Consider the following 43,699-nt stretch of genomic DNA (forward strand, 5'->3'; position numbering starts at 1 on the left):
GCCAATCGACATTCAGAAGATGACGAGCCGAGCCGAAGGCCACCGAAGGTAAAATGGTGGTTTTCCGTGACCCGGAGCGCAGCCTACTCAAAGTAGGTGAGCACCGGAAGCACGGAAAAGCGCCATTTGCAGGCCGTCAGGGCTGAATGTCGATTGGCTCTAAAGCCCCCGGTTGCCGGGCGACACAGGGCGCTCAGGTCTTTCTGCCGGATGGAGGCTGGACATGTTCCCGCCCCGGACCATGGTTCGGCCTGGACGGGACCAACGCTGGACAAGACAGAAGCCGAGGCAGGCATGATGCCGCTCAACCTCGTCCCTCAAGCCGTTTTAGAATTTGAAGATCGTGCCCAGATAGACGGCCTGCGCATCCTGCCGGTCGTCGGTCATCGGCGTCAGCCGTCCGGCAAAGCTGTTATTATAGCGAATGCCCGCGGTGACGTTCAGATTGCGCGTCAGCGAATAGGAACTGGCCAGATCCAGCGAATAATCCTTGTCCGCGCTGGGATTGCGGATCGTCGCGGCCGGCTCGCGGCGGCTCTCGATCAGCACCTTGGTGCTGAAACGGTCCTTGCGGCCCTGATCCAGCGAGAAATTCCTGGCGCCCGCCATCGGCTCGACGGCGACCGGGTCCAGTTCCTTGCGGCCCACCGCTTCGGGCAGGGCGAACTTGCGCCAGTTATGCGCGCTGTTCAGGCTGAAGGCGACGGGCGCGATGCTCACCGGGTCCAGCGTCCGGCTGATCGCGACGCGATCGTTCAGGTCGGCGGCGCGCACCATGACGGTGACCGAGCGCTGACCGCTGAGCGACCCGCTGGTCGGGGTGAAGCGGAAATTCTGGCGACTCGCGGACGCGGCGATCTTCGCATAGGCCGCCGCCAGGCGCGGGTCCTTCGTCGTCGGCGTGAAGGAGGAGATGCTGCCCAGCGCGCCCAGCGAAACGGGCGTTTCGGCGCGCATGCGGACAAGGTCCGTGGCCGCCCCGATGGCAGGGGACAGCATAAAGCCGGCCACGGCGACCGCCGAGCCTGCCAACGCTATATGTCCCCTTTTCAGGCGCATGTTCCGAATCTCTTCCCCGCCGACTACTTTTCTATGGTCCTTCATATACGCAAGGCTCTGGAATTGGTAGAGCGCCACCGGTTTTTTGTCGGAGCTGTTGCACGGAACACACAGGACTCGCCCCGGTTGCACGGCGGGTCGTCGTCGCGCCGTCCCGGAGTCCCCCTTGCCCATTGCCGCCGGTCCTCTATAGAAGCGGGGCGTTTACTCGTTTGATGGGACAATAATGATGGTCCGCCGCCTTTCTTCGCGCCTTTCCGCCGGTCTGCTGCTGGCTGCACTTCTGCCGCTCGCCGCCTGCGGGGGCGGCGCCAAGGACCGCCCGAAGGCGGATCTCGCCGCATCGAAGGTGACGACCATCGGCGTCAACGCCTATCTGTGGCGCGCCAGCCTCGACACTCTGTCCTTCATGCCCATGGTCCAGACGGATTCGAACGGCGGCGTGATCGTCACCGACTGGTACGCCAATCCGAACAGCCCCAATGAGCGGATGAAGCTGACCGTATCGATCCTGGACCAGGATCTGCGCGCCGATGCGCTGCGCGTCGCCGCCAGCCGCCAGGTCAGCCAGGGCGGCCAGTGGGTCGACGTGCCGGTGCAGGCCGCGACCGTGCAGAAACTGGAAGAGATCATCCTGACCAAGGCCCGCGACCTGCGCCGCATGGCGATTGCGGGCTGATCGCGGCGTCGATTTCCGTTCGCCCTGAGCCTGTCGAAGGGCCATATGTTCTTGAAGAGTAGTGCAGGGCTTCGACAGGCTCGGCCCGAACGGCACTTGAGTTAAGGATTATCCATGCAAAGGCGCTTCAACCCGCTTGAGGCCGATGCCCGCTGGCAGGCCGTCTGGGACGAGAAGCAGACGTTCAAGGCGTCCGACAGCAGCGACAAGCCGCGCAGCTATGTGCTGGAGATGTTTCCCTATCCCTCCGGGCGCATCCATATCGGCCATGTCCGCAACTATTCGATGGGCGACGTGCTGGCCCGCTTCCGCCGGATGACCGGGCATGAGGTGCTGCACCCGATGGGCTGGGACGCATTCGGCATGCCCGCCGAAAACGCCGCGATGGAGAAGAAGGTGCATCCCGGCGCCTGGACCCGCTCCAACATCGCGACGATGCGCGCGCAACTCAAGAAGCTGGGCTTCGCGCTGGACTGGAGCCGGGAACTGGCGACCTGCGAGCCGGACTATTACGGCCATGAACAGGCGCTGTTCCTGGACATGCTGGAAGCGGGCCTGGTCTATCGCAAGGAATCGGCGGTCAACTGGGACCCGGTCGACATGACCGTGCTGGCGAACGAGCAGGTAATCGACGGCAGGGGCTGGCGATCCGGCGCGCCGGTCGAAAAGCGCAAGCTGTCCCAGTGGTTCCTCAAGATCACCCAGTTCGCGGACGATCTGCTGGCGGGCCTGAAGACGCTCGACCAGTGGCCGGACAAGGTGAAGCTGATGCAGGAAAACTGGATCGGCAAGTCGGTCGGCCTGCAATTCCGCTTCAGGCTGGACGCGCCGGTCGGCGGAATCGGTGAGCTGGAGGTCTTCTCCACCCGCCCCGACACGATTTTCGGCGCCAGCTTCGCGGCCGTCGCGGCCGATCATCCGATTGCGCTCGCCCTGGCGGAAAAGGATGCGGCGCTCGCCGCCTTCGCGGAGGAATGCCGCCAGACCGGCACCGCCGCCGCCGAGATCGAGACCCAGGAAAAGAAGGGCTATGACACCGGCCGGTCGGTGATCCACCCCTTCACCGGTCGCAAGCTGCCCTTGTTCGTCGCGAACTTCGTGCTGATGGACTATGGCACCGGCGCCGTCATGGCGGTTCCGGGCCATGACCAGCGCGACCTCGACTTCGCGCGCAAATATATGCTGCCGGTCGAGCGCGTCGTCGCCGCCGAAGGCGACGAAGCCAAGGGCATTGGCGACGAGGCCTATGTCGGCCCCGGCAGGCTGGTGAATTCCGACTTCCTCAATGGCCTGGGCGTCGAGGAGGCGAAGGCGCAAGTCATCCGCCGCGCCGAAGAGGGCGGCTGGGGCACCGGCACCACCGTCTTCCGCCTGCGCGACTGGGGCGTCTCGCGCCAGCGCTATTGGGGCACGCCGATCCCCGTCATCCATTGCGAGGATTGCGGTCCCGTGGGCGTGCCCAAGGACCAGCTTCCCGTGGTCCTGCCCGAAGACGTCAGCTTCGACATTCCCGGCAATCCGCTGGACCGGCATCCGACCTGGAAGCATGTCGACTGCCCGAAATGCGGCAAGGCGGCGCGGCGCGAGACCGACACGCTGGACACCTTCGCGGATTCAAGCTGGTATTTCATCCGCTTCGCCAGCCAGCCCAAGGACAGGCCGTTCGACCGGGAAACCGTCGAGAAATGGCTGCCCGTCGGCCAATATATCGGCGGCGTGGAACATGCGATCCTGCACCTGCTCTACGCCCGTTTCTGGACCCGCGCGCTCCAGCATATGGGACAGATCGGCTTTGCCGAACCGTTCACCGGCCTCTTCACCCAGGGCATGGTGACGCATGAGACCTACAAGGCGGCTGTCCCTCTCCCGGTTCCTGCCGATTATGATGGCTCGCAGCCGGAAATGCATGCTGCAGAGGTTTGGGTTTCGCCCGCTGAGGTCGAACGCCGGGATGGCAAATGCTTCCTTGTCGGGACCGACAGTGAAGTCACCGTCGGCCGCGTCGAGAAAATGTCCAAGTCCAAGAAGAATGTCGTCGATCCGGACGACATCATCGCCCAATATGGCGCGGACGCGGTGCGCTGGTTCATGCTGTCCGACAGCCCGCCGGAGCGCGACCTGCCCTGGACCGAGGCGGGCATCGAAGGCTCCTGGCGCTTCGTCAACCGCCTGTGGCGGCTGTTCGGGGAAGCCGACAAGGCGGCAGAGGGGCAGGACAAGACGCTCGACCGCAAGCTGCACCAGACCATCGACGGCGTGGCGAAGGACATTGAGGCGCTGTCCTTCAACAAGGCAGTGGCGAAGATCTACGAACTCACCAATGCAGTCGAAAAGGCCAAGCCCTCGGCCAGCCGCAGCGCGGCGATCCGGGCGCTGGCTTTGCTGGTCGCGCCCATGACCCCCCATCTGGCCGAAGAGGCATGGGCCGACATGGGTGAGGAAGGCCTGATCGCGGACGCGGCCTGGCCGGCGGTAGATCCGGCATTGCTGGTCGAGGATGAAGTCACCATCGCCTGCCAGGTGATGGGCAAGCTGCGCGACACCATCACCGTTCCCAAGGGCACTTCCAGGGACGAGCTGGAACGTCTGGCGCTCGCCGCGCCCAATGTGGTGCGGACGCTGGACGGCGCGACGCCCAGGAAGGTGATCGTGGTGCCGGATCGTCTGGTGAATTTGGTTATCTGACAACATCCGTTCGGGCTGAGCCTGTCGAAGCTCTTTACTTCTCTTTGGGGAAGAACGGCCCTTCGACAAGCTCAGGGCGAACGGTTAAGGGTAGGTCTTATGAAGCTCTGGCCATTGCTCTTCGTCGCCCTGTCCCTCTCCGCCTGCGGCCTGCGCCCGGTCTATGGCGGGGGCGGCCACGGCCCGGTCGCGCAGGCGCTGGGCAATGTCGAGGTGCAGCCGATAGAGGGCAAGGGCGGCTGGCTGGTGCGTAATGCGCTGAACGACCGGCTGGCGGCGATGAGCGGCACCGGACCCGGATACAAGCTGGTGGTGAAGCTGGACGACAATATCAGCGGCTTCGGTCTGCGCTCCGACGCCGCCGTCACGCGCGAGCGGCGGACCCTGCGGGCGCGCTATCAGCTTATCGACGGCGCAACCGGCGCGCAGATTCTGGACGATACCGCCGGATCGGACGTCGGCATCGACGTGGTCTCCAGCGAATATGCGACCATCGCGGCGGAAGACACCGCCCTGGAACGCCTGTCGCAGACCATTGCCGACCAGATCGTCGCGCGGCTCGCCCGTTTCGCGGCGCGGGACAGATCCCGTTGAAGGCCAATCGCGGCCAGATCGAAAAGGCGCTCGACGCGCCGCCTGCCGACTGCCGCTTCTTCCTGCTCTACGGACCCGACGAAGCGGGCAGCACGGCGCTCGCCAAGCGGCTGGAGCGCGCCATGGGGCCGGAAGCGGAGCGGGTCGACCTGGACGGACCGACGCTGCGCGACGATCCGGCGCGGCTGGCGGATGAAGCGGCGTCCTTCTCCATGTTCGGGGACAAGCGCTGGATTCGCGTCACCGGCATGGGGGAGGAATCGCTGCCCGCCCTCAACGCCCTGCTGGAGGCGGAGGCGGCGGGCAATCCCGTCATCGCCATAGCGGGCGCGCTCAAGGGCACGTCGAAGCTGCTCAAGCTCGCGCTCGACCACAAGCAGACCATGGCCTTCATATCCTACCAGCCCGACGCGCGGGAGGCGGAGCAGATCGCCATCGCCATCGCGCGGGAAGGGGGGCTGCGCCTTTCGCCCGAACTGGGCCGCCGCATCGCCGATCTTGCCAATGGCGACCGCACGCTGATGGCCGGGGAGGTGGAGAAGCTGATCCTCTATCTCGACGTTGCGCCGGACCGCCCGCGCGAAGCGACGGAGGAGGCGCTGGACGCCCTTTCCGCCGACAATCCCGACAGCGACGCCGCGCCGCTGGTGAATGCCGTGCTGGGCGGCGACCTGCGCGGCATGCACCGCGAACTGGGGCGGCTGGCGGAGGCGGGAACGGCGATGGCGGCGGTGCTGCGCCCGCTGCTGGCCCGCGCCATGCTGCTCGCCAATATCCGCACCGATTTCGATGACAGCGGCCGGCTGGAAGGCGCGGTCGAGGCGGCGGGCAAGCAGGTCTTCTGGAAGGAAAAGGGCATCGTCACCCGGCAGGTCCGCATCTGGGACGCGCCCGGCATCGCCCGCGTCATCCACAGGCTCGCCCAGGCGGAGCGCGCCAGCCGGTCGGGCAGGGGGCTGGGCGACCTGATGGTCCGGCACGAACTGCTCGCCATCGCCCGCCAGGCGGCGCGGGAGCGATAGAGGTTTCTCCCGGGCGCCGCTGCCTGCGCGGGAGCGCCGTTACCCGGATCATGCTAACCGCTTGATCGCGCGCCCGCCCACCGCCATATTGCCGGGCATGGACAAGCTCAACCTGACCGACGCCGAATGGCGCGAGCGCCTTTCCCCCGAACAATATCATATTCTGCGGGAGGGCGGCACGGAACGGGCCTTCACCGGCAAATATAACAGCAACAAGGCCGATGGCCGCTATTTCTGCGCGGGTTGCGGCGCCGAACTGTTCGATGCGGACGAAAAATATGACAGCGGATCGGGCTGGCCCAGCTTCACCGCGCCGGTCGACATCGATGCGGTCGATGAAATCCGCGACACCAGCCATGGCATGATCCGCACCGAAGTCCGCTGTTCGAATTGCGGCGGGCATCTGGGCCATGTCTTCCCCGACGGTCCGGGCGTCAACGGCCTGCGCTATTGCATGAACAGCGCGTCGCTCGATTTCAAGCCGCGCGACGAAGGCGAGTGATCGTTCATCGCCGGTAAAGCGGCGCTTCCCTTGAGGATGACGGGCGATTTCGGCAGAGGCGAAATCGCGCATGACGGAGAAACTCCGGCTTTTTTGCGCGGCCTGCACGGCTTTTCCACTGGCCGCCTTTTCGTTTAGCGCATATCCGGGCGAACCATGGCACGATCAGGCAAGAGCAGCGAACCGCGGGGCAAAGTGAAGACATGGCTGGTGCGGGGCCTGAAGATCGGCCTCGTCGGCGGCCTCAGCGCGCTTGTCGCGATCGTCGTGGCGGTGGTGATCGCCTATCAGTCTCTGCCCGACTATGAATCGCTGAAATCATCGCCCAACGGCCAGATGATCCGCGTCCATGCCGCCGACGGCAGCGTCATCGTATCGCTGGGCCCCAGCTTCGGCCGCTGGCTGAGCTACGACCAGATTCCGACCGTGATGGTCGATGCGATGGTTTCGACCGAGGACAAGCGTTACTATCTGCACCCCGGCGTCGATCCCATCGGCATGGCGCGCGCCGCCTGGGTGGCGCTGGAGCGGCGCGGCAGCGGCCGGCGCTGGCAGGGCGCGTCCACCATCACCCAGCAGGTGACGCGCAACATCTTCCTCAACAACAGCTACAGCTGGGGCCGCAAGGTGCGCGAAATGGTGCTGGCCCTCGCGCTGGAGCGCAAATTCTCCAAGCGGCAGATCCTGGAACTTTATCTCAACAAGGTCTATTTCGGCGGCGGCGCCTATGGCATCGACGCGGCCAGCCGCAAATTCTTCGGCCACCCGGCCACCAGCCTGGATCTGCCCGAAGCGGCGATCGTCGCCGGTCTGGTGAAGGCGCCCTCCAGCTATTCCCCGACCGCCGACGCCGACGCCGCCATCGGCCGCGCGGGCGTGGTGCTGGAACTGATGGAGGAAAATGGCAAGATCAGCGCGGCGGAACGCGCCTCGGCCGGTCTCCAGAATGTAAGGATGGCGCCCGAACCGCCGCAGAACAGCGTCCGCTACTTCACCGACTGGGCGCTGCCGCAGCTCGACACGCTGATCGATGAGCCCAATGAGCCGCTGGAGGTCTACACCACCATCGACCTCAACATGCAGAAGGCGGCCACCGCGGCGATCCAGGCCAATGTGCCCAGCGGCACGCAGGGCGCGCTGGTTTCGCTCGACCGCGACGGCGCGGTGCGGGCGATGGTCGGCGGGCTGGACTATGTGAGCTCCAACTATAATCGCGCGACGACCGCGACGCGGCAGCCGGGTTCGGCCTGGAAGATCTTCGTCTACATGGCGGCGCTGGAGGCGGGCTATACGCCCGACACCGGCGTCACCGACAGTCCGGTCGACATCAACGGGTGGAAGCCGCGCAACAGCAATGGCCGCTTTTCCGGCGACATCGATATCCGCACCGCCTTCGCCTATTCGGTCAACACCGTGGCGGCGAAGCTGGGCGTGGAGGTCGGCTTCCCCACCGTGGCGGACATGGCGCGCCGCTTCGGCATCACCACGCCGATCAACACCCATCCCTCGATGGTGCTGGGCACGTCCGACGTGCGCCTGATCGACATGACGCGCGCCTTCGCCTCCATCGCGCGCAAGGGCGTGGCCGTGACTCCCTATGGCATCACCCGGGTGACGACCGCCGAAGGCCGCCTGCTCTACGAACATCAGGACGACACCAGCCGGGTGCTGGTCGCCCCCTGGGTCGCGGCGGGGATGACCGACCTGATGCAGACCGCCGTCAGCACCGGCACCGGCAGGGCCGCGCAGATCGGCCGCCCCGTCGCCGGCAAGACCGGCACCACCAGCAGCAACAAGGACGGCTGGTTCCTGGGCTTTTCCAGCGGCATCACCACCGGCGTCTGGATGGGCCGCGACGACGCCCGCGCCGTGGGCGTCCTCCAGGGCGGCCGGGCGCCGGCCCATGCCTTTGCCGACTATATGAAGGTCGCCGTCGCGAAACGCCCGGTCGAACAGTTCGAAACGCAGGTGACGCTGCCCGAATGGCAGCTCGAACCGGATGAGGAGGCCTATTATGGCCAGCCCGACGGCGGCACGGACAGCGGCATGATGGTCGATGAAAACGGCCTTCCCATAGAACGGGCGCAGCAGCCGCCGGAGGATGAGGAACAGCCGGACGATAGCGGGCAGGCGGCGCCCAATCCCGCCGACCGGCCGCAGCCGCCGCGTCTGGACCAGCAATGGATCGACAATGTGCTGGGCCGCAATCGGCAGCAGCCGGCGCCACATTAGGGCATGGTGCGGAAAGTCTCGCCCTGAGCCTGTCGAAGGGGGCAACCGGTTTTCCGCTTAGACCATGCCTAGAGCGTTTTCCAAGCAGATTAAATCATCTGCTGACCCGGAAAACGCGACAAAACAAAAACTTAGAGCAGTCGAGCCGATGCAATCGGATCGGAATCTGCTCTAGCCCGCCGCTCTCCGCGCCGTCGCGAAGCGTTTCCGGTCGAGCAGCCCGGTATCCGGCAGCAGGAAGTCGACCTTCCCCCTCCCGAAGTCGATCGCCACCCGGTCGAACAGCTTGAGCGCGTCGATGCCGAGCAGCAGCGCGGGCTTGTCCTGAAGCTCCAGTTCCGCGAAGGGCTGGGCATCCGCGAACATCACCGGCATCTCGTTCAGCGTGACCTGCCCCATGCGCACCCGGTCGATCAGGCCCGCCTGGCCCGACAGCGTCTCTCCCGTCACGCTGGTCAGCGTCACCAGCTTCATCGCGGGCGCCTTCTTCTTGCGCACCAGCTTGTTCATCAGCGCCATATTGCCGACGCTGACCGAAGTGCCGGTGTCCAGGATGATGCTGACCTGCATCCCGTTCACGTCGGAATCGAGCAGGATCAACTGCCCCTGGCGCCGCCGCGCTTCGACGACGATGACATTGGGGTCGCGCCAGCTCCGCTTGCTGTTGCTGATCTCCATCTGGCCCGTGCGGAAATTCAGCAGCAGCCGCTTGGCGTGCAGGCCGTCCAGTCCCAACAGTCCGGGCGCGCCGATATGCTCGCCTTCCAGCACCGGCGCCTCTATGTCGTCCACCACGGTCTTGCCGAAGCCCAGGCGCGGGACAGCCACCGTGTCCACCTCCGCCCGGCCGGTCATGCTGATCACCGTCACCCGATCCCGCAGCGGCAGCGCAAGCCGTTCGGCCAGGGCGCGGGAAATGACGGTGCGCTGCGATCCGGTGTCGACCACGAAATTCCATGGTCCCCGACCGTCGATCTGGATGGGGATGGTGATGCGGGCGTCGTCGCTGGCAATGGTGCGGATCACCGCCGGCGGCTCTTCGGGGTCCAGCGCCGGGCGATCCTGCGCCGCAAGGGGAGGGCTGGCGATCGCGATCGCGATGCCCAGAGCGGCGCGCCAGCGTCCCATCTCCCGTTCCTCCTAATTTTATTCCTGTATAGCATGAGCGCCCCGGTTCCGCCCATCCCATTTCATTCGCGGCAGGGCGCATATCGGCAATTTCCGTTCAACTGAACGGCTCAGCCACCTTGACTTGGCCTATGGCAGATCGCTAAACGCCAGACATTCTATCCCGCCCGTCCGGCGCGGGTTTCCCCGAGTCATTGCCGGGCAGACCTTCCCCATTTCTCCTTCCTCGTCTCTCATTCCATCGGACTTCACGCGAATGCACCTTAAGGATCTCAAGAAAAAAGCGCCCGCCGAACTCGTGACCATGGCGGAGGAACTGGGCGTCGAAGGCGCGTCGACCCTGCGCAAGCAGGACCTGATGTTCGCGATCCTCAAGGTCGAGGCCGACAATGGCGAGCAGATCATGGGCGAGGGCACGATAGAGGTGCTGCCCGACGGCTTCGGCTTCCTGCGCTCACCCGAAGCGAACTTCCTCGCCGGTCCCGACGACATCTATGTCTCGCCCAACCAGGTCCGCAAATTCGGCCTGCGCACCGGCGACACGGTGGAAGGCGAAATCCGCGCGCCCAAGGATGGTGAGCGTTATTTCGCGCTGACCAAGCTCATCTCGGTCAATTTCGACGATCCCGAAGTCGTCCGCCATCGCGTCAACTTCGACAATCTGACGCCGCTCTACCCGACGCAGAAGCTGACGCTCGACGCGACCGACCCGACCGTCAAGGACAAGTCGGCCCGCGTCATCGACATCGTCTCGCCGCAGGGCAAGGGCCAGCGCGCCCTGATCGTCGCGCCGCCCCGCACCGGCAAGACCGTCCTGCTCCAGAACATCGCCAAGGCGATCACCGACAACCATCCCGAAGTCTTCCTGATCGTCCTGCTGATCGACGAACGCCCCGAAGAAGTCACCGACATGCAGCGCAGCGTGAAGGGGGAGGTCGTCTCCTCGACCTTCGACGAACCGGCGCAACGCCACGTCCAGGTCGCTGAAATGGTGATCGAAAAGGCCAAGCGCCTCGTGGAACACAAGAAGGACGTGGTGATCCTGCTCGACTCGATCACCCGCCTCGGCCGCGCCTACAACACGGTGGTGCCGTCCTCGGGCAAGGTGCTGACCGGCGGCGTCGACGCCAATGCATTGCAGCGTCCCAAGCGCTTCTTCGGCGCGGCGCGCAATATCGAGGAAGGCGGTTCGCTCTCGATCATCGCCACCGCGCTGATCGACACCGGCAGCCGCATGGACGAAGTCATCTTCGAAGAGTTCAAGGGCACCGGCAACTCGGAAATCGTGCTGGACCGCAAGGTGGCGGACAAGCGCATCTTCCCGGCGCTGGACGTCGGCAAGTCCGGCACCCGCAAGGAAGAACTGCTGGTCGACAAGGCCAAGCTTTCCAAGATGTGGGTGCTGCGCCGTATCCTGATGCAGATGGGCACGGTCGACGCGATGGAATTCCTGCTCGACAAGATGAAGGATTCCAAGACCAACGAGGATTTCTTCGATTCGATGAACCAGTAAGCCGCGGCATGGGTTGTGCTTCTGCCGGAGGCGCGCATCCATTCCATCGCGCCGCCGCGATTTTTCGGGCCGTCGGACTCCGGTCTGGCGGCCCCTTTGTTTTGGGCCATATTTTCAGGGGATAGCAGGCCGTCATGATCGACCTACTCGCAACCGCCGCCGCTGCGGCTCAGGGGATCGGCTCACCCGCCGACATCTGGGCGCACATCGTCAATGATTTCAGCAATATCGGCTCGCCCGCCGCGCTGGCTGCCTTCGGCCAGGTGCTGATGATCGACGTTCTGCTGGCGGGGGACAATGCGATCGTCGTCGGCGCATTGGCGGCGGGCCTGCCTGCGGAACAGCGCAAGAAGGTGATCCTGATCGGCATCATCGCCGCGCTGGTGCTGCGCATCGGCTTCGCGCTGGTGGTGACGCAGCTGATGCAGATCGTCGGGCTGATCCTGGCGGGCGGATTGCTGCTGCTGTGGGTGGCGTTCAAGATGTGGCGCGAACTCCACCCGAAGCGGGGCGGGGACACGCCCGACACCGGCGACGACGACATATCCGGCCTGCGTCCGGCCAAGAGCTTCGCGGGCGCGGCCTGGGCGGTGGCGGTCGCTGACGTTTCGATGAGCCTCGACAATGTGCTGGCGGTGGCGGGCGCGGCGCGCGATCATCCCGGCATCCTGATCATCGGGCTGATTCTGTCCGTGGCGCTGATGGGCATCGCCGCGAACATCATCGCCAAATATATCGAGCGCTTCCGCTGGATCGCCTATCTGGGCCTGGCGGTCATCATCTATGTCGCGATCAAGATGATCTATGACGGGATTGTCGACCATCAGGTCGGCATATTGACGCTCTTCGTCTAGAGGTGGCATCCACACGGCGGGTTATGGCAGAAGGGCTCCATGCGCCCTTCAGCGCACCGATCAACCGTCCGCCGCGCCCTTGATGCCCACCGGCCGCCATGGCTGCCTGATCAGGCCGGCAGCCTTGTCGCCCAGCCACCAGCGCAGCGGAATCCGGCGCTCGGCAATGCCGGGCAGGCTCCAGACATCCCATCCCCTGGCCGGCCGGAACGGGTTGCGACGGCCATAGGCCCAAATCTCGACCCGCGTCGCGGGGGTGCTGGCCGGGCTGCGCGCATGAAAGCCGAATGTGTCGGCGATCAGCAGGGTGTTGGCGGGCACTGAATAGATGCTGGGCTGCGGCAGGCCCAAGGCCGCCAGTTCGCTGACATCGATGCGCAGCGATCCTCGGGCGGAAAGACGGCAATCGCCATCGCGCGCGCTCAGGCTGCGCTGCTTTTCCCAGGCCAGCCGCTGCGGGTCAACCGGTGCGACCCTTTCACATAGGCGAAGGGACCGGTTTCGACCGGCACGTCCTCCAGGAACAGCCATGCCTTCATCGCCGGATAGAAGGTATCGGCATGGAAAGCGAGTTGCGGATCGGGCGCGGCGTCGCGCCGCTGCGGCAGGATGGACTGGACGTAGAGCAGCGGCTCTATGTCGAAGCCGGAGACATAGCGCGACAGCGCCTGCCAGCGGCCATCCCGGCGGAAGGCTTCGAAGGCCGGAATGGCGCGCCGGGCGGCGGGGTCCAGCGCCAGCCGCCGCGTGATCGTGTCGCCCTGAACCATTTCCCGCGCCGGTCCGCGGTAGGAAAAGAGCTGTTCCTGGAGGGCGCGGAAGGTTTCTGTGGGCAGGAAATCCCGGATTTCCACGACACCGTCCCGGTCGAAAGTCGTCCGATGCTCGGGATCGACGGCATTGGCCAATCGTTTGCGGCGCCGGGCCGTCATGGCCTGCGCCGCCCGCACGCGCGCCGCGTGCAGCCCCAGCGCATTGAGCCGCGTCGAACCGATCAGCGGATTGTCGACGAAGGATTTGGCGCCGGTGAAAAGCTGGGCGAACCAGAGCGGCGCGAGCAGGGGCGCAAAGGCATTCATCGACCGCGCCTTGCCATTCCGGTGGGGTCCGGTCGAGCGGAATATGCCGCCCGCCTTGAAAAACAATGCGTTTCCAATGATGTGACGTGCACTGTCATCCGACCGATACCGACGCAAACCGCTTCCAGCCCTGCCTGCGGCAGTCAGGGGATCAGGAGCGTGCTTCCCGTGGTTTGCCGCGCCTCCAGCGCGCGGTGCGCGTCGGCGGCATCCGCCAGGGCAAAGCGCTGGCCGACGACGGTCCTTACCACGCCCCGCGCCATGCGGTCGAACAGCCTTTCGGCCGTCCGCGCCAACTCTTCGGGAGTAGCGATATAGTCGAACAGGGTCGGGCGGGTGACATAAAGCGACCCACCCCGGCTGAGTTCGAGCAGGCTGATCGGCGGCACCGCGCCGGACGCATTGCCATAGCTCACCATCAGGCCGCGCCGCTTGAGCGACGCCAGCGACGCACTCCAGCTATCCTTGCCCACGCCGTCATAAACGACATCCACTCCACGCCCGCCGGTGATCTCCCGCACGGTGGAGGCCAGGCTGTCGAAGCTCCCATAAAGGCTATGTTCGGCATCCACCTTCGCCGCCTTCTCCGCCGATCCGCAATGGGCGATCACCACCACGCCCTTGTCGCGCAGCCACGGCACCAGCACGGAACCGACACCGCCGGCGGCGGCATGGACCAGCGCGAACTGCCCCGCCTCCAGGGTGACGATGTCCTCCGCCAGATAGCAGGCGGTCATGCCCTTCAGCATCATCGCCGCCGCATCCTGCGTGGTGACGGCATCCGGAATCCTCACCGTCTGGTCGGCGCGCACCATCCGATGCGTGGCATAGGCGCCCAGTCCGACCGCACAGCCCACCTTGTCGCCCACGGCAAAGCCGGTGACGCCCGGACCGACGGCGGCGACATGGCCCGCACCTTCCGCGCCGATCGGCGTGGGCAACGGCGCGGGATAAAGGCCGCTGCGAAAATAGGTGTCGATGAAATTCAACCCGACAGCATCCTGCGCGATCAGCAATTCGCCTTCACCAGGCAGGCCGGGGTCGAACTCTTCCCGCGCGATCACCTCCGGCCCGCCATGCGTGCGTGCCACCATCCGCCATGCCTGCGTCATGCCTTTGCCTCCCGGTCAGAGATGGGCCGCGAAGAAATCCGCGGTCCGGCCATCGGCAAGCTGCGCCGCCGCCTCGTTGCGGCGCGCGCCCATCTCGGCGGCAAAGCCGTGATCCAGCCCCTCATAATCATGCAGGGTGACATGACGATTGTCCTTCAGTCCTTCATGCATCCTCTGCTGCACCTCGGGCGGAACGAAGCCGTCTGCGGTGGGAACATGCAGCAGCACCGGCTTGCCGATGGCATGCTGTTCCTTCAGCAGGCCGTCGATGCCGACGCCATAATAGGCCACGAACGCATCGCCATCGGTCCGGCAAGCCGACATGAACACCAGCCGCCCGCCCAGGCAATATCCGACCAGCCCGACCTTGCCGCCTTGCCCCAGTTCCTCCCGCGCGGCCTTGATCGTCGCCTCTATGTCGCGAATGCCCTGATCCTGGTTGAATTTCTGCATATGGCCGATGGCCGCCTGAAAATCCTCCGCTATGTCGGCATCCAGCTCGACATGCGGCTTCTCGCGCCAGAAGAGATCGGGCGAAAGGGCCAGATAGCCGGCCGCCGCCCAGCCATCGCATTTGCGCCGAATCCCTTCGTTCACGCCAAAGATTTCCTGGATCACCACGATCGCGGCCTTGGGCGTTCCCTGCGGCCGGGCAACATAGACATCGAACCGGGCATCGCCCTCCAGCGTGGGGATGGATGTGAATGCTGCCATGGGAAATCCTTTCCTTTTTCCTGACACTGTCGATGGCCGGCATAATGGCGGTTGCGGGGCGGAGTGCAACCATGCTTGCCGTCAAAAAATTTGCCTTGCGCGCCCTTGTTGCGGCATGAGGCGTTGTAAAGGGTGGCTGCAGCAAAGGGTAGCGGGATATGAAGGTAAGCGTGGACGTCGACTGCACTCCTGCGGAGGCCCGGGCTTTCCTGGGGCTGCCGGATGTCACCCCCATTCACGACAAATATGTGAAGACGATGCTCGACAGCTTCGACGGCGTCGCCAATGTCGAGCAGATGGAGACCCTGTTCAAGAGCTTCTCGCCCTTGGGCGATGCCGGAATGCGCCTGTTCAAGCAGATGATGGACATCGGCCTGGCCGGAATGCCGGGCAAGAATGGCGACAAGAATCCGGGCTGATCCTGCCAGGGACGGCGCGCCGTGACGGACACCATCTTTGCCCTGTCGAGCGGCGCGCCCCCTGCCGGCATTGCTGTCATCCGGATCAGCGGACCGGCGGCAGGCCGGGCGCTTCTCGCGCTGGCCGGGCAATTGCCACCACCCCGACGGGCCCGGCTGGCGTCGCTGCACGACCCCCGCGACGGCGCCTTATTGGATCGGGCTCTGATCCTGTGGTTTCCCGGACCGGATACGGCGACCGGCGAAGACCTGGCCGAACTGCATTGCCATGGCGGGCGGGCGGTCATCGCCGCGGTCGAGCAGGCGCTGGGCATGCTCGAAGGGTTGCGCCGGGCCGAAGCGGGAGAGTTCACACGCCGCGCCTTCGCCAATGGCCGCATGGATCTGAACGCGGTGGAGGGGCTGTCCGATCTGCTCGCTGCCGAGACACAGCAGCAGCGGCGCGCGGCTTTGTTGATGGCGGAAGGCCATTTTTCACGGCGGGTGGAGGGATGGCGGCGAACATTGCTCGATCTTTCCGCCATGACGGAAGCGGCGCTGGATTTCTCCGATGAGGATGATGTGCCCGATCAGGGGATGGAGGCGCGGATCGATCAGGGCGTCCATGGCCTGGCAAGGGAAGTCGAAGCCATGCTCGCCGCGCCATCGGCCGAGCGGTTGCGCGACGGCGTTCGCGTGGTTCTGGCGGGCCCGCCCAATGCGGGGAAGTCGACGCTGCTCAACCGGCTTGTCGGGCGGGAGGCGGCGATTGTGTCGGACATAGCCGGGACGACCCGCGACCGGATAGAAGTACCGGCCGCGCTGCATGGCACCGCCTTTCTTTTCACGGACACCGCCGGCCTGCGCGCCGAGGCGGACGATGCGATTGAAGCCATCGGCATGGACAGGGCGCGGGGCGCACTGGACGCGGCAGACATCATCCTCTGGTTGGGTCCGGCGGAGGAGGCTCCCCGCGCCGACGCCCTATTGGTTGCCGCCCAATGCGACCGGAACATGGCTATGGACCGCCCCGGTATTCGGCTTTCGGCCGTCACAGGAGAGGGGATGGATCGCCTGACATCCATTCTGCTCGAACGCGCCGCCGCTCTCCTGCCGGGTGAGGGCGATTATGCCCTGCACCGGCGGCAGCGGGAAGCCGGGGCGCAATTGCACCGGCATCTGAGCGCCGCCCAGGCATCGGACGATCTGCTGATCGTGGCGGAGGAGTTGCGACAGGCCCGTCAGGCCGTAGACCTGCTGACAGGACGAGCCGGTACGGAGGACATGCTCGACCACCTGTTTGCCGGATTCTGCATCGGTAAATAGCCATGTTCCACGTGGAACAGTTTTGACCGGGGCGCCCCACTTCTGTTAAGGGGGCGCGCATGCGAACAAGCTATGATGTGATCGTGGTCGGCGGCGGCCATGCAGGCTGCGAAGCGGCAGGCGCAGCGGCGCGCAAAGGGGCCTCGGTTGCGCTATTGACCTTCGACAGAGCGACGGTGGGCGCCATGTCCTGCAATCCGGCCATAGGCGGTCTGGGCAAAGGCCATCTGGTGCGGGAGGTCGACGCGCTGGACGGCTTGATCGCCCGTGCTGCCGACGCCGCTGCCATTCACTACCGCATGCTCAACAGCAGCAAGGGCGCAGCGGTTCAGGGCCCGCGCATTCAGGCGGATCGCAAACGCTATCGCGCCGAGATTCACCGCCTCCTCGACGCCCAGCCCGGACTGGAGATCGTGGAGGGAGAAGCCATCGGATTGATCCGGACGGGCGGAGCCATCGCCGGATTGTCCCTGGCCGACGGACGGATGCTCAAGGCGCCCGCCGTGGTGCTCGCGACGGGAACATTTCTGGGCGGCAAGCTCTTCCGGGGGGAAGAGACGCAGGCGGGCGGCCGTACCGGAGAGCGGGCGGCGACGGCTTTGGGGGTTCAGCTTCGCGCACTGGACCTGCCGGTTGGAAGGCTCAAGACCGGAACCCCTCCCAGAATCGACGGCCGCACCATCGATTGGGCGCGGCTTGAGGCGCAGCCTTCCGATGAGTCGGCATGGACCATGTCCGCCATGTCGCCGGGGCGGCGGCTGCCGCAATTGAGCTGCGCCATTACGCGCACCAATGAACGCACGCATGCGATCATCCGGGAAGGGCTGGGCCGCTCGCCTTTGTTCAGCGGCGCCATCGAGGGCAGGGGGCCGCGTTACTGCCCATCGATCGAGGACAAGGTGATCCGCTTCGGCGATCGCGACGGGCATCAGATATTCCTAGAGCCGGAGGGGTTGGACGACCATCTGGTCTATCCCAACGGGATCAGCACTTCGCTTCCCGCCGATGTGCAACTGTCTATGGTGCGGTCGATGGCGGGTCTGGAAAAGGCCGAAATCGTCGTGCCCGGCTATGCCGTGGAATATGACCATATCGATCCCCGCGCCCTGGATGCGACCTTGGAAGTGCGCGCCATCCCCGGTCTTTTCTGCGCGGGGCAGATCAACGGCACGACCGGTTATGAAGAGGCGGCGGCTCAAGGCCTGATCGCCGGAATCAATGCCGCAGCAAAGGCCAAGGCGGAGGAACCGCTCATTCTGGATCGGGCCAGCAGCTATATCGGCGTGATGATCGACGATCTGGTCCTGCAGGGCGTGACCGAGCCCTATCGCATGCTCACAGCCCGCGCCGAATATCGGTTGCGGCTGCGCGCCGATAATGCGGGCACCCGATTGGCCTCGCTCGGTATCTATCATGGGGTGCTCGGCAAAGAACGGACCGCCTATTATGCGGAACGCGCCGATCAGCGCTCGCTCGTGGAAGAAGAACTAGGCCGTTCCTTCTCGGCCACCGAAATGGCCAGATCGGGCGCATCCGTCCGGCAGGATGGCGCGCGCCGCACGCTGTTCGAATGGGCGAGATTTCCGGAGGTCGGGCGGGATCTGCTCTTCGCACTCGCGCCGGCATTGGCCCAAACATCCGCCGACCTGCGCGACGAGATTCTGGAAGACGCGCATTATGCGCCCTATCTGGAGAGGCAGGAGGCGGAGATTGCGGAGATGCGCCGCAATGAACGTGTTGCCATTCCGGCCGATTTCGACTTCGCTTCTATCGGCGGGCTCTCGACGGAAATGATCGAGCGGCTGGATCTGGCGCGGCCTGACACGCTTGCGGCGGCGGGACGCATTCGCGGCATAACGCCCGCGGCACTGGCGGCCCTTCTCGTTCACATCAGGCGGCGCGCCGCGTGACGGAAGAAGAAGCACGGCAATGGTTGCAGGCCCGCTTCGATGTTTCACGTGGAACATGGGAGCGGCTGGAGAGCTATGTTGCGATCCTTCTGAGGGAGATGGAGCAGCAGAACCTGATCGCTGAATCGACCCGCGCCCATATATGGGCACGGCACATTGTGGATTCCGCGCAGCTCCTGCCTTTGGCCGCGAAGGCCGGGCAGGGCAGGTGGGTCGACCTGGGTTCGGGTGCCGGCTTGCCGGCCATAGTCATTGCGATCCTCCATGAACGCCCCATCCAACTGGTGGAGTCACGGCGCAAGCGGATCGACTTTCTGAACGACGTCATCGCAGAGCTGGGCCTCTCCCATGCTCAGGTCTTTGGCGGTCGGGTAGAGACCGTTCCCGCTTCGGCGGCAGCCATCATCAGCGCCCGCGCCTATGCGCCTCTGCCCCGGCTGCTCGAATCCGCGCATCATCTGGCCGATGAAAAAACCATTTGGGTGCTTCCAAAAGGACGAAATGCGCAGAATGAACTGGAGGCGGCGACTCGATCATGGCAAGGTGCGTTCCACGTGGAACGCAGCGTGACCGATGCCGACAGCGCCATCATCGTCGCGGAGGCGGTCCGATCCGTCAGGAGGAAAGCCCGAGGATGATCCGTATTGCCATTGCCAATCAGAAGGGCGGCGTCGGAAAAACCACGACCGCCATCAATCTGGCCACAGGTCTGGCGGCCACTGGTCTTCGCGTGCTGCTGGTCGACCTTGATCCTCAGGGCAATGCGTCCACCGGACTCGGCGTCAACCAATCGGATCGCGTCCAGTCGAGCTACGACCTGCTCCTTGGCAATTGCGCGCTTGAGGATGCGGTTCTCGGCACGCGGGTTCCCAAGCTCGACATCGTTCCCGCGACACAGGATCTGTCGGGCGCAGAGATCGAACTGATCGAATATGAGGAGCGGACCCATCGGCTGGAAAGGGTCCTCGCCGAAGCCCAGCCCGGCCGTTGGGACATCTGCCTTATCGACTGCCCGCCCTCGCTCGGCCTGCTGACGATCAACGCCATGGTCGCGGCGCAGTCGCTGCTCGTGCCGCTGCAATGTGAATTTTTTGCGTTGGAAGGGCTCTCGCAACTGCTCCAGACAGTGGAACGGATTCGTGGCCGCTTCAATCCCGGCCTGTCGATCATGGGCGTGGCGCTCACCATGTACGACCGCCGCAATCGCCTGACGGATCAGGTTGCGGACGATGTGCGGGCCTGTCTGGGCGATCTCGTCTTTTCCACGGTCATCCCGCGCAATGTCCGCCTGTCGGAAGCGCCCAGCCACGGCGTGCCGGCCCTGATCTACGATTTCCGCTGCTCGGGATCGGAAGCCTATATGCGTCTGGCGCGTGAGTTGATCGCGCGCCTGCCCCGGCAGGAGGTTGCTGCTTGAATAACGAAAATGCCATGAAGTCGGTGAAGCGCCCCCACGGCCTTGGCCGGGGGCTGTCGGCACTGTTGGGAGACGTGGCGCGGGAAGAACCCGTCGCGCCGACGGCGGCCACGCCGCCGTCCACCAAGGCGATCCAGAGTATCGAAGTCGCGCTGATCCAGCCCCATCCGGAACAGCCGCGCCGCCATTTCGATGAGGGCGCGTTGCAGGAACTGGCGGACAGCATCGGCAAGCGGGGCGTCATCCAGCCGATCATCGTTCGGCCCCATGGCGGCGGTTTCCAGATCGTCGCGGGCGAGCGCCGCTGGCGCGCGGCCCAGCGCGCCCAGCTTCACCGCATCCCTGCCATCGTGCGCGATTTCGATGAGGCGGAAACGCTGGAAATCGCCCTTATCGAAAATATCCAGCGCGAAGACCTCAACCCGATCGAAGAAGCGGAAGCCTATCGCAAGCTGATCGCGGAGTTCCAGCACAGCCAGGAAGCGTTGGGCCGTCTGGTCGGCAAGTCGCGCAGCCATGTCGCGAACTTGATGCGCCTTCTCGATCTGCCCGCGCCCGTTCAGCAGCAGGTGATCGAACAAAAGCTCAGCATGGGCCATGCCCGTGCGCTGATCGGCGCGCCGGACTGCGAAAATCTGGCCCGCACCGTGGAAGCCAAGGGCCTGTCGGTGCGCGATACGGAACAACTGGTGCGCCGCGCGAAGAAGGGCGATGACGCGCCCGGCCGCAGACGGGCGGCTGCCCCGAAGGAAAACGATCCCGACATCGCGGCTCTGGAGCAGCATCTTGCCGACATATTGGGGGTGAAGGTCGACATCGACTATATGCAAGGCGGCAACGGCACGCTTTCGCTGCATTATTCGACGCTCGACCAACTGGACATGCTGTGCCAGCGCCTCTCGGGCGAGCGTATCTGAAGCTTCGCCAAAGGACCGGCGGCCGACGCATTTAGGCGCGGCGGCCACTGGTCTTTTCCCCCTCAACTGCCTAGCCTGCACGCATGGCAGACAATTCCTCCTCCCTCACCGTGCCCCATATCGTCCGTCGCGAGGACTATCGGCCGCCGGACTGGCTTGTTCCCGACATCGCGCTGGATTTCGATCTCGACGCCGCTGCAACGCGCGTCCATGCAACCTTGTCGGTCACGCGAAATGGCGATCATGACCGGCCGCTGAAACTGGATGGCGACGGCCTCCTGCCGCTGGAGATCAGGGTCGATGGCAACCCGCTCGCCGCGGACCAATGGTCGATGGACAGCGGCGCGCTGGTTATCGCGCTTCCCGACGCCGTTCATATAGTTGAAACGCTCGTGGAGATTGCGCCTCAGAACAACAGCAAACTGATGGGGCTTTATGCCAGCGGCGGCCTCCTCTGTACGCAATGCGAGGCGGAGGGTTTCCGGCGCATCACCTTCTTCCCCGACCGGCCCGATGTGCTGTCGCGCTATTCGGTGCGCATGGCGGCGGACAAGGCGCTCTACCCGGTGCTGCTCGCCAATGGCGATCCTGTCGAGCAGGGAGAGTTGCCCGGCGGCCGCCACTGGGCGCGCTGGAACGATCCCTTTCCCAAGCCCTGCTATCTGTTCGCGCTGGTCGCCGGCGACCTTGCCTGCAATGCCGACCGCTTCGTCACGATGAGCAGGCGGGAGGTGCAACTGGGAATATGGGTCAGGGAAGCGGATCTGCCCCGCACCGCCCATGCGATGCAGGCGCTCAGGAACAGCATGGCCTGGGATGAGCGCGTCTATGGCCGTGAATATGATCTGGACGTGTTCAACATCGTCGCCGTTGCCGATTTCAACTTCGGGGCGATGGAGAACAAGGGCCTCAACATCTTTAATTCACGCTACATATTGGCCGATCCGGAAACCGCGACCGACATCGACTATGACGGCGTCGAGGGGGTGGTGGCGCATGAATATTTCCACAACTGGTCGGGCAATCGCGTCACCTGCCGCGACTGGTTCCAACTCAGCCTGAAGGAAGGCTTCACCGTCTTCCGCGACCAGAATTTCTCCGCCGACATGGGATCGCATGCGGTCAAGCGGATCGAGGACGTCCGCATCCTTCGCGCGGCGCAGTTCCAGGAGGACAGCGGACCGCTCGCCCATCCGGTTCGTCCGGAATCCTATATGGAAATCAGCAACTTCTACACCGCGACCATCTACAATAAAGGCGCGGAGCTGATCCGCATGATGGCGCTGATGCTGGGTCCGGAGCGCTTCCGTGCCGGAACGGACCTCTATTTCGACCGGCATGATGGCGAGGCAGCGACCTGCGAGGATTTCGTGCGCGCGATGGAGGAGGGGGGAGAGATCGACCTCGGCCAGTTCCGCCTCTGGTACGAGCAGGCCGGCACGCCTCATGTCCGCGCCCTGCTGACCCACGACCCGGTTGCGCGCAGCGTGACATTGCTGCTGGAGCAGACGGTCCCGCCCACGCCTGGCCAGCCCGAAAAGCGGCCCATGGCCATCCCGCTGCGCACGGCTCTGTTCGATCCGGAAACGGGTGAGAACAGGGGCGATGAGCTGCTGATGCTGACCGAAGCGCGGCAGAGCTTCACCTTCCAGGGCTGGACGACCGCGCCCATCCTTTCGATCAATCGCGGCTTTTCCGCCCCGGTCATTGTCGAAACCAATCGCAGCCAGGCCGATCTTGCCTTCCTCTCGGCCCATGACGACGATCCCTTCGCCCGTTATGAGGCGATGCAGCAACTCATGGTCAATGTGCTGGTCGGCCGGATCGGCGGGCAGGCGGTCGATGAGGATGCGGTGATCGCCGCGATCCGCAACGCCGCCACCGATCCGCTGCTCGACCCCGCCTTCGTCGCGGAGGCGATCCGCCTGCCGAGCGAAGCCTATCTGGGCGATCAGATGGCGGTGGTCGATCCCGATGCGATCCACGCGGCGCGGGATGCGCTGCAACGGCGCATCGGCGCCGAACTGGAGCCGCTCTGGCGCGATATTCACGCCCGGACCCGGGCCAATGCCTTCGCCCTGTCGTCAGCCGCCAAGGGCGCCAGGAAGCTGCGCAACACGGCGCTGCTCTATCTTGCAGCTTCCGGCGCGGTCGATGGTCCGACCGTCGCCTTCGGCCAGTTCAGCGAGGCCGACAATATGACCGAGCGGCAGGCAGCGCTCGCGACATTGGCGAACGGCACCAGCGCGGAACGGGAAGCGGCGCTCGACATCTTCTACAACCGCTATCGTGACGATGCGCTGACGCTGGACAAATGGTTCCAGACCCAGGCCTTCGCCTTCCATCCCGATACGGTCGATCTGGTCGAGGAACTGGGCAGGCACAAGGATTTCACCCTGACCAATCCCAACCGGGTGCGCGCGCTCTATGGCGCCTTCGCAGGCAATCAATGGGCGTTCCATCACCCGTCGGGCAAGGGCTATCGTCTGGTGGCGGACTGCATCATCGCGCTCGACAAGCTGAACCCCCAGACCGCCGCCCGGCTGGTGCCGCCGCTCGGCCGCTGGAAACGGTTCGATGAACCACGCGCTGCGCTGATGCGGGCGGAATTGCAGCGCATCCTGCTTGAGCCGGGACTGTCGAAGGATGTGACGGAGCAGGTAAGCAAGAGTTTGGAGTAAAGACGTCCTTCCACCCCGCGCGTCACCCCAGCGAAAGCTGGGATGACGGCCAGGAACGGCGCCCTACCTTCCCGAAGTCGCCAGCCAGGCGGCCACATCCGCCGCCACCTTGTTCGCGGCGGCATTGAGCGGAGCGCCCACGCTGCTGGCGTCGATCTTGCCCCCGATCGGCGCGCTGGCGGTGAAGCGCTGCTTGGCGATGGCCGTGCCGCCCGGCCCGGTGAGCATCGCGTCATAGGTCACGACCGCGCTGTTGCTCGCCTCATCCACGCCGAAATCGACCAGTTCGCCCATCAGCCGCTGCCCGGCGTCGGCGGAATATTGGCCGGGGTCGAGCACGATGCGGTTGCTGGTGGCGGCGATGGTTTCGCCCAGCAGCTTCTGGAACAGGTGGCGCGGCGTGTCCGCCCATTGCACCTTCGTCACATAGGCGACCGACGTGGGGGAGGTGATCACCGGCACCCGCACCGTATCCAGCATCTTGGGCGCTTCGGGATCGGCCACCGTGATGGATGCGCCCGCCGATGCGCTGCGCAACGTGCCCGGGGCGACCTTCTGCGCGGCGTTGAGCGACAGCAGCCGTTCGGGCGGCTTGCCGCCGAAGGACACGCAGCCGGCCAGCATCGATGCGCCGAGGGCCACGGGCATCAGGCCAAGTTTCCTGTGAAACATCATCATGTCCCTCTTATCGCTTGTAATCAGGCAATTTGGGCGATCCGACGATCGATCCCGCGCCCTGCTGATCCAGTTTTTCCGCCACGCCGCGGAAGGAGCGCGACATTTCGCGCAGGTCGCGGACCAACTGGTTCACCTCCGGCATGGTCTGGTTGCTGAAGGCGTGGACGCCCGGCTGCGCCTCCGCAATGGTCTTGTCGAGCGTGTCGATGCTGCGCGTGGCCGACTGGATGCTCTTGCGCAGATCGGCCAGCAGCGGACGGCCCTCATCATTGACCATGGCGTCGGTGGACGCGGCCAGCTTGCCGATCTGTTCGGCGGCGATGCCGGTGCGCTGCACGGCGATGCGCGCCTCGGCCAGCGTTGCCGCGATTTCGGGGCTGCGGTCGGCCAGCGAGCCGGAAATCCGCTCCACATTGGCCAATATGCCGGCGATGGACTGCTGATTCTTGTCGTTCAGCAATTCCGTCAGCCGCTCGGTCAGCGTCGACAGCCGCTCCAGCAACTGCGGCGCATTGTTGAGCAGCTCGCCCAGCGCGCCCGGCTTGGTCGGGATCACCGGTACGCCATCGGGGCAGGAGGCGAGGGGGTTTTCCGCCGGGCAGGTGATCGGCGGCGCGCCCTTGACCGCGCCGTCCAGCACGATTTCCGACACGCCGGTAAAGCCCACCCCGGCAATGGTCGCGGTGGTCCCTTGCAGGATCGGCGTCCCTTCCTTCACCGAAATGCGCACCTTCACGAAGCTGGGATCGCGCTTCCACAGCTCGATCTTCTCCACCTGACCGGACGGCACGCCGGAATAGTTGACGCTCGATCCCTTGGCGAGGCCGTTGACCGACTGTTTGAAGAAGATGTCATATTCCATATTGTCGCCCTGGGAGAGGCGCGAAAACCAGAAAGCCGCGATCATGATCGCCGCCAGCAGCAGCAGCGTGACCGTGCCCACCAGCACATGGTTGGAGCGGGTTTCCATATCCTATCGCCTCTTGTCCTTTTCGCGAGCGACCGCCGCCGTCGCGGCGCGCCCGCGCGGGCCGTTGAAATATTCCTGAATCCACGGATGATCGGTCGCCAGCAGCTCATCGATGGTGCCGACCGCCGTCACCTTCCTGTCCGCCAGCACCGCCACCCGGTCGCAGATCGAATAGAGCGTGTCGAGATCATGGGTGATGAGGAAGACGGTGAGGCCCAGCGTCTGCTGCAATTTGCGCGTCTGGTCGTCGAAGGCGGCCGCGCCGATGGGATCAAGCCCGGCCGTGGGTTCATCGAGGAACAGCAGGTCGGGATCAAGCGCCAGCGCCCGCGCCAGCCCCGCGCGCTTCTTCATCCCGCCCGACAGTTCGGCGGGATATTTGGGACCCGCCTCGGCGGGCAGGCCGGTCATGCGGATCTTGTAGGCGGCAATCTCGTCGCGCAGCTTGGGGCCGATGTTCGGATAATATTCGCGGATCGGCACCTCGACATTCTCCGCGACCGTCAGCGTGGAGAACAGCGCGCCGCCCTGGAACAGCACGCCCCAGCGCTTGCGGATCGCCAGCGCCTCATCGTCCAGCCGGCCGATCATCGATTCCCCGAAGACGTGGACCTCGCCCTCATCGGGCGTCTGGAGGCCGATGATGGAGCGCATCAGCACCGACTTGCCTGTCCCCGACCCGCCGACCACGCCCAATATCTCGCCCTTGCGCACGTCGAGGTTCAGCCCCTCATGCACGACCTGGTCGCCGAAGCTGTTGCGCAGGTTGCGGACCGATATGGCGACATCATCGCGCTCCAGCGCCTTTTCGACCCGCTCTTCCTCCGCGCTCATCGCTTCTTCGGGCGTCATCAGTTCCAGCCCACCCAGGTGAAGAAGACGGCGAAGAAGGCGTCGAGCACGATGACGAGGAAGATCGCCTGCACCACCGCCGACGTCGTGCGCAGCCCCACTTCCTCGGCATTGGCCTTGACCTGCATGCCCTGGAAACAGCCGGCGAGCGCGATAATGACGCCGAAGACGGGCGCCTTGATCAGCCCCACCCACAGGTCGTGGATCGGCACCACCTCCCGCAGCCGCTGGACGAAGGTGATCGGCGGAATGTCGAGCGATACGGCGCAGAGGAACCCGCCGCCGACGATCGCGACGATGGAGGAATAAAAGCCGAGCAGCGGCATCATCACGACGACGGCCAGCGTGCGCGGCAGCACCAGCGCCTCCATGGGCGACACGCCGATGGTGCGCATGGCGTCGACCTCCTCGGTCAGCTTCATCGTCCCCAGTTGCGCGGCGAAGGCGGAACCGGACCGGCCCGCGACCATGATCGCCGTCATCAGCACGCCGAGTTCACGAAAGGTGAGGCGTCCGACCAGGTTGATCGTCAGCATCTCCATGCCGAACTGGCGGAGCTGCACCGAACCCTGCTGGGCGATGACGATGCCGATCAGGAAGCTCATCAGGCCGATGATGCCGAGCGCCGAGACGCCCACCACCTCGAACCGCTGGACCACCGCATTGATGCGGAACCGGCTGGGATGACGGATGACGTTCCACGTGGCCACCAGCGTTCCGCCGAAAAAGCCGAGCAGGCCCAGCATGGTGCTGCCGGCATTGACCACCGCTTCCCCGATCTGGCCGACGACGCGCTGCCAGGGCGGCACATAGTCGGGGCGGATGTTGACCGGTTCATCGACGCGGCCGACCGCCGCGATCAGCCGTTCCGCATCGCATTTGTCGCCCGTGATCTTGCAGTTCCAGCGCTTGATCGTGCGGTGCAGCACCCAGGCGCCGATCGTGTCAATATGTTCCACGCCCGACAGGTCGATGGTGTCGACCGGACCCTCTATCGCGTCCAGCCGGTCGGGCAGATGGTTGAGGCAAGCGATGGACATATTGCCCGAAAGCCGAATGACCGTCTCGCCGTCGCGGACTTCCTGAGCAAGATCAGCGGCTTTGTTCATCAAGGCGGTGGTGTGGTCCATTATCGGTTGCACGGCAAGCCGAAACGGCCCATCCGCACGATCAAACGAAGGGGCACCGCAAAAAGTTTCGGACATGGCATGACGCACAGGCTCGCAATCTACGATATGGACCGCACGGTCACCTTCAGCGGCACCTATACCGGCTTTCTGGTTCATGTCGCGAAACGCATGGCGCCGTGGCGTCTGGCGCTGTTTCCCGGCGTCATCCTGCTGATGCTGGCCTATGTGCTGAAGCTGATCAGCCGGCAGCGGCTGAAGGAAATGAACCAGGCGCTGATGATCGGCCATAATGTCGAGCGTGCCCGGCTGATGCCGCATGTGGAAAGCTATGCGGCGAAGGTGGTGGCCCATAATGTCCGTGCGGGCGCGTTGGCGCAGATCGCGAAGGACAGGGCGGACGGCTATCGGCTGGTGCTCGCCACCGCCTCCTACCGCCTTTATGTCGAGCCGATTGCCCGGCGGCTGGGCTTCGATGCGGTGATCGCGACCGATCATCTCTCGCAGGATCTGCGCTATGTCCGCGCCAGGATCGCGGGCGAGAACTGCTACGACACCGGCAAGCTGCGCATGATCAAGGCGTGGATGGCGGCCGAGGCGATCGACCGCGGCCAAGCGCATATCCGCGCCTATTCCGACCATGTGTCCGACGCGCCCATGCTGGAGTTCGCGGATGTTCCCTTCGCGTCCAATCCGCACAAGCCGCTGGCGAAGCTGGCGGCGGAACGGGGATGGAAACGGGTGGACTGGGCGTAAGGCTCGAGGGCGGCATAGGCGGTACGGGATGACGTGCTCCAGCCTTTGCAGGAGCATGATGCGCCGTTAAATCACCGGAGAAACCAGCGCCTCCCCGGCAAAATGCGCGGCGAGATTCGCCAACAGCATGCCCCGCATCCGCCCGACCGCCTCATAGGTCGCGCCGCCTGTATGCGGGGTCAGCACGATATTCGGCACATCGGCCCAGCGCGCTGCGGGCGTAGGCTCGCTCTCGAACACGTCCAGCGCCGCTCCGCCCAGCCGTCCCTCGCGCAGAGCCGCGATCAGTGCATGCTCATCCACCAATTGCCCCCGCGCGACATTCACCAGCAGCCCTTGTGGCCCCAGCGCGTCCATCACGGACGCATCGATCATCCCGCGATTCTCCTCGGTCGCCCTGGCCGCCACCACCATGACGTCACTGTCCCGCGCCAGCGCCGCCAGACTTTGCGCCCGTGGCCAGCGCAGTTCCGGCTTGTCTCGTGGCCCCCACCATCCGACCCTCATCCGCATCGCCCCGGCCCGTTCGGCCAAGGCGACCCCGATGCTCCCCATGCCGACGATCCCGATCGCCGCGCCCGCCATCGAGCGCGTGAGCATCTTCGCGCCCGCGCTCCATTCACCCGACCGCACCTGCCGGTCGCCCAGCACGATCTGCCGCCGGTGCGCGAGGATCAGCCCCAGGGCATGATCCGCGACATCCGCCGCATTCGCGTCCCCCGCATGGGTCACGGCCACGCCGCGCGCCCGTGCCCGGTCGAGATCCACCCCGTCATAGCCCACGGTGAAACAGGCGATCAGCCGCAGCGCCGCCATCCGCTCCAGCATCGCCGGGTCGAGCCGGAACTCGCCCGCCGTCACCAGCGCTTCGGCCTCCGCCAGCCGCGCCTGCCCGCTCTCCTCCCACAAGGCCATGACGTCATAATCGGGGGCCAGCACGTCCAGCAGCGGCGCCAGATGCGGCTGCGCCACCAGTATCACGGGGCGCGCTTCCCTCATCCCACCGCCCGCAAGGCCTGGGCGAAGTCCGCGATCAGATCTTCCGCATCCTCGCAGCCGATGGAGATGCGCACCATATTGTCGCTGATCGCCAGCGCCTTCTTGCGTTCGACGGGGACGGACAAATGCGTCATCGCCGCCGGATGGCTCGCCAGCGTCTCTGTCCCGCCCAGGCTGACGGCCAGCTTGGCGATCTTCAGCGCGTCCAGAAAGGCGAAGGCCTCCGCCTCGCCGCCCTTCAGGTAAAGCGAGAAGGTCGATCCCGCGCCCGTGCAATGCCGGCGGTAGATGTCCGCCTGCCGCTCCGTCTCCGGAAAGCCGAGATAGACGACCTTCTCCACCTGCGGCTGGTCCTTCAGCCAGGCACAGACCTTGGCCGCATTCTCGCCCGCGCGGCTCATGCGCAGTTCCAGCGTCTCCAGCGACCGCAGCAGCATCCAGGCGGAATGCGGGTCCAGGATCGTGCCGATGGTGTTCCGCATCAGCCGGATGGTGTTGATCAGCGCATTGGACCCCAGCACCCCGCCCGCGACCAGATCGCTGTGCCCGCCTGCATATTTGGTGAGGCTGTAGATGACGAGATCCGCCCCATGGCTCAGCGGATGCAGCCAGAGCGGCCCCAGGAAAGTATTGTCGATGGCGATGGGCGGTCGATATTCTTCGCCTGCGAAGGAAAAGTCGCGCCGCGCAACTACCGCCTCCAGATCGACGAGGACATTGGTCGGATTGGCCGGGCTTTCCAGATAGATTAGCGCCACGCGGCCCAGCGCCTTGGCCCGGTCGATCACCGCGCCGATCTCCTCCTCGCTCGCGCCCGCGGGGAAATCCAGCCACTGCACGCCGAACTTGCCGAGGATGCGTCCGATCAGCGATTCGGTCGCGGCATAGAGCGGCGCCGAATGGACGATCACGTCGCCCGGCTGCACCAAAGCCAGCAAGGTCGTTGCAATGGCGGACATGCCGCTGGAAAAGAGCAGGGCGTCCTCCGCCTCTTCCCAGACCGACAGCCGGTCCTCCGCAATCTCCTGATTTGGCCCATTGAAGCGCGAATAGACGAGGCCTTCGGCGCCGCCGGGGCGGATGCCAGTCACCCCCTCGAAATGCCGCTTGCCCGCTGCGGCGCTTTCGAAGGCGAAGGTGGAGGTGAGGAAGATCGGCGGCTTCAGCGATCCCTCGGACAGAGTGGGGTCATAGCCATGGCCCATCATCAACGTCGCGGGCTTCAGCTTGCGGCCTTCGATTTCCATGATCGGTTGCTTGGGGCGGCGGCGGTTGCGCGTGGGTTCCGCGCCCGTGAGGTCGGCTTCGGTTTCGCCGGTCATCGATGATCTCCTGCATGTTTGCGGCGTCTGTTGCGCCGCTGCGATGGCAGGGAGTGTAACGCTTTCGGGGGGGAAGGAGCCAGAGCGGATTGTTAGATTATTTCATGAAACCAAAGTTAAATTACTATGCGCTCCAGTTCCTGCTCAGGAGCGCGGAGCGTTTTGAGGCGAGGCAGCGTTGAACAGGATGACGTTTATGTCTTCTCATCCTACATCCTCCCCATGAACCAACGCCTACCCGAACCGCTGGAGCAATGGTTCACCTCACGCGGCTGGACGCCCCGCCGCCACCAGATCGACATGCTGAGCGCTGCCCGATCCGGCGACCACGCGCTGCTCGTCGCGCCCACCGGCGCGGGCAAGACGCTCGCCGGCTTCCTGCCGACCCTGGCCGACCTCATCGAAAATCCCGGTGAGGGCCTCCACACCCTCTATGTCTCGCCCCTCAAGGCGCTCGCCGTCGACGTGCGGCGCAACCTTCTGACGCCCATCGAGGAAATGGGCCTGCCGATCCGGGTGGAAACCCGCACCGGCGACACCCCTTCCGACCGCAAGGCGCGCCAGCGCGCCCGCCCGCCGCAAATCCTGCTCACCACGCCGGAATCGCTGTCGCTGCTGCTGAGCTATCCCGACAGCTTCCTGATGTTCCCAGGCCTGAAGACGGTCATCATCGATGAGGTCCACGCCTTCGCCACGCAAAAGCGCGGCGACATCCTCAACCTTTCCCTGTCCCGCCTCCAGAGCATCAATCCGGGCCTTCGCCGCGTGGCGCTGTCGGCGACCGTCGCCGATGTCGATGCCTATCGGGCCTGGCTGGCCCCGGACGGGGACATCGGCGCCGTCAATCCGGTCTTGGGAGAGGCGGGCGCCGATCCCAATGTCGCCATCCTCATCCCCGAAGGGCGCATTCCCTGGTCCGGGCACTCCGGCAAATATGCCGCCCGGCAGGTGATGGAGGAGATCGAGCGCCGCGCCACGACATTGGTCTTCTGCAACACGCGGGGCCTGGCGGAACTGATCTTCCAGGAACTCTGGTCGGTGAACGAGGCGAACCTGCCCATCGCCATCCATCATGGCAGCCTTTCCATCGAAGCCCGAAGGAAGGTGGAGGCGGCGATGGCGGCCGGCAGGTTGCGCGCGCTGGTCGCCACCGCCTCGCTCGATCTCGGCGTCGACTGGGGCAATGTGGACTGCGTGATCCAGATGGGCGCCCCCAAGGGCAGTTCGCGCCTGCTCCAGCGCATCGGGCGGGCCAATCACCGCCTCGACATGGCGTCCGAGGCGATCCTCATCCCCGGCAACCGTTTCGAATATCTCGAAGCCCGCGCGGCGCTGGACGCGGTGGAGGCGGGCGAGCGCGACACCGACGATTTCCGTCCGGGCAGCCTGGACGTCCTTGCCCAGCATGTCATGGGCCTCGCCTGCGCAGCGCCCTTTCGGGCGGACGATCTGCTGGCGGAAGTCCGGTCGGCCACCCCCTATGGCGCGTTGACGGAGGAAGCCTTTGCCAATGTCCTCCATTTCATCGAAGGCGGCGGCTATGCCCTGCGCGCCTATGACCGCTTCAAGCGGCTGACGCTTGGACCTGACGGTCTATGGCGCGTCTCCCATCCGCGCTTCATCCAGCAGCATCGCCTCAACGCCGGCATCATCGTCGACCAGCCCGCGCTCGCCGTCCGCTTCGCCAATGGGCGCAAGCTCGGCACGGTGGAGGAGGGCTTCGCCGCCACCTTGAGCCCCGGCGACTGCTTCTTCTTTTCCGGCACAGCATTGGAAGTGGTCCGTATGGACAGCACCGACCTCATCGTCCGCGCGACGTCCAGGCAGGCGCGCATCCCCAGCTGGGGCGGCACGCGCATGGCCATGTCCACGCGGCTGGCCGACCGCGTCCGCCACTTCCTGGCCGAACCGGAACAATGGTCCCGCTTTCCCGACGATGTGCGCGAATGGCTGGAGGTGCAGAAATATCGCTCGGCCCTGCCCGAACCGGGGCAATTGCTGATCGAGACATTCCCGCATGAGGGGCGGCACTATCTGGTCTGCTACAGTTTCGAAGGCTGGAACGCGCATCAGTCGCTGGGCATGCTGCTGACCCGCCGCATGGATGCGCAGGGGCTGATGCCGATGGGCTTCGTTTCCAACGACTATGCGCTGGCCGTTTATGGGCTGAAGCCGATCACCGACCCGCAGAGCCTCTTTTCGGCCGACATATTGGATCATGAATTCATCGAATGGGTCGAACAGTCGAGCCTGCTCAAGCGCGCCTTTCGCGACGTGGCCGTCATTTCCGGCCTGATAGAGCGCCAGCATCCCGGCAAGCGCAAGACGGGTCGGCAGGTCACTTTCTCGACCGACCTCATCTACGACGTGCTGCGCAAATATCAGCCCGATCATCTGCTGCTGAAGGCGGCGTGGGCCGACGCCCGCGCACGGATGACCGACGTGGGACGGTTGGGCGACCTGATCGACCGCGCCTCGGCCACCATGCTGCATGTCGATCTCGACCGGGTGAGCCCGCTCGCCGTCCCCGTGCTGATCCTCATCGGACGCGAGCAGGTCGCCCAGCATGAGGTGGAGGATGCCCTGCTCATCGAGGCCGAAGCCCTGGTTGCGGAAGCCATGCGCCCGGATTGAATGGGTGGTGGAGGCAGCCGGTCATTACGGCATTCATCGCCTCTGTCTTTGGGGAGTGGCGCAGCGGACGGCCATCTTCACCGATTCCAACGCACGGCGCTTCATCGATCAGACAAAATGAAGAGGGGCCGCGCAGATAAGCTGCGCGGCCCCTCTTTCGTTCAGTATTTCGCAGCGCTTCAGGCGGCCTGCTTCTCAGCCTTGTAGCGTTCGATCGCTTCCAGGGTGATGCGCTTGGCGTCTTCCGCGCCGCCCCAGGTGCCGATGCGCACCCACTTCTTCTTTTCCAGATCCTTATAGTGGGTGAAGAAATGCTCGATCTGCTCCATGACGATGCCGGGCAGGTCGTCCTTCTCACCAACGTTCGAATAATAGGGGAAGACCGAATCCGCCGGCACGCAGACCAGCTTTTCGTCGCCGCCCGCTTCATCCTCCAGGTTCAGCACGGCGATCGGGCGGGCCGCGACCACGGCGCCGGGAATGAAGGGCGAGCGGGCGATGACCAGCGCGTCCAGCGGATCGCCATCGGGCGACAGCGTGTGCGGCACAAAGCCGTAATTGGCCGGATAGCGCATCGGCGTATGCAGGATGCGGTCCACGAACAGCGCGCCCGACGCCTTGTCGAACTCATATTTGACGGGCTCGCCACCGACCGGAACCTCGATGATGACATTCAGGCTGTTGGGCGGATCGTCGCCCACCGGGATCAGTTCGATATTCATGGGACTTCAAGCCTTTTTCGATACGCGTTGGCGCTACGGGTGATTATGTTTTCGGTTTCAGCAGCCGGTCCAGGCTGCCTTCACCCTCTCCTGTCTTTTCGAGGCGCGGATAGCGCAGGCCGCCGGAATATGCGAGGGTCAAAGTGCGATAATATTTGTCCTGCTTCACTATGATCTGGAGCGGCTTTCCGGACTTGATCGCCGCCTTGAACACATCGCCCGAATATTCATCGCCATTGATCGCGAGGATCTTCGATCCGGTCGCCAGGCCAGCCTTGAAGGCTGGACTGTCCCAGACGACGTTGCTGATCTCGCCGTCATTCTTGACGATCATGCCGATGCCGAAGCTCTGGTCGGTGAACTTGCCCGATCCTTCGGCCGCCTTGGTGATGGCCCCCGGCGTGTCGCCATAGACCAGCCTGTAGCCGCCCAGCGTGAAGCCGCCCTTGGGTGTCTCCCTGGTCGTGCTGTCGACATATTTCTGGAAGAAGCCCGCCCAGTCATAGGGCGCGACTGCGTTGAGCGTCTTGATGACGTCGCCGCGATTATAGACGACCTGTCCCCAATCGCCCGGATTGATGCCGAAAAAGGCCCTGGCGAAATCGTCCAGGCCCTTGGCGCCCCTGGTCTGCTGGCGGATGATCGCATCCGCTTCCAGCCAGATCATCAGGCCTTCATTGTAATAATCCTCCGACCGCTGCCAGCTCGACCAGCCCTTGGGACGGCGGGCGGAGATGATGGGATCATGGGTGGTGTCCTCCATCGGCCGCCACTCGCGGCCCCGCGCCGTATCCAGCTTGGCCGCGATATGGGCATAGGCGTCCAGCGTTTCCTGCTTGGAGAACAGCCCGGATCGCGCGCCCAGCACATAGCCCCAGAACTGCGTCTGCCCTTCATAGACCCACAGCAGATTATCCTGCATCGGCACGTTGAAATCGGGTGTCCACAGCAGGTCCGGACGGCGGAACTTGCCGTCCCAGCTATGGGTGAATTCATGCGGCAAGAGGTTGCGGTCCAGCAGCGCATCGCCGTCGCCCCATTTCTTGAAATAGCCTGGCTCGACCTGATTCTCCGACGACCGGTGATGCTCCAGCCCGATGCCGCCCATCTCGTCGGTGATGGCGAACAGGAAGTCATAATGGTCGAAATGATAGGTGCCGAACAGTGCGCCCGCTTCATCGACCAGCTTCTTGTGCCTGGCGATCTGGTCGGGTTTGGCGTCCAGTTCGTCGGCATCGTCCGCGACGATGTTGAGCGTCACATTATGGCCCAGGTCCACGGGCTTGAAATGAAGGCCCGCGAACACCGGCGAATCCTGCAAGGCTTCATAGTCGATCGTCTCATAAGCGACGGTCGATCCGGTCTTCTTGCCCCGCAAGGCTGTCGCGGCCTGCCAGCCGTCGGGATAGGTCACGGTCGCCTGGATCGGAATCTGCCGCGTATAATAGCCCGCCGGATAGAGCGACACCGACTCCCACTGGATATTGAGCATCTTGGGCGTGACGACGACGCGGCCCTGATTGGGCTGGGTGGCGGACAGGAACTGAAAGGATGCGACGACCTGTTTCGTCCCCTGCGGCACGTCGATCACAAAGCCATAGACGTTGAGCGGATCGCGCTTCCACGCCAGCGGCTTGCCGTCGGCCGTGAAGCTGAGGCCGGTCAGCTTCTCGATCTGTCCGCGCGGCGCATGGTTGCCCGGCAGCCATTGCGGCATCAGCAGCGTCATCGGCCCGGCGGCGGCGACGGGGATGGTTTCCTTCACCCGGAAGATGCGCTGCACCGTATCGGTGGCGTCGACCTCCAGCCTGATCGTGCCGCCGGGATAGGGCGCATCCTTGGGCGCGGGCGCGGCATAGTCGACCGGCAGCGCCGTGGGTTTGGAGCGGATCGCATCCTGCGCGATCAGCGGGGTTGCGATCGCCGTGGAAAGGAAAAGGGCGGCAGCAAGGCTGCGGATCATGAACATCTCCGAAAAAGCGTGCGGTCGAACGACCGTATAACAACAGCATGGCGAGCCATTCCGCTCTCGTCCACCCCCAACTCTTCTTGGCATATTTTACGACAAAAAAGCGCGTTTCCTTGAGCCGTCTTTATCGTTAAAGGCGCTGCCCCATGGCGAAGATCGAAACCCCGCGCCCGGTGCGCGGCACGCAGGACATGCTGGGCGGCACGAGCGAAGCGTTTCAGGAACGTTTCGCCCATGTGGTCGCGACCTTCGACCGGGTGCGCAGGCTCTACGGATTCCAGCGGGTGGAAGTGCCGGTGTTCGAATCGACGGCGGTGTTCGCCCGCTCGCTGGGCGAAAGCACGGACGTCGTTTCCAAGGAAATGTACACGTTCGAGGATCGCGGCGGCGACAGCATCACCCTGCGCCCGGAATTCACGGCAGGCATTTCCCGCGCCTATATCACCGAGGGTTGGCAGCAATATGCGCCGCTGAAGGTGGCGACCCACGGCCCGCTCTTCCGTTACGAGCGTCCGCAAAAGGGCCGTTTCCGCCAGTTCCACCAGCTCGACGCCGAGGTCATCGGCGCGGGCGAGCCGGGCGCGGACGTGGAACTGCTGGTGCTGGCCGACCAGTTGCTGCGGGAACTGGGCGTATCGGAAGGCGTGACGCTCAACCTCAACACGCTGGGCGACGGCCCGAGCCGCGAAGCGTGGCGCGCCGCGCTGATCGCGCATTTCGAGGCGCATCGGGATCAGCTTTCGGAAGAGAGCCTTGATCGCCTGCACCGCAATCCGCTGCGCATCCTCGACAGCAAGGACCCACGCGACCGTCCGGTGGCGGACAGCGCGCCGGACATCGACGCCTATCTGACCGATGAAGCGCGCAGCTTCTTCGAAAAGGTGACGGCGGGCCTCGACGCGGCGGGTGTGGCGTGGGAGCGCAACGCCCGGCTGGTGCGCGGCCTCGATTATTACCGCCACACGGCGTTCGAGTTCATCACCGACCGGCTCGGCGCGCAGGGCACGGTGCTGGGCGGGGGGCGCTATGACGGGCTGATCGAGAATCTCGGCGGCCCCTCGACTCCGGCGGTCGGCTGGGCGGCGGGGATCGAGCGGCTGGCGATGCTGGTGGATATGCCGGAGATTGCCGGCCCGACCGTCGCCGTCATACCCATGGGCGAAGCCGCCGAAGTCAGGGCCACCGGCATCATCGCCGACCTGCGCCGCGCGGGCATTGCCTGCGACATGGGCTATCGCGGCAACATGAAGAAGCGGATGCAGCGGGCCAATGCTTCGGGCGCGGCCTGGGCGGTGATCCTAGGGGACGACGAACTGGCGCGGGGCGAGGCGGCCGTCCGCAATCTCGGCACGGGCGAACAGGAAGCCGTCGCCCTAGATGCGCTGATCGGGAAACTGGCAACGCGCTGATGCATATCTCCGCCGAACGCATCGCGCAGATCGAAGCGCGCCGGGACGAGGTGCAGGCGTCGATGACGCGTGCCGACCTCGCGCCGGAGGAGTTCGTGCGGCTGTCCAAGGAATATGCGGAGATCGAGCCGGTGGCCAGGGCCGCCCACGAAGTCCGCCGCCTGCGCCAGGAACTGAGCGCCCTCGAATATATGGCGGGCGGCGAGGATGCGGATGCCGACCCGCTGATGCGCGAAATGGCGCAGGAGGAGATGCAACTGATCAAAAGTCAGTTGCCGGAGGCCGAACGCGCCCTCGCGCTGCAATTGCTGCCCAGGGATGCCGCCGACGCGCGCCCGGCCATGCTGGAAATCCGCGCGGGGACGGGCGGCGACGAAGCGGCGCTGTTCGCGGGCGACCTGTTCCGCATGTACCAGCGCTATGCCGACGCGCAGGGCTGGAAGATGGAACTCATTTCCGCCAACGCCTCCGAAGTCGGTGGTTATAAGGAGGTCGTCGCCAGCGTCACCGGCACCGGCGTCTTCGCCAAGCTGAAGTTCGAGAGCGGCGTCCACCGTGTCCAGCGCGTTCCGGTCACGGAAAGCGGAGGACGCATCCACACCTCCGCCGCCACCGTCGCGGTGCTGCCGGAGCCGGAGGAGGTCGACGTCCAGATCGCGGACAGTGACCTCAAGATCGACATCTACCGGGCGTCCGGCGCGGGCGGCCAGCACGTCAACACCACCGATTCCGCCGTTCGCATCACCCACTTGCCCTCCGGCATCGTGGTGACGCAGCAGGACGAGCGATCCCAGCACAAGAACAAGGCGAAGGCGATGCAGGTGCTGCGCGCCCGCCTGTATGAGATGGAACGCGAGCGCGCCCAGAGCGAACAGGCCGGCGCGCGCAAGGCGATGGTGGGCTCCGGCGACCGGTCCGAACGCATCCGCACCTATAATTTCCCGCAAGGGCGGGTGACGGACCATCGCATCAACCTGACCCTGCACCGCCTGCCCGAAATCCTCGAAGGACCGGGCTTGTCCGAAGTCATCGACGCGCTGGTGGCGGAGGACGAAGCCGCCCGCCTCGCCCAACTGGATGGCGTGGCGTGATGCCGTCGCCCTCTCAACACCATCCGTCATTCCCGCGTAGGCGGGAATCCATCTCCCATAGGTTGCTACTTGGTGCAGCGTCTGGAGATGGGTTCCCGCTTTCGCGGGAATGACAAATATGGGGGTCGCTCCAGCCTTGCGTCAGGCAACCGCCCGCCTCACGCCCATCAGCGCGACCCCGCGCCTCGACGCGGAACTGCTCCTCGCCCATGCGCTTGAGATCGACCGCAACGAGTTGCTGATGCGCCAGCGCGACCTCAGCGTCCCGCCCGGCTTCGAAGCGCTGATCGACCGCCGCCTGACCGGCGAACCCATCGCCTATATAACCGGCGCGCGCGATTTCTGGACGATCAGCCTGCGCGTCACGCCCGATGTCCTCATTCCCCGTCCTGACAGCGAAACGCTGATCGAGGCCGCTCTCGACCATTTCGGCGCGCGGAGTCCCTCCCGCATCCTTGACCTCGGCACCGGTTCCGGCGCGCTGTTGCTCGCGGCGCTCAGCCAATGGCCGCAGGCAAGCGGGGTGGGCGTTGATATTTCCCCGGCGGCGCTGGCGGTCGCCCAGGGCAATGCCGATCGGCTGGATCTCAGCGAACGCGCCTATTTCCGGATGGGCGACTGGGCGGAGGGAATGGACGGCTCCTTCGACCTGATCCTGATCAATCCACCCTATATCGCCCGCGACGTTGCGTTGGCGGGCGACGTCCTCCATGAGCCCGAAAGCGCCCTTTTCGCAGGCGCGGACGGGCTGGATGACTATCGCCGGATCGCGCCGATGCTGCCCCGGCTGCTGGCGCCGGACGGGATGGCCGCCATCGAGATCGGCTACGACCAACGGCTCAGCGTCTCCACCCTGCTTGCCGATCAAGGACTTAGCGTCGCGGTCCGCCACGATCTCGCCGGTCATGACCGCTGCCTGATCGCAACCGTGGCTCCATCCGTCTGACCCGGCGAAGGATTTGCGCCGGCACAAGCTAAAATTGCTTGGTTTATGGCCGGGAAGCCACTACATGGAGCTTAGGGACGGCACTATCCTGAGGATCTGCCCTGTGGGGCCGCGACAAGAAAAGGCCGTTTTCCCGCTCCTTCAAAGTCACGACGGCGCTGCTGCGCAGGCGCCTCTGGCAGGTCAAGGGCATAGGCCGATCGCTCGGCCCCTGCCTGGCGGAGCCTTATCCGGCCTGATGGTCAGGCCGTGCTGAAGGATGGCGACTGAACAGTGTTTTTCCGTGAATGATGGCAAAGTGAACGCAAGGATCAGCTCTTGATCAACAACAGGCAGGCCGGTCGCCGGAATCGCGGCCGGAACAACAATAATGGCCGGCCCAACGGTGGCAATCGGGGCGGCGGTGACAATGGCAACCGGATCGACAGCCGCGCGCGCGGCAATGCGGCCCAGCTTCTTGAAAAATACAAGAATATGGCGCGCGATGCCCAGATGGCGGGCGATCGGGTGAATGCGGAATATTATCTGCAGTTTGCCGACCATTATTTCCGCGTGCTGGCCGACAATCGCGCCCGTCAGGAGGAGCAGCAGCAACGCTTCCGCCCGCGCGACGAAAGCTTCGACGAGAATTTCGACGATTTCGATGCCGGGGACGAAGCGGGCGAGGACGGGCGCGCCGATCAGGCGAGCGACCGCGGGCAGGACTTCGATCGCCGTCGGGACGAGCAGCGCGATTATCGCGAAGGCCGGAACGACCGCAATCGGCGCGATCGCAATGACCGGAACGACCGCAACGATCGTAACGAACGGCGCCGGGAACGCCCGCCGGTAGAGGAAGTGGCCATCGAGGAAGCCGTGGAACAGCGGCAGCCCGAAACCGCGCCTCAGCCGTCGGCCCCCATGCAGGCCGCTCCGGAATCGCAGCCCGAGGCTGAGGCTCCCCGCGCCCGTCGCGGACGTCCGCGCAAGGCGGCGGCCGCGCAGGAGGAAGGCCAGGGCGGTCTGGATCTGGCGGTGCTGCCGCCCTCGATCGCGCGCGCCGACAATGATGCGGAACCTGCCGCTGAAGCCCCGCGCAAGCGCACCCGCCGGGCCCGGCCTGCTGCTGAAGCCGCCGAATAGGCGCCGGTTCCACCCGGATGGGTGGGGACGAGCGTCAAGAAAAGGGGACAGTGCCGCTGCGCTGTTCCCTTTTTCATGCTTCCGGCACGGCCTCGACGGGATCAGGCAATGGGCAGCGGACGCGGCCGGTGATTTTCATCCAAAGCGACGAAGGTGAACAGGCCGCTCGTCAGTTCGACCTTCGTCTCCTGCGATCCCCGCGTCGCGACGACATCGATCCGGATGGCGACCGATGTCCGTCCCCGCCTTTCCTCATGGGCATAGACCGACACGATGTCGCCCAGCAGGATCGGGGCAATGAACGTCATGCCCTCTATCGCGACGGTCGCTACGGCGCCCCGGGCGATCCGGGCGGCGATGATGCCGCCGGCAATGTCCATCTGGCTCAACACCCAGCCGCCGAAAATATGCCCATTGGCGTTGATGTCCGTGATGTGCGGCACCACGCGCAACACCACTTCGCCCTTTTCGTCAGTCATCACTGGAAACCTCATCCTTCATCCGGTCGATGACCTGTTCGTCATGTCCCGTTCCGCTCGACAGAAATGCCAGCGCCATCAGACCCGTCTCCAACATGAACGTCAACCAGACGCCCAATATGGTGGCGATGACCATATGGATCGGCATGGGGCCCGCCCACCAGCGCAGGAAGAGCAGCGCCGCCCCGACGCACAATGCGCCGCCTAGCGCCATCCATCCCATGATGCGGCGGAACCGCCGCCATGCGACCTGCGCGACCTGCGGGTCATCAAGTCCTTGTCTGTGCGTCATCCCTTTCCTTTGGAGTGTGAAAGTGGGATCATCAAGGGACTGAGGCATTTAGCCGGCAGGCAGGGAGACGGACCATGACGATCGCGGCGATTCTGCAACGCAAGGGACAGGATGTCGTCCAGGTGCAATCGGGCGACACGGTCCTGTCGGTGGTGCAATTGCTGGCCGAGCGGCGGATCGGCTGCGTCCCGGTGGTGGATGACGGCAAGGTGGTCGGCATCTTCTCCGAACGCGACCTGGTCTATCGCGTGGCGCAGGAGGGGGCAGGGGTTCTGGAGCGCCCGGTGGGGGAGATCATGACGGCCCCGGCGATCACCACGGACGAGCGGACGCCCGTCATCCACTGCCTGTCGCTGATGACGAAGCGGCGCATCCGGCATCTGCCCGTCGTGGTCGACGGCGCGCTGGTCGGACTGGTGTCGATAGGCGATCTGGTGAAGTTCCGCATCGATTCGATCGAATCGGAAGCGGCCGCCCTGCGCGACTATATCCAGACCGCCTGACCCGTTTCACGCGGGCGCCTCGACCGGCGGGGCCCGCCGAACGACCAGCGCGACCAGCTCCATCAGCGTCCCCCGCGCGCACAGCATCAGCGCGGCCAGAAAGGCCAGGCCCCCCGCCGGAACCAATATCCCCAGCCGGATCGGCGCGGCGAGGGGCGGCAAGAGCCGGTCGATCGTCATCACTGCCGCAGCCATCAACAGCGAACAGCCAAGCCCCGGCGCCGCCGCCCGCATCAGGTCGATCAGCCGCAACCCCATCGGCGCGCCCGCCAGCCGGGCGGTGACGAGCGTGAGTATCGGAAAGGCGCACAGCCAGGCCCAGGCCAGTCCGATCGCCCCGAAACGAATCCCGATCAAGAAGGCCGCCGGCATCAGCACCGCGCCCACCGCCGCCACCCGCGCCGTCGTCCCCGGCCGGCCCAGCGCATTGCTGACCGGCGCGAACATCACCTGCAACGTCATGAACGGCATGGCGAGCGCCAGAATCGCGACGAAAGGCGCCATGTCCCGCCACTTCGCCCCGAACAGCGTCTCGACCAGCGGCCCCGCCGTCGCCGCCATGCCCAGATAGACCGGGCAGCTAATCAGCAGCAGCAGCCGCACCGCCTTGCAGAAGGACCATGCGATTCGCGACGGGTCCTTCTGCATCCGCGCATAGGCAGGAAAGGCCACGTCATTGAGCGGCGGGATGAATTTGCTGACGAATATCTGCGTCAGGAACAGCGCTTCGGCATAAAGGCCCAGTTGATGCGGCTCCAGCACGCGCCCGCCGATGAAGATGTCGGCCTGACTCTGCACGATCCAGAAAAGCTGCCCCCCCAGCAGCGACGCGCCATAGGCCACCATCGCTCCGGTCCCGCGGAAATCGAAACTGGGAATCGGCATGAACCCGGTCGCCAGCACATAGCCTATGCCCTTGACCCAGAATCCCGCAATCGGCGCGAACACCAATGTCCAGACGCCCCAGCCCGACAGCGCCCCGGTCAGCGCCACCGCCGCAGACGCGATGGCCGCGATCAGGTTGACCAGCGCGGGCCGCCGGAAATCCATCGCCCGGCCCATGATCGCCTCGGGAATCGAGATGAAGGGCGTCGACAGATAGAGCAGCGCCTGCACCCGCAGCAGATCCGCAACCATGGGCTGCTCATAATAGGCCGCTGCCAGCGGAGCGACCGCAAGCTGGGCCAGGGCAAGTCCGCCGTTCAGCAACAGCATGATGCCGAACGCCTGCCGCAATTTGTGCGTCTCGACGGTTTCGGACTGCACCAGCGCGCTCACCAGCCCATAGCCGTTGAGGAAGGTCGCGAAGTTCAGGATCACCTGCGTCATTGCGAACAGACCGTAATCGGCGGGATCGAGCATTCGAATCACGGCCAATGTCACGACCCAGCTCAGCATCTGCGCCACGATCTGGCTGCCCGACCGCCAGAGGATCGCGCTTCTTATCTTCGAGCCAAAACCGGCGTCGCTTGCGTCGGCGTCCTGCAAACCCATCTTCATTCCTGTTTTCCGGACCGTTCATGGCCGCGGGGCCCCTCTATCCGGCAAGTCCCAAAAAATTCTGAAATAAAATTGCAAAAAGGGTTTGACGGTTCGGGAAGCCCTCCATATATGCCCCTTCACCGACGCGGCGCTGCCCCACAGGGACGGCGGAAACGACGGTCGCCAACATGTACGGACGCTGGTCTCCCGGAACGCAAGGAACGGGGTAGGATGGCTGTCCGGTATGGTTGTCGGCTCTTTGACATTGTTGATTGATGAAGGGACATGTGGGCGGCGGCTCCGGGTTCTTGCGGCTTCTAGGCGCAGGGTACTCGGTTAAATTAGCCATCCTCACAATGTCCTTACACACCATGTAAGATTTGTGCAGGAATGGCTCCTAGAAATGAGCGGTTTCGGTTTGGGATTATTCCTCCTGGATCGAGATCGGACATCAAACTTGAGAGTTTGATCCTGGCTCAGAACGAACGCTGGCGGCATGCCTAATACATGCAAGTCGAACGAGC

38 protein-coding genes, 1 rRNA gene and 1 pseudogene are annotated in these 43,699 nt (G+C 64.9%); 24 read left to right on the top strand and 16 right to left on the bottom strand.

Features of this window, described 5'->3' with window-relative positions; all coding sequences use genetic code 11:
• Window positions 1-327: 327 nt before the first annotated feature.
• The gene (locus A8G00_RS17195; protein ID WP_025551889.1) at window positions 328-1,059 is read right to left on the bottom strand and encodes a hypothetical protein; all 732 of its coding nucleotides are present in this window, start codon (window positions 1,057-1,059) and stop codon (window positions 328-330) included.
• A gap of 229 nt (window positions 1,060-1,288) precedes the next feature.
• Here A8G00_RS17195 and A8G00_RS17200 point away from each other — a divergent pair, with 229 nt between their 5' ends.
• The 6 genes from A8G00_RS17200 to A8G00_RS17225 all read left to right on the top strand — a co-directional run bounded on the left by A8G00_RS17200 (window position 1,289) and on the right by A8G00_RS17225 (window position 8,773).
• A complete protein-coding gene (locus tag A8G00_RS17200) occupies window positions 1,289-1,738 on the top strand; it encodes a DUF3576 domain-containing protein (protein WP_025160613.1) in 450 nt (149 codons plus the stop codon).
• Between the two features lie 114 nt (window positions 1,739-1,852).
• Window positions 1,853-4,423 carry a leucine--tRNA ligase gene (gene leuS, locus A8G00_RS17205; RefSeq protein WP_025551886.1) on the top strand — a complete coding sequence of 857 codons (2,571 nt, stop codon included), beginning with the start codon at window positions 1,853-1,855 and terminating at the stop codon, window positions 4,421-4,423.
• A 99-nt stretch (window positions 4,424-4,522) separates the two neighbouring features.
• The gene (lptE, locus tag A8G00_RS17210) at window positions 4,523-5,017 is read left to right on the top strand and encodes an LPS assembly lipoprotein LptE (RefSeq protein ID WP_103001246.1); all 495 of its coding nucleotides are present in this window, start codon (window positions 4,523-4,525) and stop codon (window positions 5,015-5,017) included.
• A complete protein-coding gene (gene holA / locus A8G00_RS17215; protein ID WP_103001247.1) occupies window positions 5,014-6,039 on the top strand; it encodes a DNA polymerase III subunit delta in 1,026 nt (341 codons plus the stop codon). Before lptE ends, holA begins: the two co-directional genes overlap by 4 nt.
• 97 nt (window positions 6,040-6,136) lie before the next feature.
• Window positions 6,137-6,541, top strand: a complete 405-nt coding sequence (gene msrB, locus A8G00_RS17220; RefSeq protein ID WP_044662858.1) for a peptide-methionine (R)-S-oxide reductase MsrB — start codon at window positions 6,137-6,139, stop codon at window positions 6,539-6,541.
• 156 nt (window positions 6,542-6,697) lie between these two features.
• Window positions 6,698-8,773 (top strand): transglycosylase domain-containing protein, encoded by a 2,076-nt coding sequence (locus tag A8G00_RS17225; protein WP_048577326.1) that lies wholly within the window; start codon window positions 6,698-6,700, stop codon window positions 8,771-8,773.
• Window positions 8,774-8,944: 171 nt separating this feature from the next.
• Here A8G00_RS17225 and A8G00_RS17230 read toward each other — a convergent pair whose 3' ends face one another.
• Window positions 8,945-9,901, bottom strand: coding sequence for an aspartyl protease family protein (locus A8G00_RS17230; RefSeq protein WP_025551146.1), 957 nt, complete (start codon window positions 9,899-9,901; stop codon window positions 8,945-8,947).
• A gap of 256 nt (window positions 9,902-10,157) precedes the next feature.
• Between A8G00_RS17230 and rho the strand changes: the two genes are divergently transcribed.
• Both rho and A8G00_RS17240 read left to right on the top strand, forming a co-directional pair.
• Entirely contained in the window at window positions 10,158-11,414 is a 1,257-nt protein-coding gene (rho, locus tag A8G00_RS17235) for a transcription termination factor Rho (protein ID WP_007689303.1), read from the top strand.
• Window positions 11,415-11,548: 134 nt separating this feature from the next.
• Window positions 11,549-12,268 carry a YjbE family putative metal transport protein gene (locus tag A8G00_RS17240; RefSeq protein WP_025551148.1) on the top strand — a complete coding sequence of 240 codons (720 nt, stop codon included), beginning with the start codon at window positions 11,549-11,551 and terminating at the stop codon, window positions 12,266-12,268.
• A gap of 60 nt (window positions 12,269-12,328) precedes the next feature.
• Here A8G00_RS17240 and A8G00_RS17245 read toward each other — a convergent pair.
• The 3 genes and pseudogenes from A8G00_RS17245 to A8G00_RS17255 form a co-directional block, all read right to left on the bottom strand.
• Window positions 12,329-13,347, bottom strand: a pseudogene (locus A8G00_RS17245) (phytanoyl-CoA dioxygenase family protein).
• A gap of 143 nt (window positions 13,348-13,490) precedes the next feature.
• A complete protein-coding gene (locus A8G00_RS17250; RefSeq protein WP_216365634.1) occupies window positions 13,491-14,459 on the bottom strand; it encodes a quinone oxidoreductase in 969 nt (322 codons plus the stop codon).
• 15 nt (window positions 14,460-14,474) lie between these two features.
• A complete protein-coding gene (locus A8G00_RS17255; protein WP_103001249.1) occupies window positions 14,475-15,173 on the bottom strand; it encodes a dienelactone hydrolase family protein in 699 nt (232 codons plus the stop codon).
• Here A8G00_RS17255 and A8G00_RS25810 point away from each other — a divergent pair.
• The 8 genes from A8G00_RS25810 (at window position 15,164) to pepN (ending at window position 23,822) form a co-directional block, all read left to right on the top strand.
• Window positions 15,164-15,292 (top strand): hypothetical protein, encoded by a 129-nt coding sequence (locus A8G00_RS25810; protein WP_257554871.1) that lies wholly within the window; start codon window positions 15,164-15,166, stop codon window positions 15,290-15,292. The genes A8G00_RS17255 and A8G00_RS25810 overlap by 10 nt on opposite strands.
• 39 nt (window positions 15,293-15,331) lie before the next feature.
• Window positions 15,332-15,592 carry a DUF6489 family protein gene (locus A8G00_RS17260; protein WP_025551156.1) on the top strand — a complete coding sequence of 87 codons (261 nt, stop codon included), beginning with the start codon at window positions 15,332-15,334 and terminating at the stop codon, window positions 15,590-15,592.
• 21 nt (window positions 15,593-15,613) lie between these two features.
• Window positions 15,614-16,897, top strand: coding sequence for a tRNA uridine-5-carboxymethylaminomethyl(34) synthesis GTPase MnmE (mnmE, locus tag A8G00_RS17265; protein WP_103001250.1), 1,284 nt, complete (start codon window positions 15,614-15,616; stop codon window positions 16,895-16,897).
• A gap of 59 nt (window positions 16,898-16,956) precedes the next feature.
• A complete protein-coding gene (gene mnmG / locus A8G00_RS17270; protein ID WP_103001251.1) occupies window positions 16,957-18,807 on the top strand; it encodes a tRNA uridine-5-carboxymethylaminomethyl(34) synthesis enzyme MnmG in 1,851 nt (616 codons plus the stop codon).
• Entirely contained in the window at window positions 18,804-19,445 is a 642-nt protein-coding gene (gene rsmG, locus A8G00_RS17275) for a 16S rRNA (guanine(527)-N(7))-methyltransferase RsmG (RefSeq protein WP_103001252.1), read from the top strand. The genes mnmG and rsmG overlap by 4 nt, the downstream gene beginning before the upstream one ends.
• Entirely contained in the window at window positions 19,442-20,224 is a 783-nt protein-coding gene (locus tag A8G00_RS17280; protein WP_025551164.1) for a ParA family protein, read from the top strand. The genes rsmG and A8G00_RS17280 overlap by 4 nt, the downstream gene beginning before the upstream one ends.
• Window positions 20,221-21,141: a ParB/RepB/Spo0J family partition protein gene (locus A8G00_RS17285; protein WP_103001253.1), complete on the top strand. Its 921-nt coding sequence runs from the start codon at window positions 20,221-20,223 to the stop codon at window positions 21,139-21,141. Before A8G00_RS17280 ends, A8G00_RS17285 begins: the two co-directional genes overlap by 4 nt.
• An 83-nt stretch (window positions 21,142-21,224) precedes the next feature.
• Window positions 21,225-23,822, top strand: a complete 2,598-nt coding sequence (gene pepN / locus A8G00_RS17290; RefSeq protein WP_103001254.1) for an aminopeptidase N — start codon at window positions 21,225-21,227, stop codon at window positions 23,820-23,822.
• Between the two features lie 63 nt (window positions 23,823-23,885).
• Here pepN and A8G00_RS17295 read toward each other — a convergent pair whose 3' ends face one another.
• The 4 genes from A8G00_RS17295 to A8G00_RS17310 are packed head-to-tail and all read right to left on the bottom strand — an operon-like array spanning window position 23,886 to window position 27,431.
• Window positions 23,886-24,500 carry an ABC-type transport auxiliary lipoprotein family protein gene (locus A8G00_RS17295; RefSeq protein ID WP_082166215.1) on the bottom strand — a complete coding sequence of 205 codons (615 nt, stop codon included), beginning with the start codon at window positions 24,498-24,500 and terminating at the stop codon, window positions 23,886-23,888.
• Window positions 24,501-24,507: 7 nt separating this feature from the next.
• Window positions 24,508-25,470 carry an MlaD family protein gene (locus tag A8G00_RS17300; RefSeq protein ID WP_044660606.1) on the bottom strand — a complete coding sequence of 321 codons (963 nt, stop codon included), beginning with the start codon at window positions 25,468-25,470 and terminating at the stop codon, window positions 24,508-24,510.
• Window positions 25,471-25,473: 3 nt separating this feature from the next.
• Window positions 25,474-26,322 (bottom strand): ABC transporter ATP-binding protein, encoded by an 849-nt coding sequence (locus A8G00_RS17305; RefSeq protein ID WP_044660607.1) that lies wholly within the window; start codon window positions 26,320-26,322, stop codon window positions 25,474-25,476.
• Complete coding sequence (locus A8G00_RS17310) at window positions 26,322-27,431, bottom strand: ABC transporter permease (protein ID WP_103001264.1); 1,110 nt, start codon at window positions 27,429-27,431, stop codon at window positions 26,322-26,324. The genes A8G00_RS17305 and A8G00_RS17310 overlap by 1 nt, the downstream gene beginning before the upstream one ends.
• Before the next feature lie 99 nt (window positions 27,432-27,530).
• On the opposite strand from A8G00_RS17310, the gene A8G00_RS17315 reads away from it, so the two are divergent.
• Window positions 27,531-28,205, top strand: coding sequence for an HAD family phosphatase (locus A8G00_RS17315; protein WP_103001255.1), 675 nt, complete (start codon window positions 27,531-27,533; stop codon window positions 28,203-28,205).
• Window positions 28,206-28,271: 66 nt separating this feature from the next.
• Here the strand turns inward: A8G00_RS17315 and A8G00_RS17320 are convergent, their stop codons facing one another.
• Both A8G00_RS17320 and A8G00_RS17325 read right to left on the bottom strand, forming a co-directional pair.
• Complete coding sequence (locus tag A8G00_RS17320) at window positions 28,272-29,204, bottom strand: 2-hydroxyacid dehydrogenase (protein WP_103001256.1); 933 nt, start codon at window positions 29,202-29,204, stop codon at window positions 28,272-28,274.
• The gene (locus tag A8G00_RS17325; protein WP_103001257.1) at window positions 29,201-30,526 is read right to left on the bottom strand and encodes a cystathionine gamma-synthase family protein; all 1,326 of its coding nucleotides are present in this window, start codon (window positions 30,524-30,526) and stop codon (window positions 29,201-29,203) included. The genes A8G00_RS17320 and A8G00_RS17325 overlap by 4 nt, the downstream gene beginning before the upstream one ends.
• Before the next feature lie 222 nt (window positions 30,527-30,748).
• On the opposite strand from A8G00_RS17325, the gene A8G00_RS17330 reads away from it, so the two are divergent.
• Entirely contained in the window at window positions 30,749-33,160 is a 2,412-nt protein-coding gene (locus A8G00_RS17330; protein WP_103001258.1) for a ligase-associated DNA damage response DEXH box helicase, read from the top strand.
• Window positions 33,161-33,339: 179 nt separating this feature from the next.
• Here A8G00_RS17330 and ppa read toward each other — a convergent pair whose 3' ends face one another.
• Both ppa and A8G00_RS17340 read right to left on the bottom strand, forming a co-directional pair.
• Window positions 33,340-33,882, bottom strand: coding sequence for an inorganic diphosphatase (ppa, locus tag A8G00_RS17335; RefSeq protein ID WP_025550754.1), 543 nt, complete (start codon window positions 33,880-33,882; stop codon window positions 33,340-33,342).
• A gap of 43 nt (window positions 33,883-33,925) precedes the next feature.
• The gene (locus A8G00_RS17340) at window positions 33,926-35,845 is read right to left on the bottom strand and encodes a M61 family metallopeptidase (protein ID WP_044662861.1); all 1,920 of its coding nucleotides are present in this window, start codon (window positions 35,843-35,845) and stop codon (window positions 33,926-33,928) included.
• Between the two features lie 152 nt (window positions 35,846-35,997).
• Between A8G00_RS17340 and hisS the strand changes: the two genes are divergently transcribed.
• The 4 genes from hisS (at window position 35,998) to A8G00_RS17360 (ending at window position 40,419) form a co-directional block, all read left to right on the top strand.
• Complete coding sequence (gene hisS / locus A8G00_RS17345; RefSeq protein WP_044660611.1) at window positions 35,998-37,260, top strand: histidine--tRNA ligase; 1,263 nt, start codon at window positions 35,998-36,000, stop codon at window positions 37,258-37,260.
• The gene (prfA, locus tag A8G00_RS17350) at window positions 37,257-38,351 is read left to right on the top strand and encodes a peptide chain release factor 1 (RefSeq protein WP_172451899.1); all 1,095 of its coding nucleotides are present in this window, start codon (window positions 37,257-37,259) and stop codon (window positions 38,349-38,351) included. Before hisS ends, prfA begins: the two co-directional genes overlap by 4 nt.
• A gap of 118 nt (window positions 38,352-38,469) precedes the next feature.
• Window positions 38,470-39,297, top strand: a complete 828-nt coding sequence (gene prmC / locus A8G00_RS17355) for a peptide chain release factor N(5)-glutamine methyltransferase (protein WP_103001260.1) — start codon at window positions 38,470-38,472, stop codon at window positions 39,295-39,297.
• Window positions 39,298-39,615: 318 nt separating this feature from the next.
• The gene (locus A8G00_RS17360) at window positions 39,616-40,419 is read left to right on the top strand and encodes a DUF4167 domain-containing protein (RefSeq protein WP_061934333.1); all 804 of its coding nucleotides are present in this window, start codon (window positions 39,616-39,618) and stop codon (window positions 40,417-40,419) included.
• A 101-nt stretch (window positions 40,420-40,520) separates the two neighbouring features.
• On the opposite strand, the gene A8G00_RS17365 is transcribed toward A8G00_RS17360, so the two are convergent.
• Complete coding sequence (locus A8G00_RS17365; protein WP_103001261.1) at window positions 40,521-40,898, bottom strand: acyl-CoA thioesterase; 378 nt, start codon at window positions 40,896-40,898, stop codon at window positions 40,521-40,523.
• Window positions 40,891-41,190, bottom strand: a complete 300-nt coding sequence (locus tag A8G00_RS17370; protein ID WP_103001262.1) for a hypothetical protein — start codon at window positions 41,188-41,190, stop codon at window positions 40,891-40,893. Before A8G00_RS17370 ends, A8G00_RS17365 begins: the two co-directional genes overlap by 8 nt.
• Window positions 41,191-41,264: 74 nt before the next feature.
• Here A8G00_RS17370 and A8G00_RS17375 point away from each other — a divergent pair, with 74 nt between their 5' ends.
• Window positions 41,265-41,693, top strand: a complete 429-nt coding sequence (locus A8G00_RS17375) for a CBS domain-containing protein (protein ID WP_044660616.1) — start codon at window positions 41,265-41,267, stop codon at window positions 41,691-41,693.
• Between the two features lie 6 nt (window positions 41,694-41,699).
• On the opposite strand, the gene A8G00_RS17380 is transcribed toward A8G00_RS17375, so the two are convergent.
• Window positions 41,700-43,187 carry a lipopolysaccharide biosynthesis protein gene (locus tag A8G00_RS17380; protein WP_172451897.1) on the bottom strand — a complete coding sequence of 496 codons (1,488 nt, stop codon included), beginning with the start codon at window positions 43,185-43,187 and terminating at the stop codon, window positions 41,700-41,702.
• A 441-nt stretch (window positions 43,188-43,628) separates the two neighbouring features.
• Between A8G00_RS17380 and A8G00_RS17385 the strand changes: the two genes are divergently transcribed.
• A 16S ribosomal RNA gene (locus A8G00_RS17385) occupies window positions 43,629-43,699 on the top strand; the annotation flags it as partial.

This window comes from Sphingobium sp. SA916 (assembly GCF_002894065.1).
GTDB classification, from domain to species: Bacteria; Pseudomonadota; Alphaproteobacteria; order Sphingomonadales; family Sphingomonadaceae; genus Sphingobium; species Sphingobium fuliginis.

Excerpts from the sequence above, each read along its gene's own strand:
- A8G00_RS17200 (WP_025160613.1), top strand. The coding sequence starts at position 1,289 with ATGGTCCGCCGCCTTTCTTCGCGCCTTTCCGCCGGTCTGCTGCTGGCT.
- A8G00_RS17315 (WP_103001255.1), top strand. The coding sequence starts at position 27,531 with ATGACGCACAGGCTCGCAATCTACGATATGGACCGCACGGTCACCTTC.
- A8G00_RS17295 (WP_082166215.1), bottom strand. The coding sequence starts at position 24,500 with ATGATGATGTTTCACAGGAAACTTGGCCTGATGCCCGTGGCCCTCGGC.
- leuS (WP_025551886.1), top strand. The coding sequence starts at position 1,853 with ATGCAAAGGCGCTTCAACCCGCTTGAGGCCGATGCCCGCTGGCAGGCC.
- lptE (WP_103001246.1), top strand. The coding sequence starts at position 4,523 with ATGAAGCTCTGGCCATTGCTCTTCGTCGCCCTGTCCCTCTCCGCCTGC.
- A8G00_RS25810 (WP_257554871.1), top strand. The coding sequence starts at position 15,164 with ATGCTGCCATGGGAAATCCTTTCCTTTTTCCTGACACTGTCGATGGCC.
- msrB (WP_044662858.1), top strand. The coding sequence starts at position 6,137 with ATGGACAAGCTCAACCTGACCGACGCCGAATGGCGCGAGCGCCTTTCC.
- A8G00_RS17230 (WP_025551146.1), bottom strand. The coding sequence starts at position 9,901 with ATGGGACGCTGGCGCGCCGCTCTGGGCATCGCGATCGCGATCGCCAGC.
- pepN (WP_103001254.1), top strand. The coding sequence starts at position 21,225 with ATGGCAGACAATTCCTCCTCCCTCACCGTGCCCCATATCGTCCGTCGC.
- A8G00_RS17240 (WP_025551148.1), top strand. The coding sequence starts at position 11,549 with ATGATCGACCTACTCGCAACCGCCGCCGCTGCGGCTCAGGGGATCGGC.
- A8G00_RS17250 (WP_216365634.1), bottom strand. The coding sequence starts at position 14,459 with ATGACGCAGGCATGGCGGATGGTGGCACGCACGCATGGCGGGCCGGAG.
- A8G00_RS17310 (WP_103001264.1), bottom strand. The coding sequence starts at position 27,431 with ATGAACAAAGCCGCTGATCTTGCTCAGGAAGTCCGCGACGGCGAGACG.
- rho (WP_007689303.1), top strand. The coding sequence starts at position 10,158 with ATGCACCTTAAGGATCTCAAGAAAAAAGCGCCCGCCGAACTCGTGACC.
- A8G00_RS17325 (WP_103001257.1), bottom strand. The coding sequence starts at position 30,526 with ATGACCGGCGAAACCGAAGCCGACCTCACGGGCGCGGAACCCACGCGC.
- mnmG (WP_103001251.1), top strand. The coding sequence starts at position 16,957 with ATGCGAACAAGCTATGATGTGATCGTGGTCGGCGGCGGCCATGCAGGC.
- A8G00_RS17305 (WP_044660607.1), bottom strand. The coding sequence starts at position 26,322 with ATGACGCCCGAAGAAGCGATGAGCGCGGAGGAAGAGCGGGTCGAAAAG.
- A8G00_RS17280 (WP_025551164.1), top strand. The coding sequence starts at position 19,442 with ATGATCCGTATTGCCATTGCCAATCAGAAGGGCGGCGTCGGAAAAACC.
- hisS (WP_044660611.1), top strand. The coding sequence starts at position 35,998 with ATGGCGAAGATCGAAACCCCGCGCCCGGTGCGCGGCACGCAGGACATG.
- A8G00_RS17380 (WP_172451897.1), bottom strand. The coding sequence starts at position 43,187 with ATGGGTTTGCAGGACGCCGACGCAAGCGACGCCGGTTTTGGCTCGAAG.
- A8G00_RS17195 (WP_025551889.1), bottom strand. The coding sequence starts at position 1,059 with ATGCGCCTGAAAAGGGGACATATAGCGTTGGCAGGCTCGGCGGTCGCC.
- A8G00_RS17340 (WP_044662861.1), bottom strand. The coding sequence starts at position 35,845 with ATGATCCGCAGCCTTGCTGCCGCCCTTTTCCTTTCCACGGCGATCGCA.
- A8G00_RS17300 (WP_044660606.1), bottom strand. The coding sequence starts at position 25,470 with ATGGAAACCCGCTCCAACCATGTGCTGGTGGGCACGGTCACGCTGCTG.
- A8G00_RS17375 (WP_044660616.1), top strand. The coding sequence starts at position 41,265 with ATGACGATCGCGGCGATTCTGCAACGCAAGGGACAGGATGTCGTCCAG.
- A8G00_RS17370 (WP_103001262.1), bottom strand. The coding sequence starts at position 41,190 with ATGACGCACAGACAAGGACTTGATGACCCGCAGGTCGCGCAGGTCGCA.
- prmC (WP_103001260.1), top strand. The coding sequence starts at position 38,470 with ATGGGGGTCGCTCCAGCCTTGCGTCAGGCAACCGCCCGCCTCACGCCC.
- A8G00_RS17330 (WP_103001258.1), top strand. The coding sequence starts at position 30,749 with ATGAACCAACGCCTACCCGAACCGCTGGAGCAATGGTTCACCTCACGC.
- A8G00_RS17260 (WP_025551156.1), top strand. The coding sequence starts at position 15,332 with ATGAAGGTAAGCGTGGACGTCGACTGCACTCCTGCGGAGGCCCGGGCT.
- ppa (WP_025550754.1), bottom strand. The coding sequence starts at position 33,882 with ATGAATATCGAACTGATCCCGGTGGGCGACGATCCGCCCAACAGCCTG.
- A8G00_RS17225 (WP_048577326.1), top strand. The coding sequence starts at position 6,698 with ATGGCACGATCAGGCAAGAGCAGCGAACCGCGGGGCAAAGTGAAGACA.
- A8G00_RS17320 (WP_103001256.1), bottom strand. The coding sequence starts at position 29,204 with ATGAGGGAAGCGCGCCCCGTGATACTGGTGGCGCAGCCGCATCTGGCG.
- A8G00_RS17365 (WP_103001261.1), bottom strand. The coding sequence starts at position 40,898 with ATGACTGACGAAAAGGGCGAAGTGGTGTTGCGCGTGGTGCCGCACATC.
- A8G00_RS17255 (WP_103001249.1), bottom strand. The coding sequence starts at position 15,173 with ATGGCAGCATTCACATCCATCCCCACGCTGGAGGGCGATGCCCGGTTC.